General features: G+C 42.0%; 53 protein-coding genes, 1 tRNA gene and 1 pseudogene (1 of these 55 running past the window's edge). 28 read left to right on the forward strand and 27 right to left on the reverse strand.

All coding sequences use genetic code 11. The features are described 5' to 3' along the window. The 7 genes and pseudogenes from C8D94_RS12650 to C8D94_RS12680 form a co-directional block, all read right to left on the reverse strand. Window positions 1-3,339: pseudogene (locus C8D94_RS12650) on the reverse strand (hypothetical protein); the annotation flags it as partial. 179 nt (window positions 3,340-3,518) lie between these two features. Next, window positions 3,519-4,829 carry an NADH:ubiquinone reductase (Na(+)-transporting) subunit F gene (gene nqrF / locus C8D94_RS12655; RefSeq protein ID WP_115124332.1) on the reverse strand — a complete coding sequence of 437 codons (1,311 nt, stop codon included), beginning with the start codon at window positions 4,827-4,829 and terminating at the stop codon, window positions 3,519-3,521. A 1-nt stretch (window position 4,830) separates the two neighbouring features. Beyond that, a complete protein-coding gene (gene nqrE / locus C8D94_RS12660; RefSeq protein ID WP_115124333.1) occupies window positions 4,831-5,574 on the reverse strand; it encodes an NADH:ubiquinone reductase (Na(+)-transporting) subunit E in 744 nt (247 codons plus the stop codon). Between the two features lie 63 nt (window positions 5,575-5,637). Then, window positions 5,638-6,285, reverse strand: coding sequence for an NADH:ubiquinone reductase (Na(+)-transporting) subunit D (locus tag C8D94_RS12665; protein ID WP_115124334.1), 648 nt, complete (start codon window positions 6,283-6,285; stop codon window positions 5,638-5,640). 62 nt (window positions 6,286-6,347) lie between these two features. Continuing rightward, window positions 6,348-7,097: a Na(+)-translocating NADH-quinone reductase subunit C gene (locus C8D94_RS12670; RefSeq protein ID WP_115124335.1), complete on the reverse strand. Its 750-nt coding sequence runs from the start codon at window positions 7,095-7,097 to the stop codon at window positions 6,348-6,350. A gap of 2 nt (window positions 7,098-7,099) precedes the next feature. After that, the gene (locus C8D94_RS12675) at window positions 7,100-8,317 is read right to left on the reverse strand and encodes an NADH:ubiquinone reductase (Na(+)-transporting) subunit B (protein WP_115124336.1); all 1,218 of its coding nucleotides are present in this window, start codon (window positions 8,315-8,317) and stop codon (window positions 7,100-7,102) included. 36 nt (window positions 8,318-8,353) lie between these two features. Next, window positions 8,354-9,706: a Na(+)-translocating NADH-quinone reductase subunit A gene (locus C8D94_RS12680; RefSeq protein WP_115124337.1), complete on the reverse strand. Its 1,353-nt coding sequence runs from the start codon at window positions 9,704-9,706 to the stop codon at window positions 8,354-8,356. A gap of 192 nt (window positions 9,707-9,898) precedes the next feature. Here C8D94_RS12680 and C8D94_RS12685 point away from each other — a divergent pair, with 192 nt between their 5' ends. Both C8D94_RS12685 and C8D94_RS12690 read left to right on the forward strand, forming a co-directional pair. Further along, window positions 9,899-11,155: a type IX secretion system plug protein gene (locus C8D94_RS12685; protein WP_115124501.1), complete on the forward strand. Its 1,257-nt coding sequence runs from the start codon at window positions 9,899-9,901 to the stop codon at window positions 11,153-11,155. Between the two features lie 27 nt (window positions 11,156-11,182). Beyond that, window positions 11,183-12,571, forward strand: a complete 1,389-nt coding sequence (locus C8D94_RS12690) for a pyridoxal phosphate-dependent decarboxylase family protein (protein WP_115124338.1) — start codon at window positions 11,183-11,185, stop codon at window positions 12,569-12,571. A gap of 5 nt (window positions 12,572-12,576) precedes the next feature. Here the strand turns inward: C8D94_RS12690 and purT are convergent, their stop codons facing one another. The 3 genes from purT to C8D94_RS12705 are packed head-to-tail and all read right to left on the reverse strand — an operon-like array spanning window position 12,577 to window position 16,048. Next, window positions 12,577-13,740 carry a formate-dependent phosphoribosylglycinamide formyltransferase gene (gene purT / locus C8D94_RS12695; protein WP_115124339.1) on the reverse strand — a complete coding sequence of 388 codons (1,164 nt, stop codon included), beginning with the start codon at window positions 13,738-13,740 and terminating at the stop codon, window positions 12,577-12,579. Between the two features lie 13 nt (window positions 13,741-13,753). Continuing rightward, window positions 13,754-14,941, reverse strand: a complete 1,188-nt coding sequence (locus C8D94_RS12700; RefSeq protein ID WP_115124340.1) for a pyridoxal phosphate-dependent aminotransferase — start codon at window positions 14,939-14,941, stop codon at window positions 13,754-13,756. Between the two features lie 3 nt (window positions 14,942-14,944). Then, on the reverse strand, window positions 14,945-16,048 hold the full coding sequence (locus C8D94_RS12705; RefSeq protein WP_115124502.1) for a fatty acid desaturase family protein: 1,104 nt from the start codon (window positions 16,046-16,048) through the stop codon (window positions 14,945-14,947). Between the two features lie 127 nt (window positions 16,049-16,175). Between C8D94_RS12705 and rsmG the strand changes: the two genes are divergently transcribed. After that, a complete protein-coding gene (gene rsmG, locus C8D94_RS12710; protein ID WP_115124341.1) occupies window positions 16,176-16,805 on the forward strand; it encodes a 16S rRNA (guanine(527)-N(7))-methyltransferase RsmG in 630 nt (209 codons plus the stop codon). On the opposite strand, the gene C8D94_RS12715 is transcribed toward rsmG, so the two are convergent. Then, on the reverse strand, window positions 16,802-17,365 hold the full coding sequence (locus tag C8D94_RS12715) for an NUDIX domain-containing protein (protein WP_115124342.1): 564 nt from the start codon (window positions 17,363-17,365) through the stop codon (window positions 16,802-16,804). The genes rsmG and C8D94_RS12715 overlap by 4 nt on opposite strands. 67 nt (window positions 17,366-17,432) lie before the next feature. Then, the gene (locus C8D94_RS12720; protein ID WP_115124343.1) at window positions 17,433-19,127 is read right to left on the reverse strand and encodes a T9SS type A sorting domain-containing protein; all 1,695 of its coding nucleotides are present in this window, start codon (window positions 19,125-19,127) and stop codon (window positions 17,433-17,435) included. A 269-nt stretch (window positions 19,128-19,396) separates the two neighbouring features. Here C8D94_RS12720 and C8D94_RS12725 point away from each other — a divergent pair, with 269 nt between their 5' ends. Further along, complete coding sequence (locus C8D94_RS12725; protein ID WP_170134779.1) at window positions 19,397-20,122, forward strand: T9SS type A sorting domain-containing protein; 726 nt, start codon at window positions 19,397-19,399, stop codon at window positions 20,120-20,122. A 275-nt stretch (window positions 20,123-20,397) separates the two neighbouring features. On the opposite strand, the gene C8D94_RS12730 is transcribed toward C8D94_RS12725, so the two are convergent. The 3 genes from C8D94_RS12730 to C8D94_RS12740 are packed head-to-tail and all read right to left on the reverse strand — an operon-like array spanning window position 20,398 to window position 22,577. Further along, complete coding sequence (locus tag C8D94_RS12730) at window positions 20,398-21,075, reverse strand: DUF6029 family protein (protein WP_115124345.1); 678 nt, start codon at window positions 21,073-21,075, stop codon at window positions 20,398-20,400. Then, window positions 21,069-22,061, reverse strand: coding sequence for a DUF6029 family protein (locus C8D94_RS12735; protein ID WP_115124346.1), 993 nt, complete (start codon window positions 22,059-22,061; stop codon window positions 21,069-21,071). Before C8D94_RS12735 ends, C8D94_RS12730 begins: the two co-directional genes overlap by 7 nt. Before the next feature lie 33 nt (window positions 22,062-22,094). Further along, window positions 22,095-22,577 carry a TlpA family protein disulfide reductase gene (locus tag C8D94_RS12740; protein WP_115124347.1) on the reverse strand — a complete coding sequence of 161 codons (483 nt, stop codon included), beginning with the start codon at window positions 22,575-22,577 and terminating at the stop codon, window positions 22,095-22,097. A gap of 178 nt (window positions 22,578-22,755) precedes the next feature. On the opposite strand from C8D94_RS12740, the gene C8D94_RS12745 reads away from it, so the two are divergent. Then, complete coding sequence (locus tag C8D94_RS12745) at window positions 22,756-23,793, forward strand: Omp28-related outer membrane protein (protein WP_115124348.1); 1,038 nt, start codon at window positions 22,756-22,758, stop codon at window positions 23,791-23,793. Between the two features lie 78 nt (window positions 23,794-23,871). Here the strand turns inward: C8D94_RS12745 and pruA are convergent, their stop codons facing one another. Further along, window positions 23,872-25,497 (reverse strand): L-glutamate gamma-semialdehyde dehydrogenase, encoded by a 1,626-nt coding sequence (gene pruA, locus C8D94_RS12750; protein WP_115124349.1) that lies wholly within the window; start codon window positions 25,495-25,497, stop codon window positions 23,872-23,874. Between the two features lie 196 nt (window positions 25,498-25,693). On the opposite strand from pruA, the gene C8D94_RS12755 reads away from it, so the two are divergent. Next, window positions 25,694-26,398 carry an NRDE family protein gene (locus tag C8D94_RS12755; RefSeq protein ID WP_115124350.1) on the forward strand — a complete coding sequence of 235 codons (705 nt, stop codon included), beginning with the start codon at window positions 25,694-25,696 and terminating at the stop codon, window positions 26,396-26,398. Continuing rightward, window positions 26,395-27,423 carry a DUF6695 family protein gene (locus C8D94_RS12760; protein WP_115124351.1) on the forward strand — a complete coding sequence of 343 codons (1,029 nt, stop codon included), beginning with the start codon at window positions 26,395-26,397 and terminating at the stop codon, window positions 27,421-27,423. The genes C8D94_RS12755 and C8D94_RS12760 overlap by 4 nt, the downstream gene beginning before the upstream one ends. Here C8D94_RS12760 and apaG read toward each other — a convergent pair. From apaG to trkA, 4 genes are read right to left on the reverse strand one after another with little or no spacing between them, the layout of a single operon-like run. Then, the gene (apaG, locus tag C8D94_RS12765) at window positions 27,392-27,778 is read right to left on the reverse strand and encodes a Co2+/Mg2+ efflux protein ApaG (RefSeq protein ID WP_115124352.1); all 387 of its coding nucleotides are present in this window, start codon (window positions 27,776-27,778) and stop codon (window positions 27,392-27,394) included. The two genes, C8D94_RS12760 and apaG, sit on opposite strands and share 32 nt — an antisense overlap. Window position 27,779: 1 nt before the next feature. Further along, complete coding sequence (locus C8D94_RS12770) at window positions 27,780-28,967, reverse strand: DUF3667 domain-containing protein (protein ID WP_115124353.1); 1,188 nt, start codon at window positions 28,965-28,967, stop codon at window positions 27,780-27,782. 33 nt (window positions 28,968-29,000) lie between these two features. Further along, window positions 29,001-30,506 carry a TrkH family potassium uptake protein gene (locus C8D94_RS12775; protein WP_115124354.1) on the reverse strand — a complete coding sequence of 502 codons (1,506 nt, stop codon included), beginning with the start codon at window positions 30,504-30,506 and terminating at the stop codon, window positions 29,001-29,003. Then, window positions 30,506-31,855: a Trk system potassium transporter TrkA gene (gene trkA / locus C8D94_RS12780; RefSeq protein WP_115124355.1), complete on the reverse strand. Its 1,350-nt coding sequence runs from the start codon at window positions 31,853-31,855 to the stop codon at window positions 30,506-30,508. Before trkA ends, C8D94_RS12775 begins: the two co-directional genes overlap by 1 nt. A 154-nt stretch (window positions 31,856-32,009) precedes the next feature. On the opposite strand from trkA, the gene ubiE reads away from it, so the two are divergent. Beyond that, a complete protein-coding gene (ubiE, locus tag C8D94_RS12785; RefSeq protein ID WP_115124356.1) occupies window positions 32,010-32,741 on the forward strand; it encodes a bifunctional demethylmenaquinone methyltransferase/2-methoxy-6-polyprenyl-1,4-benzoquinol methylase UbiE in 732 nt (243 codons plus the stop codon). After that, on the forward strand, window positions 32,741-33,451 hold the full coding sequence (gene porT, locus C8D94_RS12790; RefSeq protein WP_115124357.1) for a type IX secretion/gliding motility protein PorT/SprT: 711 nt from the start codon (window positions 32,741-32,743) through the stop codon (window positions 33,449-33,451). The genes ubiE and porT overlap by 1 nt, the downstream gene beginning before the upstream one ends. Here porT and C8D94_RS12795 read toward each other — a convergent pair. Continuing rightward, entirely contained in the window at window positions 33,445-34,164 is a 720-nt protein-coding gene (locus C8D94_RS12795) for a TrmH family RNA methyltransferase (protein WP_115124358.1), read from the reverse strand. The genes porT and C8D94_RS12795 overlap by 7 nt on opposite strands. Before the next feature lie 12 nt (window positions 34,165-34,176). Here C8D94_RS12795 and tamL point away from each other — a divergent pair, with 12 nt between their 5' ends. From tamL to accD, 3 genes are read left to right on the forward strand one after another with little or no spacing between them, the layout of a single operon-like run. Continuing rightward, entirely contained in the window at window positions 34,177-36,759 is a 2,583-nt protein-coding gene (gene tamL / locus C8D94_RS12800) for a translocation and assembly module lipoprotein TamL (protein ID WP_115124359.1), read from the forward strand. Window positions 36,760-36,801: 42 nt separating this feature from the next. Further along, a complete protein-coding gene (gene fbaA, locus C8D94_RS12805; RefSeq protein ID WP_115124360.1) occupies window positions 36,802-37,869 on the forward strand; it encodes a class II fructose-bisphosphate aldolase in 1,068 nt (355 codons plus the stop codon). A gap of 45 nt (window positions 37,870-37,914) precedes the next feature. Further along, window positions 37,915-38,781, forward strand: a complete 867-nt coding sequence (gene accD, locus C8D94_RS12810; protein WP_115124361.1) for an acetyl-CoA carboxylase, carboxyltransferase subunit beta — start codon at window positions 37,915-37,917, stop codon at window positions 38,779-38,781. Window positions 38,782-38,832: 51 nt separating this feature from the next. On the opposite strand, the gene C8D94_RS12815 is transcribed toward accD, so the two are convergent. After that, a complete protein-coding gene (locus tag C8D94_RS12815; protein WP_115124362.1) occupies window positions 38,833-39,657 on the reverse strand; it encodes a hypothetical protein in 825 nt (274 codons plus the stop codon). Between the two features lie 102 nt (window positions 39,658-39,759). Between C8D94_RS12815 and C8D94_RS12820 the strand changes: the two genes are divergently transcribed. From C8D94_RS12820 to C8D94_RS12880, 13 genes are all read left to right on the forward strand, one after another. Beyond that, complete coding sequence (locus tag C8D94_RS12820; RefSeq protein ID WP_115124363.1) at window positions 39,760-40,566, forward strand: OmpA family protein; 807 nt, start codon at window positions 39,760-39,762, stop codon at window positions 40,564-40,566. Window positions 40,567-40,769: 203 nt separating this feature from the next. Then, window positions 40,770-41,039 (forward strand): 30S ribosomal protein S15, encoded by a 270-nt coding sequence (gene rpsO, locus C8D94_RS12825; RefSeq protein ID WP_115124503.1) that lies wholly within the window; start codon window positions 40,770-40,772, stop codon window positions 41,037-41,039. 235 nt (window positions 41,040-41,274) lie between these two features. After that, window positions 41,275-43,491, forward strand: coding sequence for a polyribonucleotide nucleotidyltransferase (locus tag C8D94_RS12830; protein WP_115124364.1), 2,217 nt, complete (start codon window positions 41,275-41,277; stop codon window positions 43,489-43,491). A gap of 121 nt (window positions 43,492-43,612) precedes the next feature. Continuing rightward, window positions 43,613-45,307, forward strand: a complete 1,695-nt coding sequence (locus C8D94_RS12835; RefSeq protein WP_115124365.1) for a T9SS type A sorting domain-containing protein — start codon at window positions 43,613-43,615, stop codon at window positions 45,305-45,307. A gap of 85 nt (window positions 45,308-45,392) precedes the next feature. Then, window positions 45,393-45,944 carry an RNA polymerase sigma factor gene (locus tag C8D94_RS12840; RefSeq protein ID WP_115124366.1) on the forward strand — a complete coding sequence of 184 codons (552 nt, stop codon included), beginning with the start codon at window positions 45,393-45,395 and terminating at the stop codon, window positions 45,942-45,944. Then, the gene (locus C8D94_RS12845) at window positions 45,934-46,632 is read left to right on the forward strand and encodes a hypothetical protein (protein WP_115124367.1); all 699 of its coding nucleotides are present in this window, start codon (window positions 45,934-45,936) and stop codon (window positions 46,630-46,632) included. Before C8D94_RS12840 ends, C8D94_RS12845 begins: the two co-directional genes overlap by 11 nt. Window positions 46,633-47,037: 405 nt before the next feature. After that, a complete protein-coding gene (locus C8D94_RS12850; protein WP_115124368.1) occupies window positions 47,038-47,598 on the forward strand; it encodes a hypothetical protein in 561 nt (186 codons plus the stop codon). Window positions 47,599-47,702: 104 nt separating this feature from the next. Further along, window positions 47,703-48,566, forward strand: coding sequence for a sigma-70 family RNA polymerase sigma factor (locus C8D94_RS12855; RefSeq protein WP_115124369.1), 864 nt, complete (start codon window positions 47,703-47,705; stop codon window positions 48,564-48,566). Between the two features lie 188 nt (window positions 48,567-48,754). Further along, complete coding sequence (locus tag C8D94_RS12860) at window positions 48,755-49,159, forward strand: BLUF domain-containing protein (protein WP_115124370.1); 405 nt, start codon at window positions 48,755-48,757, stop codon at window positions 49,157-49,159. Continuing rightward, window positions 49,156-49,815, forward strand: coding sequence for a ribulose-phosphate 3-epimerase (gene rpe, locus C8D94_RS12865; protein WP_115124371.1), 660 nt, complete (start codon window positions 49,156-49,158; stop codon window positions 49,813-49,815). Before C8D94_RS12860 ends, rpe begins: the two co-directional genes overlap by 4 nt. A gap of 81 nt (window positions 49,816-49,896) precedes the next feature. Beyond that, entirely contained in the window at window positions 49,897-50,988 is a 1,092-nt protein-coding gene (locus tag C8D94_RS12870; protein ID WP_115124372.1) for an AraC family transcriptional regulator, read from the forward strand. A gap of 91 nt (window positions 50,989-51,079) precedes the next feature. Beyond that, a complete protein-coding gene (locus C8D94_RS12875; RefSeq protein WP_115124373.1) occupies window positions 51,080-52,201 on the forward strand; it encodes a T9SS type A sorting domain-containing protein in 1,122 nt (373 codons plus the stop codon). 69 nt (window positions 52,202-52,270) lie between these two features. Beyond that, window positions 52,271-53,236 carry a YpdA family putative bacillithiol disulfide reductase gene (locus tag C8D94_RS12880; protein WP_115124374.1) on the forward strand — a complete coding sequence of 322 codons (966 nt, stop codon included), beginning with the start codon at window positions 52,271-52,273 and terminating at the stop codon, window positions 53,234-53,236. Here the strand turns inward: C8D94_RS12880 and C8D94_RS12885 are convergent. Both C8D94_RS12885 and C8D94_RS12890 read right to left on the reverse strand, forming a co-directional pair. Continuing rightward, a complete protein-coding gene (locus C8D94_RS12885; RefSeq protein WP_115124375.1) occupies window positions 53,233-54,069 on the reverse strand; it encodes a zinc-dependent peptidase in 837 nt (278 codons plus the stop codon). The two genes, C8D94_RS12880 and C8D94_RS12885, sit on opposite strands and share 4 nt — an antisense overlap. An 83-nt stretch (window positions 54,070-54,152) precedes the next feature. Then, the gene (locus C8D94_RS12890; RefSeq protein WP_115124376.1) at window positions 54,153-54,686 is read right to left on the reverse strand and encodes a hypothetical protein; all 534 of its coding nucleotides are present in this window, start codon (window positions 54,684-54,686) and stop codon (window positions 54,153-54,155) included. Window positions 54,687-54,819: 133 nt separating this feature from the next. Between C8D94_RS12890 and C8D94_RS12895 the strand changes: the two genes are divergently transcribed. Beyond that, window positions 54,820-55,851 carry a helix-turn-helix domain-containing protein gene (locus tag C8D94_RS12895; protein ID WP_115124377.1) on the forward strand — a complete coding sequence of 344 codons (1,032 nt, stop codon included), beginning with the start codon at window positions 54,820-54,822 and terminating at the stop codon, window positions 55,849-55,851. Between the two features lie 200 nt (window positions 55,852-56,051). Beyond that, the gene (locus C8D94_RS12900; RefSeq protein ID WP_115124378.1) at window positions 56,052-56,210 is read left to right on the forward strand and encodes a lmo0937 family membrane protein; all 159 of its coding nucleotides are present in this window, start codon (window positions 56,052-56,054) and stop codon (window positions 56,208-56,210) included. Window positions 56,211-56,411: 201 nt separating this feature from the next. Here the strand turns inward: C8D94_RS12900 and C8D94_RS12905 are convergent. Both C8D94_RS12905 and C8D94_RS12910 read right to left on the reverse strand, forming a co-directional pair. Next, window positions 56,412-56,485 (reverse strand) — tRNA-Arg (locus C8D94_RS12905). A gap of 24 nt (window positions 56,486-56,509) precedes the next feature. After that, the gene (locus tag C8D94_RS12910) at window positions 56,510-56,962 is read right to left on the reverse strand and encodes a GatB/YqeY domain-containing protein (RefSeq protein ID WP_115124379.1); all 453 of its coding nucleotides are present in this window, start codon (window positions 56,960-56,962) and stop codon (window positions 56,510-56,512) included. Between the two features lie 155 nt (window positions 56,963-57,117). Between C8D94_RS12910 and C8D94_RS12915 the strand changes: the two genes are divergently transcribed. Then, a complete protein-coding gene (locus C8D94_RS12915) occupies window positions 57,118-57,534 on the forward strand; it encodes a BLUF domain-containing protein (RefSeq protein WP_115124380.1) in 417 nt (138 codons plus the stop codon). Window positions 57,535-57,596: 62 nt separating this feature from the next. Here C8D94_RS12915 and ftsZ read toward each other — a convergent pair whose 3' ends face one another. Further along, window positions 57,597-57,671, reverse strand: the end of a protein-coding gene (gene ftsZ, locus C8D94_RS12920; RefSeq protein WP_115124381.1) for a cell division protein FtsZ. 2,007 nt of this gene lie beyond the right edge of the window; only the last 75 of its 2,082 coding nucleotides appear in the window; its start codon lies off the right edge, out of view; its stop codon occupies window positions 57,597-57,599.

The following is a 57,671-nucleotide window of genomic DNA, read 5'->3' on the forward strand; positions in this document are numbered from 1 at the left end:
GGTCACGTCCACGTTGATCGTACCGTTGTTCAACACCGTCGCAGAGGGGTCCACCTGCACCACGCTGCCCTGGTGGTCCACCTGGAGGGTGCCGTTCACAACGATGTTGCTCTCAGTGCGCAGGTAGTCGCCCGCACCAACGGTGAGTGTGGCACCGCTGTCCACTGTGAGCTGGCAAACGTCCAAGTCGCCATCGTCCACAGTGTTATAATTTCCTGCAATAATGGCTTGATCCAAAGTATCGGGGGTTCCCGAAGGACTCCAAGCACTCCCGTTCCAGGTTCTGACAACACCGGAACAGCTTACGAAAGCTGTCTCGAGACCGAAGTAGTAATCGCCATCTGTCCCGGTAAAATCACCCGTAAATGTAGTATGCGAACCAAAAGCACCTACGGTAGCCGCAACAACATCTTCCAGTACTCCTCCAGATTCTCTACCTATATACATAGCGTAGGTCCCACTGGTGTTTCCAGTTGCGGTCTCCCAACCAGAAAGTTCGGTACTGTCTATATAAAATGTAATGGCGGTATCTCCACTGGCAGGTGTATTTGTTGCTGAAATTGTAAAACGCTTGTCCATAACTTCGTCACTGCCAGTGCTACCATTATATCCCTGTGATGTAGTTCCAGCTCGGCTCACGGCAATTGTGGAACAGCCATAGTTTTCAGAGTTATTATTTGTAATAGCTGCCATAACGTTATTGGAAGTTGGGTCGTAACTGAATGAAGTACCTGGACCATTCAGGCGCAACTGGTCCGGGTTTGCTGTATTGACTGCTGTTTGGACATTTGTGGCAAATGTTCCTTCCAGTAGCATATCGTCAATAGATATATATTCTTCATCTGTACAATTGTGATGTCTAAATATTAAATATCCTGTTTCACCAATGTAGGGGCTCATGTCGATATTTTCAACTTCTACGGCTTGGTTGATTATACCTCCTGGTTTTACTTGAGGACTTGCATTTATAGTTGCTACGCTCGAAATATCTGTCGCCCAGTATACCGTATAATATTCCTCGTACCAAGTTTGGGTAAGTGTTGCCGGGGCTACTTCGTACGTTAATGTAGCAGCGTCAAGGTTTGCTGGAATTGTAATTTCATTTGTAAGCAAATAGTTATCTGGTGTTAAGGCACTTCCGGCCCAAGATTGAGAAAATAGTTTTTGTGTAACCAAGTGGGCTGGCGGACCTGGAGGGATCCCTATTGCCCAATTATTTCCATCTCCATCTTGGTCTATAATAGCCCAACCAGCTGGAACCGATTCAAAATCTTCATTTAATAACGCAGTAGTACTTGTAACTGCTGGAGAAGCATCTGTACTGGAAATCGTGAGTGTATATTGATCGCCATTAGGATTTGCTGTAGCATCACCTCCATTGGCATTCACGGTAAAATCTATCACAACGGTTTCATCTACCTCAACAAATCCGTCGTGGTAAATTCGCAACGACATGAGTTTATTAGCTGTCTCCCCTGCCAAGAATGTTACGCTATTGGTCAATAATTCAAAATCTAAATTGGTTGTAGCGGTACTAGAACCATTTATAGAGAATGTTACTACTGCATCCTGTGAAGGACCCAGGCCAATGGTTAGTGGTACATCAATATCGGTAAAACAGGCTGTGTCACTTTCAGAAATACTTTCAGAAGTAGTAGCAAAGCTGATCTCTGGTGAGTCGGGCTCAATTTTATAGGAATATATACGTACTTGTCTTCCGTTTGTACCGCCATCGCCAGAATATTCCGAAGTCACCCAAAATGTTTTGTCGTCACTGGGGTCTGTAACGCCTTGTCCATAATCTCCATATCTATCGTTTCCTGTTACAGAGTTGGTTCCCAAAACCACTAGGTTTTCACCAAAGCTCATAGTTCCCAAGGGGTCTGTAGCCAAACGTCCTGTATAGTAGAGCGAGGGAAATGTACTGGCTCCTGTTTTGGTGTATCCCAAACCAATGTTTCCGTCCTCATCCATAGTGATGCAACCCATAAAAACTGATTCTTTTTGAGCAACAGTCGCTCCAGCAGGATCTGTAAATGTTCCTTCTTGGTACACGCTCCATGAGGCACCGTTATCGGTACTTCTCAGCTCTACCCAACGGATACCTGATTTTTGTGTTCCGTCCTGAATCTCTACCACCCAATTCATTACTATAGATTGGTGTGATCCAAATTCGTACCAGTGGCACATATTCATAACCGCACCAACAATGGCATCTATTCGCTGTGTAGTTCCGGGTTGTTCCAAGTTTGAAAACCCACCTGCTATTGCAGCATCGAAACTGGCTGTAGGAATCTGGTTTTTTCCTGAAATTGTAGATGCGCCGATATTATTCCAATCCATCGTAATGTTCCACAAACCTATATGGTCCGTTGCCACTCCACTGAATGCATCATCTTGATAGAATACAATTTTAATAGGCCCCGTAGGCGTAACATCTCTCTCAGAATGTACCGGTATTGGCGCTGCAAAACCACTTGTCCCTAAATTTGCTGGTGAAAAGCCTACAATTTCTGCACTACTGTCCCCCGCTAGCATTTTAGTTCTATTAAATGTGTACACTTTTTGGGCTCCGGAAAAGTTCCCTGCAGTAACATAGGAATCTCCCCATACCCCATAATGCGGGTAATCGTTGCCAGCACCCAGATTGTACTCATACACATAATAAGTCCCGGTTGGGTCGCTAGTTGTTGAAATACCTATTAAAAAGGTGTTGCTACCAGGTAGTTGGAATTGGGAAATGAACCACCTATCTGCTTGGCGATCGTACATTACTATTGGGTCTCCGGCATTGGCCGTGCTTCCTGGAGCCGAAAGCGGATCGGTCAAGTTTTTCGGGAAACCTGGCGCTTGGTTTCCAGATTTATCATAAACGGACCACAATCCGTTTTCCATAGTCACTATATGATTGGGACCCACTGCCATAGAGGGATCTGGAGGGGAAACATTGAGACCTATTCCTTCAAAATCTACAATAGGTGCTCTTGTCTCAGAGGCTCTGCTGAAAGACCCTGCTCCTTGCATAAGTGGGTCTATCTGGGAGGGGCTCTCTCCAGCTGAATTAAGATAATCCAGTTTCCGTTGGCGTTTTGGACTCAAACTATTGGCTGGTCCAGTAGCACCTCGAGGCACAACTTTACCCTGAAAGATTGAACGATCTACTACTTGTGGGAAATCGCGAGCTGGTTCAGTTATATAAAAATTGGTTGGATGTACCACCTTTGTGGGATGCTCACTGGGCATATAATCTGATGCTTCACCTAAATAAGGAATCTGGGCAAAAAATGATGTAGTGGAAACTACAAAAAAAATTATTGACGCAAATACATTTAATCTCATGGCTTCATTTTTCTATTGTAGTGTACTACAATACGTTGAAGCTTTAAACTTATAAAAAAATGTTAAGTAGAAATTATTTTATCGTTGTTCAGAAACTTAAAATCGATTAAAGACCGGTATAAAAAAACCGCATACAAATTGTATGCGGTTTATTGTCAATATTTTAGTTTTATAGATCTCTAACCTCCAAAATCATCGAATCTGATATGTTCGTCTGGAATTCCGAAATCTTCTCCCATTTTTTGAACAGCTTGGTTCATCAATGGAGGTCCACAGAAGTATAATTCGATATCTTCAGGTGCTTCGTGATGGTTCAGATAATTGTCTATTACCACTTGGTGGATAAACCCTACAAAACCGTCTCCTTCTTCATCATTGATATCTTTTTTAACTTTCCAGTTATCTTCCTCCAAAGGCTCTGAAAGTGCGAGATAGAATTTGAAATTAGGGAATTCGTCCATCAATTGCTGGAAATGATCTAAATAAAACAACTCTCGCTTGGAACGCCCACCATACCAATAGGTTACCTTTCTTCCTGTTTTCAAAGTTTTGAACAAGTGATACAGGTGAGAACGCATAGGTGCCATTCCTGCTCCCCCGCCTACGTACAGCATTTCAGATTCAGAATGGTTGATGAAGAATTCACCATAAGGACCAGAAATCACACACTTATCACCTTTCTTCAGATTAAAGATATACGATGAGGCAATTCCAGGGTTTACTTGCATCCATTGGTTTTTTGCTCTATCCCAAGGGGGTGTGGCAATACGAACGTTGAGCATGATCTCGCGTCCTTCAGCTGGGTAAGAAGCCATGGAGTACGCACGCTCTACAGTTTCAGTATTTTTCATCACCAATGGCCACAGTCCAAACTTATCCCATTCTGCTTGGAATTTATCTGGTGTATCGTGTTCTTCGGGGTGTGCGGTAATGTCAATATCTTCATACTTTACTTCACAGGGGGGGATCTCTATTTGGATATACCCTCCTGCCTTGTAGTTCATATCTTGGGGGATCTCTACTACAAATTCCTTAATAAAGGAAGCCACGTTATAGTTACGCACTACGGTAGCATCCCATTTTTTGATACCGAACACCTCTTCTGGGATATGGATGTTCATATCCTGCTTCACCTTTACTTGGCAAGAAAGCCTTGCTCCGGCTTTTAATTCTTTTCGGCTAAAGTGTGGTGTCTCGGTAGGTAGTGCTTCACCTCCACCTTCTAACACGTGGCACTCGCACTGTATGCAGGTCCCACCTCCACCGCAGGCAGAAGGAAGGAAAATTTTATTGCCTCCAAGTGTTGAAAGTAACGTTCCGCCACTTTCTACTTCGATTTTCTTTTCATCATTAATAGTGATGGTCACGGGACCAGATGGAGATAGCTTTTGCTTCGTAAATAACAAAAGCGCCACCAACAAGAGTGTCAATACCAAAAAGGCTATGACCGTGGCTACTACAACTCCCAATGTACTTGCTGCTAAAAACATATTATTGCTGTGTTAGTTTTGAAACTTCAATTTGAGCGGTCTCTTTTTCAGTATTATTTATTGGCGTATCTCCAGATTGGATACCTATATTTTCTGGGTTACTGTCTAATGTAGGGGTTTCTTCGTCTCCGCCTGTTAGCATTCCTCCAAAACTCATAAAACCAATCGCCATTAAACCAGTTATAATAAATGTGATACCCAATCCTCGAAGGGGAGCAGGAACATTACTGTATCTTATTTTTTCACGGATAGCGGCTATGGCAACGATGGCCAAGAACCAACCAATACCTGAACTGAAACCGTAATTTAATGCTAGGTCGAAAGAAGCGATATCACGCGATTGCATAAACAACGAACCTCCCAAAATTGCACAGTTTACAGCAATAAGTGGCAAGAAAATACCCAATGAGTTGTATAGGGATGGTGAAAACTTTTCAACAACTATCTCTACCAACTGTACCATTGTTGCAATGGTTGCAATAAACAGGATGAACGAGAGAAAGCTTAGATCGTAGTCTGCAAACTCAGGCCCTAACCAAGTTAAGGCTCCTTCTTGTAAAATGTATTGGTCCAACAACCAGTTAAGTGGGACGGTTACTGTTAATACAAAGATAACCGCAGCACCAAGGCCAACGGCCGTACTCACTTTCTTAGACACCGCAAGATAAGAGCACATACCCAAGAAGTATGCGAATACCATATTGTCTACGAAGATGGATTTAAAAAATAGCTCTAAATGTTCCATATTAAATTTTTTAAAGGGGCAATATCCCCCTAGCTCCCTTCAAAAGAGGGAATCAATACATTTTTAATTTTCCTCGATAAGGGCTTTATTACGGCTACGTTGTACCCAGATTATAATTCCTACAACTATCAAGGCCATAGGAGGCAGTACCATAAAACCGTTGTTCTCGTACCCAATGGCGTAAAGGCCTGTTTTCTCCACAGGATCTCCCAATACAGCGAAACCGAATAATGTTCCACTACCCAAGAGTTCTCTAAAGAAACCAACGATTATTAAAATAACTCCGTATCCAGCTGCATTACCTATTCCATCAAGGAAAGAACGCCAAACGCCATTACCTAGAGCAAAGGCCTCAAAACGCCCCATAATAATACAGTTGGTAATAATAAGCCCAATAAATACCGAGAGTTCCTTACTAAGTTCATACGCGAATGCCTTTAACACTTGGTCTACTATAATAACCAAAGTTGCCACTACGATAAGCTGTACGATGATCCTAATTTTTGAGGGGATAATATTTCGCATTAACGAAATTACAACGTTACCCACTCCCATTACGAACAGTACCGAAATGGCCATTACGATAGACGGCTTTAACTGGGCCGTAATTGCGAGTGCGGAGCAAATCCCCAGTACCTGAATGGTAATTGGGTTATTGTCTGCCAGTGGATCTAATATCAATCCTCTCTCTTTTTTTGATAATAATGCCATAATTAAAAATTATATTATATTGAATTGGGCTTCGAATTTTCTCAGCCTGACATCGTTATTTTCTATTTATTCAGATTTTTGAAATAAGGAACATACATTTTCACATCCTTTCTCAACATAGCCGAAACACCATCGCCGGTAATAGTAGCTCCTGCCAAGGCATCTACTTCATTATCGGTCGTGTCGGTATTTTTAGGGTCGTTATTTCCTTTGGCTACGGCAATTCCTTCAAAAGCATTTCCGTTTAGGAAACTTTCACCAGTAAAATCATCCATAAAATAACGTTGTTTTATTTCGGCTCCTAAACCTGGGGTTTCACCTTTGTGATCGAAGTATACCCCTTGTATGGTCATGGTCTTATCTACGGCTACAAAGCCCCAGATAGCATCCCAAAGTCCTTTTCCCCGTACGGGAATTACGTATACTTCTTTTCCTTCTTTCTCACCTACGAACAATGGTAACCTACGCTCGTACGAAGGATCTTTTGCTTTAGTTTCCTCTTTTTTCAAGTCTATAAGATAGGCTTCATCGTTTTCCTCAACCTTATCTCCTTGAATAACAAGTTGCTTTTTCACATACTTGTTGAACTCTTCCTCAACCCTATCGGTCGGGATAAATGCTACATCACTATCACCTTCATTATCGTTCACGTTCATAGCATACAGGATGTTCTGTTGCTTTTCAAACTTTTCATTTGCCTTGATCATAGGCTTGAGTCCACTGGCAAACCCTGCCAACAAAGACCCAACCACTACTACCATGATAATGGCAAAAATGACGGTATAACTATTTTTTTCAGTGTTAATTGCCATGCTTACGCGGTTTTAACTTTTAGACGTTTTGCTCTTCTTTTTATATTTCCTTGTATTACGTAATGATCAATTGTTGGTGCGAACACGTTCATTAATAATATTGCCAAGAAAACCCCTTCTGGGTATGCCGGGTTGAAAACTCGAATCAGTATTGAAATGAAACCTATCAAAAATCCGTATATCCATTTCCCTTTGTTGGTCTGGCTGGCGGTTACAGGGTCTGTTGCCATATACACGGCACCGAACAAGATACTACCAATAATAAGGTGTTGCCAGAAAGGAACGTTCATCAAACCAAAGAATTTCGAGCTTTCACCAATCCATCCTGCTGAAACAACTCCGTTGAAAATTAGCCCCATCACCAAAGCTCCTACCAAGGTACTGAAGATAATCCTCCAGCTACCTATCTTGGTAAAGATCAATATGAACGCACCTACGATGATCAGCAGTTTTGAAGTCTCTCCAACCGACCCAGGTATAAAGCCCCAGAACATATCCCAGAGGCTATAAACCACTTCTTGGTTTTGTGCATAGCTACCTAGAATGGTCTCACCAGAGATGGCATCTACATTAGCACCAGCCAAGATTTCCTTTTGTCGCTCTACAGCTCCGTGCACCCATACTTTGTCACCACTCATCCACGTTGGATAGGCAAAGAACAAAAAGGCTCGTATGGTCAAGGCAGGGTTCAAGATGTTCATTCCCGTACCGCCAAATACCTCTTTACCTATCACCACTCCAAAGGCTACGGCCACTGCAAGCATCCATAAAGGAATGTCTACAGGAACGATCAATGGTACGAGCATTCCCGTTACCAAATAACCTTCTTCCACTTCGTGACCTTTTATCACGGCGAAAATAAATTCAATAAGCAGTCCCACACCGTACGAGACGATTACCAAAGGAAGTACTGTCCAGCATCCCATGATGAAGTTGTCCCAGGTAAAGAAATTTTCCAGAGGAGCATTTCGCAGCGTGCTGTCCAAAGCAGCATAATGCTGGTACCCAGCATTGAACATCCCAAAGATCAAACAAGGCACCAAGGCCATGATCACGATATTCATGGTACGCTTTAGGTCGTCGGCCACTTTAATGTGTGTTCCGCCGTGGGTAGTCTCATTAGGCAGATACAAAAAGGTGTGCAACGCATTGAATGCCGGAGCCATTTTGGTGCCCTTATATTTTTCTTTGAGCGTATGTAATTTTTGCTTCAATCCCATATACTATATATTTTTCATTTTTTTCAAAATGAACAATTATCCTATTTCTTTATACATTAAGTCCAGCCCGTTTCTAATAATCTGTTGGTGCGGTTGCTTGGAAACACAAATAAACTCCGTTAGCGCAAAATCCTCTGGTGCCACCTCGTACATCCCCATTGCCTCCATAGCATCTAGGTCTTGTACCATACACGCCTTTAATAATTGCAATGGGTACATATCCAGCGGGAACACCTCTTCATAATTTCCCGTAACCACAAAAGCTCTGTGCTCACCATTGGTATTAGTATCGAGTTCAAATTTTTTCTTAGGGGTTAACCAAGAGAACGTCAACGCCCGTGACGTTGATATTTTATTAAAGATAGGTTTGTTCCAACCAAAGAATTCGTAATCGTCACCTTCAGGAATTACGCTTACCGTGTTTGAATAGTACCCTAAATGTCCTTTTGGGGAAATTTGAGTACCCGATAGTACGCCGCCACTAATTACACGGACGTTTTCTTCGTTGAGACCGCTATCGTATACAAATGTGGAAACTTCGGCACCTATTTTTGAGATATAATACTTTGGAGATTTTACTGAAGATCCTACCAAGGCAACCACTCTTTCGGCATTAAATCTTCCTGTGAGCAGCAATTCGCCTATGATAACCAAGTCTTGAGCGGCTACTGTCCATACGGTATCGCCTTTGTTAATTGGAGCTATCATTGCTATTTGCGTACCAACATTTCCAGCAGGGTGTGGTCCTTTTACAGTATGGAGCACCGCATCATTCATACCTTTTAACGGGGAGCTACCATCGGCCCCTATACCAATATGTACAGAACCTTCGGTCAATTTAGCCAGTGCGGTAACGGCTGCCTGTAATTCGGCCTCTTTTCCTTTAAGGGTAAAATCAAGATCTGCCGCAAGGGGTGCTGTGGTGTAGCCTGAGATAAAAATATCCCGTGGAGCAATTTCAGGGTTTGCAATTACATCGTAGGGACGTTGCTTAACAAAAGGCCAGCAACCAGTTGCCAATAAATGTTTCTTGATTTCTTCAGCAGTTGCAGAAGCTACGTTCAAACTACCACTATCCACAAATGTGTCTTGTGTTTCGGCTTCTATCACCACACGTGTGATCACACGTTTTGCACCGCGCTCTATAGCAGTAAGAGTACCACTTACAGGTGATGCAAACTTAATGGCTTCGTTGTCTTTTGAATAGAAAAGAGTTTCTCCTGCTTGAAGCTTTGCCCCTTCCTTCACCACCATTTTTGGAGTGGTTAAGTGGAAATCGGCTGGTCTAATGGCGAACGTCCTGGAACGTGGAGCTTTGGATAGCGTTTTTTCCGCTTCGCCTTTCAGGTTTATGGTAAGACCTTTTTTAATCTTAATGTCTTTGGACATAGGATATATGTGTTAAAATTGCCTTTGCCCTAATTGCCAACATGGCTCTATTTAGGGTGTGCAAATTTAATAATTAAAACTAGCAATATACAAGGAATATATCTTAAATTTTTAATGGCTCAAGTGGCTAGTTTTTAGTTTTTAAAGAAGGCACAGAAATTGCTTATATTTAGCCACTCAAAATACGTTGGCATGGTAAAGCACCTTATATCCCTATTGTTTATCTCTTGTATAACCCATCAGGTTTTTGCACAAAAAGCCCAAGAAATCCCTCCGCCAGAATATATTGGAACCATACAGTTTTCCGGACAACCCAATAACGCCGGAATCCCCATTATAAACCTGGGCGATAGATTGCGGATTTCCTTTGATGCGCTTAACGGAAATGAAGCCGATTTTTATTACAGGATAGATCATTATGACTTTGACTGGACCCCGAGCAACCTCTCAAAGAACGAGTATTTGCAAGGGTTTGACGAGGTACGTATTGAAACGTATGAGAACTCCTTGAATACACTACAAATATTTTCCCACTATTTCCTCACCATCCCAAACAGGGAAACGCGCGGCATCACAAAAAGTGGAAATTACCTTATCACCTTTTCTGATGATGATGGCAACATAGTTTTCTCCCGAAAATTTATTGTCAAGGAAAACCTCGTGAGTGTTGGTGTGGAAATTAAAAGGGCTAGAGACTTAAGGCGCATCAAAAACGACCAAGTAGTACAGTTTACCATAGATTCCCCTTCGGAAATACTCATAAACCCAAAACGGAATGTAAAAACACTGGTACTGCAAAACGGAAACATAAAGACTGCCATAACCGATCTTGTACCACAATACACAATAGGCACCGAGCTGATTTATAGGTATGATAAGGAAGCAGCTTTTGGTGGGGGCAACGAGTTCCACAATTTTGACAATAAAGATATACGGGCTGCCAATAATACCATTAGGCGAATTGAACTGAACGACCTCTACGAACATTTTCTATATACGGATATAGACCGAAGCGACCGCCCCTACACGTACAATCCCGATATTAATGGAGGCTTTGTGGTGCGTAATATCAATGCCCAAAACCAAGCTATTGAAGCTGAATATACTATTGTACACTTCAACCTTCAATATTTTGAGGCTTTGGAGGACAAGGAGATACACATCTACGGAAATTTCAACAACTACACTATAGATGGCACCACCTATATGCGTTACAATAAAGCTACAGATAGCTACCAAAATGCTAGAATGTTCAAACAAGGCTTCTACAACTATAAATATGTGTTGGTAGATCGTGACGGCAGCATAGACGAAGGAGCTATAAGTGGTGATTTTTGGGAGACCGAAAACAATTATTCAGTAGTAGTGTATTACCGTGCCCCCGGAGAACGCTACGACCGTGTGATTGGTCTGGGAACGGGCAGCTCCACAAACATCACCAATTATTAAAAAATCAACATCCCCAAAAACTAATCTATGAACTACGAACTTGATCTTTTTAACAAGCTCGCACATAAACTTTTTGAAGCCGAAGGTGAACACCCAGTAACCAAACCCATACCAGCTGGAGAGCTATTTAGGCAACTGGACCTTACGCTCAAAGAAAACCCGGACCCCAATTTTGAGTCGACCATTGAAAACCTAATCCTAAGCACTCCAAGAACGGCGACTAAACTGTTTTTCAATCAATTATTTGGAGGCAGGAATCCCAAGGCAACATTGGGAGACCTTCTTGCAGTACTGCTAAACAACAGTATGTACACCTATAAGGTTGCAGGACCACAAGTGGGAGTTGAAAAAGAAATACTACACAACATTTGCAACCTAATTGGCTATCCCAACACTAGTGATGGTACGTTTGCCCCGGGAGGCTCTATGAGCAATTTTATGGCTATGGTAATGGCAAGGGATAATTTCAATGAGACTATTAGATTGAAAGGTGCCCAGGGAAAAATGATCGTGTACACTTCTGCAGAGTCGCATTATTCCATTCCCAAAAATGCCTCATTAATGGGCGTGGGACGGGACCAAGTGCGTTTTGTGGCTACCGATGCCTATGGAAAAATGCTTCCCGAAGCCCTTCAAAAACTCATTGAAAAGGATATTGAGGATGGCAACCACCCTTTCTTTGTAAATGCTACGGCCGGCACGACGGTATTGGGTGCTTTTGATTCTATTGAGCCACTCTCAGAAATTTGCAAAAAACACAATCTATGGCTGCACGTAGATGGTGCGTATTGCGGCAGTATCATTTTCAGCAATAAATACAAGCACCTGGTACATGGACTGGAGCTCAGCAACTCCTTTAGCGTAAATGCCCATAAAATGATGGGCACACCCCTTACCTGCTCTATCATTGTCACTCGAGATAAAAAGCACCTAAACAATTCCTTCAGCAACGATGCTGCTTATCTGTACCAGACAGATGGCGACGATTACAACCTGGGAAAAACCTCCATTCAATGTGGAAGACGAAACGATGCATTGAAATTTTGGACCTTGTGGAAAAGTGTTGGAACTTCGGGGCTGGAAAAAATTGTGGACCAGCAATTCCAGCTGGCTGAAGTTGCCCGAAATTACATTAAAGACAATAGCGATTATACCCTCTATAGTTTTGACGATTCCATTTCGGTATGTTTCAACTATAAGAACATTCCCGCACAACAACTCTGTACCGCCCTTTACGAACATGCCGAATTAATGGTAGGCTACGGAACTTTTCAGGAAAACGAATTTGTACGTTTGGTCACCATAAATTCTGGCAATAAAGACGAGGACATTCTGAATTTCTTTAAGATACTCGAAAATTTTGTTGAAGAAAACGAAGCTCTATTTTCTGAAGCAATCGCAGAAGAAAAAGTGTAGACATGTTACAGCTTCACCTCAACTTTTGCGGCCAGCTCCTTTGCACGCTGTGTAACTGCTAAGACATCACCATTTAAGACATCGTAGGTTAGCACAACAGCCATACGCCTATAGGGACGGGAAGTTGGTTTGCCAAATAATCTAAAATCGGTTTTGGGAGCTGCAGCTATGGTTCCAATATTCGAAAATGTTGGGTTATCGCTATGGCCTTTTGCCAAAATCACGGCACTGGCACCTATACGCTCTTGGGTAATTTCGGCTATGGGAAGCCCCAATACGGCACGGAGATGCAATTCAAACTCATTAAAATTTTGTGTGTTCGCCAACGTTACCATCCCTGTATCGTGCGGTCGTGGGGATAGTTCAGAAAAGTACACCCCATCATCCCCCACAAAAAACTCAACACCCCAAATTCCTGCGCCCCCTAGGGCTTCGGTTACTTTTGCGGCCATATCCTGCGCCGTCTTTAAATGGGCACTTTCCATACTGGCCGGTTGCCAGCTTTCTTGATAATCGCCCCGTTCCTGCCTATGCCCAATGGGAGGGCAAAACAGGGTCTCCCCATTGCGTTGGGTTACGGTAAGAAGGGTAATCTCATAGTTGAAATCTATAAACGCTTCTACGATCACTTCGGCCACGTCGCCACGGGAACCTTCTTGGGAGTAGTCCCAAGCCTTTTGTATATCGGCCTCGGTCTTTATGGTACTTTGTCCTTTTCCGCTGGAAGACATTAAAGGTTTTACAACACATGGCATCCCTATCTGGGCTACAGCTGCCTGTAAACTCTTGGCGGAAGTTGCGTATCTATAGGCTGCTGTCCTTAACCCCAACTCCTTTGCAGCAAGGTCGCGAATGGCCTTGCGGTTCATCGTAAAATTAGCGGCCTTGGCACTGGGTATCACGGTGTAGCCCTGTTTTTCGTATTCATAAAAACGTTCGGTACGTATGGCCTCAATCTCTGGGACAATAAAATCTGGTTTGTGTTTTTCAACCAAGGCATCCAGCGCATTGCCATCCAGCATGTTTATCACTTCAAACTCCTGTGCCACTTGCATGGCAGGGGCGTTTTGGTAACTATCTACAGCAATGGTGTATTGCCCTAAGCGTTGTGCGGCAATTACAAGTTCTTTACCGAGTTCACCGGAACCGAGGAGGAGGATTTTTGACATAGATATAACTTCTTTAAGCCAATGCCTTTTTGATGCGTTTCATCGCCTCTTTTATATCCTTTTCAGAAGCGGCATAGCTTATCCTAATGCACTCTGGATTTCCAAAAGCTTCACCCGTAACGGTTGCAACGTTGGCTTCTTCCAGCAGATACAATGCAAAGTCTGAAGCATTTTCAATTTTTTTCCCGTTAAGGGTTTTTCCGAAGTAGTGGGAAACATTGGGAAATACGTAAAAGGCTCCTTCTGGCTCGTTCGTTTTGAAACCAGGGATATCATTCAATAAGTCCAATATCAATGTACGGCGCTCTTTAAAAGCATCTACCATATATTGGATTTTACTCGGCGGGTTCTCCAATGCCGCTATTGTAGCACGCTGGGCAATACAATTGGCACCACTGGTAACCTGCCCTTGCATCTTTGTACAGGCACGGGCAATATATTCTGGACCACCCATATAGCCTATACGCCATCCGGTCATAGAATATGCCTTGGACACTCCGTTCACGGTGACGGTACGACTGTACATATCTTCAAACTGTGCCATGGAAACACGATCGTCAGTAAAATTTATATGCTCATAAATCTCATCGCTCACTACGATTATCTGTGGGTGTTTTACCAGAACATCGGCTAGGGCACGAAGCTCTTCCCTGCTGTACACAGATCCACTAGGGTTACAGGGCGAGCTGTAAATCATCATTTTTGTCTTGGGTGTAATGGCCGCTTCAAGCGCTTGTGGGGTTACCTTAAAATCTGTTTCAATAGAAGATTTAATCTCAACGGGCACACCTCCTGCAACTTTACTGATGTCTGCATAGCTTACCCAATAAGGAGCTGGCAACAATACTTCGTCACCTTTATTCAGCAATACCTGTGCAAGGTTTGCCAAGGTTTGTTTTGCTCCCGTAGAGACCACGATTTGTGACAAGCTGTAGTCTAGATTGTTGTCTCGTTCAAACTTTTTGGCCACTGCTTTTTTGAGCTCCGTGTACCCATCTACCGGAGTATAGCTATGGTAATCTTCTTCAATGGCTTTAATGGCAGCTTCTTTTACAAATTCTGGAATGGTAAAGTCCGGTTCACCCAGACTAAGGCCAATAATATCTTTTCCAGCTTCTCGCAATTCCCTGGCTTTCGCCGCCATTGCAAGTGTTGCAGAGGTTGCCATGTTGTTTACACGATCGGAAAGTTGGTTGCTCATAATTTAGGCTGGTATTGCAGGGTTAACGCCCATTGCTTTTAAATGCTTAAAGTGCGCTATTATAGCACTTCGGGTAGTTTTATATTCGTTATACGGCAAATTGAACTCAAGAGCCGTTTTCTTTACTATTTCTGAAATCTTGGTATAATGAACATGACTAATGTTTGGGAATATATGATGTTCCACTTGGTGGTTCAATCCTCCCGTAAACCAATTCATTATTTTATTTTTGGTGCTGAAGTTTACCGTAGTGAACAATTGGTGTATCGCCCAAGTATTCTTCATGTTCCCCGTGTTATCAGGAAGGGGCATTTGTGTATCGCCCACAACGTGCGCTAACTGAAAAACAATACTCAAGATCAAGCCAGCTACGTAGTGCATTAAAAAGAAACCTATCAATATCTTCCACCAAGCGATATCGAAAAACAGGATAGGAAGCACGATCCAGATAGCAACATAAATTGCCTTGGTAATAAATAAGGTTGTCCACTGTACTGAAGGCTTTGGAAATTTTCCATAGGAAAGTTTTTTGGACAGGTAGCGTTTTGTTTGTTTAAAATCGGCCGTGAGCATCCAATTGAACGTGAGCAACCCATACAAGAAAACACTGTATACATGTTGAAAGCGGTGAAACCTTCGCCACTTTGCGTGCTCAGAAAACCTGATAATACGGCCAGCGTCCAAATCTTCGTCGTGACCGTGGATATTTGTATACGTATGGTGCAACACATTGTGCTGTACTTGCCAATTGTATACGTTACCCGCCAGTATGTAAAGGCTTCCCCCCATAATTTTATTGATCCATTTTTTTGACGAATATGAGCCATGGTTGGCATCGTGCATCACGTTCATCCCAACACCGGCCATTCCTATTCCCATTACAATGGTAAGGAGTATTTGCGCCCAGGTTGGTAAATTTAAGGTAAGCAAAAGAAAGTATGGCGACAGGTACAACGAAAACATCACTATGGTCTTCACGTGGAGCTTCCAATTGCCCGTTCTAGCGATTTCGTTTTCCTTAAAATAGGTATTTACTCGTTTATTGAGTGTCCTGAAAAACTTGGCTGAATCGACACGGGAAAATTTTATTTGAGGAGTATTCACAATTTTGGGTTTGCCTTCAGGATTGCTCCTGAATATTAAACGGCTAAAATACGCATTGTAAATCAAAATTTCTCTACCCAAAATAAAAAGTTATAAAAGAAGCACTACTTTTGCAGCTATTACGTACGCTATGGAACTTTTAGAAAAATATTTCCCACAACTTACTGAGGTACAAACACTTCAATTTGAAAAATTGGAACACCTTTATAAGGACTGGAACCAAAAAATAAACGTGGTTTCCAGAAAGGATATTGACGAGTTGTACCTTAGACACGTGCTGCATTCCTTGGGTATCGCAAAGGTGCAACCATTTGCTCAGGGCTCAAGGATTCTTGATGTAGGCACGGGTGGTGGCTTTCCAGGCATCCCCTTGGCCATACTATTTCCAGAGACCCAGTTCCACTTGGTAGACAGCATTGGAAAAAAGATAAAAGTGGTTCAAGAAGTAACGCAAGGCCTCCAGTTGCAAAACGTAAAAATAACCAATGGAAGAGTGGAGACCATCACCGACCATTACGACTTTATTGTAAGCCGCGCCGTTGCGCAAATGGAGACTTTTGTAAGGTGGGTACGGAACAACGTGGCAAAGAAGAGCAACCACGAACTGAAAAACGGAATCCTATACCTAAAAGGTGGAGACCTTACCGAAGAACTTCAACCTTTTCCCAAAGCAAGTATATATAAACTAACCGATTATTTCGAGGAAGATTTTTTTGAAACCAAAAGCGTGGTACATCTTCCACTTAAATACAAAGGCTAGATTTTATGTGCCATAAACCATTGTAGCGCAATGATGGTCTTAGCATCAAAGATTTTTTCTGAAAGCCAACTATCCATTTCTGAAATAGGGAGCTTCACGGTTTTAATATCTTCATTTTCACTATCCATGCCACCACCTTTGCTTGTTTTATCCCTTGGGGTTACTTCAGCATAAAAAAGATAACAGCGTTCGGTTGAGCCACCTGGGGAGGTATAGAAATTTGAGATTTGATTTGGCTGATACACCTTGTAGCCCATCTCCTCTTCGGTTTCCCGAATGATGCAGGTAAGTGGGCACTCATCCTTTTCCATAGAGCCTGCTGGGATTTCAAAAATCCACCCCTCATCGTGCCGCGTAGTTGGGTACCTAAACTGTTTGGTCAACAATATTGAGGACGAATCCTTTTCAAACAACAGAATGGCTACAGAATCGCCCCTATGGAACGCAAACCTAGTGGTGGTAATGTTGTCTCCAGAGAATGTATCGTAGCTCACATTTGCCTTCAGCATCTTGTAATGATTGTCGAACACTACTTCTTCATTATTGATCGTATAGTCCATTATCTTTTTTTTACAAAAAAGGCTCCCTTTTCAGGAAGCCTTAATTACCAATTTATATTAAATTCAATTATCTTGAAATGATGAATTTCTCGGTTGTCACAGTTCCACCTACTGAAATTTTAACCAGATAGGTTCCTGCCTGTAATGTTGAAACGTTTATAGCTTCGTTCAAGGAAAGATCGTTCAATTCGATAATCTTTTTTCCAAGGATATCAAAAACAGCAATCGAACCTGTTTCAGCATTTTTAACGTTCAACACGTCTGTTGCTGGGTTAGGATAGATTACCACTTGTTGCGCTGTTACTTCTCCAACACTTAGAATCTGTACACCGTCTGAACCAAAGTTTTGAGACTCTCCAGAGCCGTAAGCACCATTGGTGCTGTATATTTCAGTTCCATCAGAATCGGTAAGTGTTACAGCCCCTCCACCGTCACCGTAGGTGTCGATTAGGTTAAAGGTATGGCAACCTGCATCTAATTGGAAGGTTTCATTTATAGTAGTATTGTTACCATAAGGGCCTCCGTTGTATAGAACGTTTCCGTCTACATCTGTTACATTCCAACGCACTTCACTTCCGTACTGATCTGTGTTGAGCTCCATATACACGGTACCTGTACCGTTTACTGCTTGGTCAAAAGAAGAAGTTGCATCGTTGTTTGAGTTGTCATCGTCGTTAGGGATGGTTACATCTATGGTATTGGTTGCCTGCATAGTAAAACTTACTTCTGGGAGTTCAACGTCTTCGTTTTGAAGCGATGTAAGTAGTCCTGTCCAAGTATATGTTTCTGGAGTTCCACCATTAATAGAGTACTCAATGTCCAAAGATGTAAGGTCGTTAGCTCCATTATTCTGGATGTTTATTACTGGCGCTAAAGTTTCGGCACACAGTTCAGGAACATCCTGGATAGATCTTAGGTTAACATCATCTGCATTCGCCAAGTTAGTGAAGGTTGGATAAGCTCCGTTTCCACTTATGATCTCTTGGGTTGTCTCTGTCATGAACACAACCAATTCAAGATCGGCCAATTCTACAGGTACACTGTTATAACCTGCGGGGATAGTGTAAGTATACGTTCTGTCTATAAAAGATGTTGCAGTTGTAGGAGAAACAGACTCGCCCCATTGTCCGGTGATTAAATGTACCAATCTGTGTTGGCGAACATATTCGTTACCCATATTTCCACCTGTTTGTGGTCCTAGGGTGTTATTTTGCAACAATGCAACATTCAGCATATTTGTGGCCTCTGGGCTGTCTCCAGTGTAGTATGCTTCTACGTGTACAGTTAGCTCGTTAGTTTGAACATCTACCTCTGCCTCAACAGCCATGTTAAGGTAAGACGCCTGTCCCAAGATATCATTTGAAGCTCCTGCCCAAGCACCACGGCTCATAGCAGTATCATCAGGATCTCCACTTTGGGATTGTCCTGGGAATATATGTCTATTTACGGTACCCGCTGGATATCCCACTAACCCACTTTGATCTGCAATTGCTGAACCGAACGGAGTTCTAAAATCTGGTTGCCCACCGCTAGGGTTTGCAAAACCACCAGTATGAATATTTATAAGGAATACATTTCCAGGATTATCATCTTGAATAGCTTGCGCTATGGCGTGACCATCTGGGCAAAACACACAGTTTATCCCAGTGAATTCTTCGAGGATAACTTTTTTATCCTCTGGTGTTGTAGACACAATAGTTTGTGCAAATGCACTTATTGCAAAAAAAGACAACACTAATCCGCTTAGTAATTTTTTTGACATTGTTATTAATTTAAGGTTTATTTTCTGTTAAAAAGCGTTTCAAATATATATGATTTTAGCTAAAAATCAACAAAAAACGCAACGTATTTAAATGTTAAAATTTTACAGGAAAGCCTATAACAACAGTAGGGTAACAGTCTGTTACACACTTAAGAACGATTTTTTTACCGTTTAACCTTTTGTAGTTTCATTTTTTTTTATAAAGCCATAGAATTATGCCCTGTTATATATATTTTGCACTCCTAATATACTTTCAAAAATTAATTATTATGTTGAAAAAACCATCACTTTTATCGATGTTGGTAGCCGGTTTTGTTGCAAACGCACAATTTTCTGTAGCTACCCATGCGGGAGACCCTATTACTGATGGACAGACGATAACTATTGGAAGCTCCATTGCTCCTGAGGCAAATCTTCCCTTTTTTGTCACCAATGAAAATACCACTAACGATATCAATATGAGAATTGAGTTCGTAAGTGCCAATAACTCTGATGGTAGCGACCTTGAGATATGCTTTGGACTTTGTTATACCGGTGTTACCATTGGACAGAACTACCCTATCAATGATGCCGTAGTAATTGCTCCACAACAAACTCAAACTTCAAGTGGTGACCACTTTAAGCACTTGCCCACTGGAGGCTCTGATGTTGTAACCTATGTTTTTAGATTTTACGAAGTAGATGGCGCCGGCAATGAAATAGGTGACGATTTAACTTTTACCTATGTTTACGACCCAGCCCTTTTGAGCATTGAAGAAGCAAATGCAGTTAATGCCGCTATCATTTCAACAATGGTGAACAATACCGTTGAAGTAAATGCAAACGAAGAACTCATATTCACCATGTACGATATCCAAGGACGAATCGTTAGCCAACAGCAATTAGAGCAAGGCTTAAATCAAGTGAACGTTGCAGATCTTGCAGCGCAAACCTATATGGTAGTTCTTACCAACAACAAAGGTGCTTCACAAACCACAAAGGTTATTGTAAGATAACATCATCTGAACGATAAAAAATGAAAGCCTGCAGAGAGAACTGCAGGCTTTTTTATGTTCAAACGTAAAATAATAGTAAAGACAACCTTTTGGCTTTTATTTCAAATAGCAGGTTTTAAACTTAGGACAGCAACAAAAGTCTAAGTATTCAAAAAAGGAAGACAGATATACTTTCTATGGGTTCTATGTTGCACCTCACAAATAAACCATAAAAAGTAAGCAAACAAAAAAGGAGGGTATATTACCCTCCTCTTTCAATTTTATTATATAAGTTATTAAAACGTAACGGCTAGGCTTGCTGAAAGTCCGTTGCTCTCTGGAACGAACCTACAAACTCCTCCAACACATATCAATCCACCACGCTGGCGACCATAGTTCATCGAGAATCTTGTCCTTCCTTTTGAGTAGCTCCCACCTATGTTGTAGTAGTGTATCTCTCCTTCTCCCCCGTAATTATAAGAGTCTGCAAAATAAAGGTTCAGGTGAGAGTTAAAGTTATATTCTACCACGCCACCTGCCCAGTTTTTTCTATCGTCCTCGGTCCATAAATGTTGTGCTACAACGCGCACAGAACGACTACCACTAAAACTATACGTTCCCTCAATCACCCCAATACTAGCGTTTATATCGCCTTGCACCCCCAATGGGCCTCCAAGCACGACTCCCTTGTCTGCAATAACATTTTGAAATGTAAGTACAGACCTGAATGACTTTGTCCAACGGTTCTTTATCTCAAAATTTATATCCCTGAAGTATCGGTCTCCAGAACCAATAAATTCAGCTTCGTAACTTAAGTCTTCATTAAATGTCGCTTCCAACCCACCCCAATAGGAAAAGTTTGCGGCAACCTTGGTTTTGTACTTCCCAAAAATACTTTCTTTTGGAAAGGTGTAAAACACATCGGTCTGGGCTCCTACTTCACCTGCACGCTGTTCCAGTTCGTCCGTTAACAATCTTGCTGCGAATTGTATACGTAAATATTGGTGAGCAGATAATCCTGTTGCTTGGTCAACGCTGGTACATAATTGATAAGCTGCTGATTAAATTGATTTCCTTCAGCCAACTTATCGGCATAAAAGCTGAAATTTTCAAGACGCCTAAACGTACTGTTTATACCGAAACCCCTTTGAGCATAACCAAGGTTAACCTGCATTGCCGAACCATCGTACAGCCTATTGGAAACTATCATCCCCTCATTGGCAATTACATCCGGCTCTTTGTACACTACCTCAATTCCTCCGTACACATTCTTGAACGTAAAATCTGCACGACCAGAATAGGCATTCACGGTACTGGGTATAGTATCGTTAGTTCCTCTATCTTCGTAGCGCCCAACATAGCTTCCACCTATCCTAAGGTCTATATCTCCTGTATCGACAAGATTACCCACATCTAGATTTCCATCCAGTCCTTGTATTACTCCTTCAGAAACCTCAAAGGCATTTCTCTGGTTTCCGTATACTCCTGTAAATTCAAGATAATCTGTAGGGGTGAAATTTACACGAACACCTTTTAATGCGGTATTTATACCAAGTTGCCTATCCTCCCAACTTCTCAGGATAAGACCACTACCAAACTGTTCGTAAAAATACCCACCTGTTAAGTCCAATGTTTCACTCTTAAAGTTCAAATAATAATTGGTGACGCCGTTACCTCCATCGAAATCTGGGCTATACCCTAATAGTGCACTGGGGAGATATGCTTCATATTGCACCCCGGCAGTAAATTTCCCCAAGGTATAATTAAGCTGAAAGTAGTTATTCGCCCTAAACTGGTCTTCAGGAGCTATAAATCCCGGGTCGGTATCGGACATCTTTAGACCATCGTCGTCCAATAGCCACTGCATATTAGATTCCATTCCACCGAAAAAATATCCGTTATCTTGGGCTAAAGAAGTGGCTGTTGCCGCAAGGGCAAAGCATAAAAGTAGTTTTTTCATAGGTTGTTAGTTGTTGCCGCAGGGGGCCGTTTTTTATTTAGAAAATTTTTGAACTTTTTCGTATAATTCGTTTTCGGCACCAGGGCTGTAACCACTATGGCGATATACTATTTTGCCATCCTTTACCAAAAGTGTCAAAGGAACGGTAGCGGCACCTAAGGCGCGCTTCACGTCGTTGTTCGTATCCAGAAGTATGGTGTAATCCCAGCTTTTACCGTTTATAAGTGGCTTTACTCTTTTTACGGTACGGCTATCGTCTATAGAGATGGCAACAAGATCTACATTGGTTTCATCTTGCCAATCGTCATAAACTTCACTAATTGCGTCCAGTTCTTTTAAACAAGGCACACACCAAGTTGCCCACAAGGATACAATGGTAACCCCATCTTCTTGACCTACATTTTGTAAATTTACAGTAGAGCCCTCTAAGGTTGTAAGCTCTATACTGGGGAGTTCGTCTTGGGCAAGACCGGTTATACCCATCATTAAAACTGCAATTAGGAATAGATTTTTCATGATAATTAAAAGTTTGTTAAGAAATTAAGTGAGACAATATTACTGCTTTTTTTTGAAACTTTTTAGTTTTTTTAAAAGCCTACTAATCCGCTATAGTATTGAATTTAAAAGGCTTGTTCACAATTATATCAAAAAAAATGCCTAATTTTAACCACTAGTTATAATTTTGAAAATTACTATGAAATTGAAAGCATTATTTATTATCGCACTTGCAACTCTCACTTTGACGAGCTGTACCAAAAGTGAAGATTTTTCATCTTTTTTGGAAGATGATACCGTTACCCAAATTGAAGTTGGCCTAGTCTATAGACCTGCTTCCCTTAGAAACCAAGCTGTGGACTTTGCTCTTTTCGATGAGGATGGTACCGATATTTCGGCTGGGGCCACCTTTTATGTAGATGGTACAGCCTTAGAAGAAAGTACTTTCAGTTCTGATGTGGAAGGAACCTTCGAGGTTTATGCCGAATTTGACAACAATGGAACAACCGCAACAACCGAGACCGAAACGTTCAGTGTTGTCGTGCCCAAAAGAAAAGTTAGTATAGAGGACCACACCGGTACTTGGTGCGGCTACTGCCCCCGTGTGACCGAGGCTATTGAAAAAGTCCACGACATCACTGATAATATCACCGTAGTTGCCATACACAACAACGACGAGATGACCGTTGCTTTTGAAGAGCTGCTACGCCAAGAGTTTGAAGTTTTTGGTTTCCCAACTGGTAGATTGAACCGTACTTCAAACTGGAGCCCACCTTACGAAGCTACAGATGTTACCAGTATGGCCGGTGAAGATTCAGCTATGGGGATTGGCATTTCATCCAGCATAAATGGAAGTACATTAAATGCTACTATAAGTGTATCTAGCGAAGAAGGTCTCACAGGCAACAAGCTAGTTGTGTACTTAGTAGAAGATGGGATTATTGCGGATCAAGTTAACTATCTCAATAACGACCCTAACAGCCAGTATTATCAACAAGGAGACCCCATAGTAGGTTTTGTACATGATGATGTGCTACGAGCTTCCCTAACCGATATTTTTGGAAATAACATCACAAGCACGCCTGCTTTGGAAGAATACAAAACAACACTTAGCACTCAACTGTCTCCAGAATACGTAGTGGAGAATTTGGAACTAGTAGTTATGGTTACCGATACAGATAACGCTACCATAAACTCACAATACGCAAAAGTGAACGAGACTAAAGGTTACGAGTAGATATATACTCTATTTTTTGGCATGTAAAAAGCCCGTGACAAATGTTACGGGCTTTTTAAGTTCTGTACAATTAAAGCATTATCCTAGAAAAGGATATTTATAATCTATGGGTGAGACAAATGTTTCTTTCACCATTCTTGGTGAGACCCAACGGTACAGGTTCAATTTACTTCCTGCTTTATCATTGGTTCCACTTGCTCTTGCCCCACCAAAAGGCTGTTGTCCTACAACAGCACCCGTTGGCTTATCGTTTATGTAGAAGTTTCCAGCAGCATCTTCCAGTGCCCTTACAGCTATCTCAAGCGCGTAACGGTCTTCACTAAATACAGCTCCCGTTAAAGCATATCCGCTTGTTTCATCTACCAATTGCAGGGTTTCCTCCCATTTGTTATCATCAAAAACATAAATAGTGACTACAGGACCGAATAATTCGGTACACATAGTGGCATATTTAGGATCTTCGGTTTTTATCACGGTTGGGTGAATAAAGTACCCCTCGCTCTTATCGTAGGTTCCTCCTACTACAATTTCGGCATTTTGGTCTATTTGTGCTTGATCTATATAGCTAGCCAATTTATCGAAAGATCCTTCGTGGATCACAGCAGTGAAAAAGTTATCCATATCTTCAGGAGAACCAATCTTAAAACTGTTTACATCACCAATCACCATTTCCCTTACATCATCCCAAATACTTTTTGATATATAACAACGGCTGGCGGCACTACACTTTTGTCCTTGGAACTCAAAAGCTCCTCTAGAAATCGCTGTAGCTACTTGGCGTGGGTTCGAGGACTTGTGTGCAACGATAAAATCTTTACCTCCTGTTTCCCCAACAATTCTGGGGTACGTTTTATAGTTGTGGATGTTAGTTCCTATTTTTTGCCACAAATCTTTGAATACTGTAGTAGATCCCGTGAAATGGAGCCCACTAAAATCTGGACTGTCCAAAACAGTATCGGTAATCATCACAGGATCCCCCATCACCATATTAATAACACCGTCCGGTACTCCTGCCTCACGGAAAACGTCCAGTACTACCTTTGCTGAATACACTTGGCTATCGCTAGGCTTCCAAAGCACCACGTTACCCATTAATGCTGCACTAGCAGGAAGGTTACCCGCAATAGCAGTAAAATTGAAAGGTGTAATGGCATACACAAACCCTTCCAGTGGGCGATACTCTAATCTATTCCAGGCGCCTGATGTAGATTCTGGCTGCTCATGGTATATCTCTGTCATGAACTGTACGTTGAACCTAAGGAAATCTATAAGCTCGCAGGCCGAATCTATCTCAGCTTGATGTATGGTTTTGCTCTGCGCCAACATGGTTGCAGCATTTATCTTCGCACGGTAAGGACCTGCGATCAACTCGGCAGCGCGTAAGAATATTGCCGCCCGCTGTTCCCAGGGCATCTGGCTCCATTTCTTTCTGGCCTCCAGACTTCCTGCAATGGCTTCCTCAATATGCTTCTTTTCAGCTTTGTGGTAAGTCCCTAGAACATGCTTGTGTTCATGGGGAGGCGCCATGGTAGCCGTATCTCCTGTTTTAATATCTTTTCCGTTGATGTACAATGGCACTTCTATTGTTTCATTATACATTTCTTTATAGGTTTTCAGCACACGATCGCGCTCTGGAGAACCTGGAGCATAGTCCAAAATTGGTTCGTTAACTGCAATAGGCACTTCAAAAAATCCTTTTCCCATAGTGATGTATTTTGGTTTTAAAATTCTGAGTTGCAAAGGTACAAAATTAGTAAGCAGTAAGCAGGAACAGTAGGCAGTATTTAGCTATCGGCGCACACAGCTATAGGCAATTCAGCAGTTAAAGCATTGTCTTAATAATTTTTCTATTTTTACCCACATTGAAAGCAATTGCTCAATAAATCGACAAACACAGCCTATGTGCACGCTTACTTTTATTCCCAAAAACAATAACGACTTTATCCTGACCTCAAACAGGGATGAAGCCCCAGAAAGAAGCACCCTTCCGCCAGAGCAATATACGGTGGAGGGTACAAAACTCTTGTTTCCAAAAGATGTAGTTGCAGGGGGCACTTGGATTGGTCTCTCAGAAAAAAACCGGCTTATCTGCTTGCTCAACGGCGGATTCACGGCACACAAAAGAGAGGCCGAGTATCGTATGAGCCGGGGGGTTATAGTTACAAAACTACTTACGGCACCCAACGTACACGAAGCTATTACAACCTTCGATTTCAATGGTATTGAGCCCTTTACCATAATTATGGTACTGTTTGAGAATGAGACACAACTATTCGAGTTGGTTTGGGACGGAAAGGAGCCACACTATTCTGAAAAGCCCCTACAGCCACATATATGGTCCTCTTCCCTACTGTATGATGAAGAAACCAAAGAATTGCGGGAAGCGTGGTTTTCTGAATTTATTATGAAAACCCTGAAACCCACTTCTGAGGAAGTACTCAATTTCCACAACCGGGCTGGGGATGGAAACCCCGAGACAAATCTTGTAATGGACCGTGGATTTGTAAAAACCAAAAGTATTACACAAGTACATAAAGCGGGTAACGATGTAAACATGTACTACAACGATTTACAAACTCAACAACAAACAGCAGCTCTCCTTTGAAGCACTCCGGTAAAATAATAGCACTAGCATACCCCGATACTTATGTAACCATGAGTACCGAGTGGGTTTGTAAACTGCTACCGCTGTTTGGGCTTGGCACGAAAGAATATATTAAAGCTGGGCATGCTGCCTTGGTGCTCGTTGAAAACAGAACGGGGGCGCTGCACTATTTCGATTTTGGAAGGTACGTAACCCCAAAAGGCCACGGAAGAGTTCGTGGCGCAAATACCGATGCAGAACTTTCCATACCCATTACAGGACAACTATCTAATAAAAATACGCTTCAAAATCTAGAGGAAATTTTGATCTGGCTGGATGCAAATCCCCAAAAAACACATGGTGAAGGGCGGTTGTTGGCCTCGGTATGTGACGCGATTAATTTTGAAAAAGCCGAAACATTTATCCACGAGCTTCAGCAAAAGGGAAGCATTCCGTATGGTGCTTTCCAAAAAAAAGGAAGCAATTGCGCAAGGTTTGTTACCGACACCCTCCTGGCAGCCACAACCGACCAAAAAATAATAAAAACCCTGAAACACAACAAGAAGTTTACCCCTAGCACAGTTGGTAATGTAGAAAAAGCTAGCACCCAAAAAAAAGTGTTCCAGGTTCGTAATGGTTTGGTAGAAGAATTTAACGGCACGGCCCTCAAGGAAAACCTGTCCAACTATTTTCACAAAAAAAGACCCGCTGTGCAGGATACCCACCTTTTAGAAACCCAAGAAAAGTTCTCTAAGGATGCTAGCTTTCAAAAACTTTCAGGAACAGGTAGTGATGCTTGGTTCAAAGTTGTTTCGGCTCATTTACCACCGTATCATTTCAATATCCAGCGCTATAACAACAAGGGCGAGATGGATTACAATGGCGTGTACGTTTCAAGTGATTTCGATACTACACTGCCATTCCAGTTTACGTACGACAGTCATTGTGGGTATTGCCATATACTACAGCTAGGAAAAAAGATAAAACTTGAGGGGGTGGGTAGTTTACAGGAATTCAGTTCATTGCAAAAGCAGCGTTCAGCTTAAACGCTGGGATGGTCACCAGAAAATTTTCGGCCGTGTCCAGGTTCATCATAGTATACGTGCCCTGCATAGCTCCCATTGGCGCATTTAACAAGCAACCACTACTGTAGGTATGCGACTGGCCAGGCTGTAATATGGGCTGTACACCTATCACTCCTTCACCTTCAACAGTTTCGGTATTGTTAAGTGCATCAATTATTTCCCAGTGTCTGGAAACCAACTGTACTATAAATTTGCTTTGGTTCTCAATGGTTATGGTATAGGAAAAAGCATAAGAAGGTATAGTATTGTCTTCCAACATTCCCTCGAACCTATTGGTAACCGAAATCTTTATTCCCTGCGTTATTTGTTGAACCATATTAATACACTGCTGCTGTTATGATAAAGAAGATAGCTGCCGCAACCGAAGCACCAATCCAAAAAACAATATTTAAAAATATGAATTTTATAATGGTTACAAGGCGACTTTGCTCATAAAAATTGCGCAATGCCTTATAAAAGTAGAAAGGCCCTACAATTCCGAAGAGGATGCTTTTAAAGATTTCGGTGTCCAAAAGCAAGTCGGGAAGGGTAGTAATAAACAGGCCGATGAACAGAAAGCTGAAGAGATGGAAAATAAAAACTATATGCTCCATATACCCAAACTTTTTTCGTGAGTATACCAACCAGAAGAACAGGGCATAGAAGGGCGTGAAAAAGAAGATGAAAAAAGGGATTTTTTGGAGCATATATAGCACAAACGCCTTTGGGTCATCTACTACTTTTTGGGTCGCAACGCTCCTACTGTACAACCAGCGGTGGTATCTCGTGTTATTGTGGCGGAGGCTGTCCAGGGCTATGGCCGGGTCCTTTATCTCACTCTTTAGATAAAATTCCTTGTAAAGAAATAGACGTTCCTCAATGTTCTCTGACCAAGATTTGGTGGCCAGCTGTTTTTCTGACAGATAGGTTGTAGCATTATTTTGTGTAGTATCGGCCGCCAGTTTTTTCTTTTTTATTTCGGCAGTAATGGCACTGTCCAACTCCTTGAGTCCCGGGGTATTTTCGATATTAGCTTCGGTTTTTTTTGTAGGAGCAGGGATATCCTCACCAGTGCCTTTATCATAATTGCTCCAAGAAAACTGGATGGGCTCCCTGTTTTCATTTACTTGATAGTTTGCATTGGTTTCTGGGAAAAGGTTGGTCACAAGACTATTCAGCAGAAAATAAATAATGGAAACGCTCAAAAAGAAACGAAATGGGTTGGCATACCTTAACCGCTGTCCCCGAGTATAGTTTCTTGTTATTCTTCCAGGCCTAAACAACAGGTCGCCCACGGTGTAGCGCAACCGCGAATCGTAACTTACAATGCTGTTAAAAAATTCACTGAAAAAATCTTTAAGCGATAATGATTTTGTGCTATTAAGCTGTGAGCAATAAGGGCAATATACATCGGAGAGATCCAAGGGTTGCCCGCAATTGAGGCATTTGTTGCTTCGGTACTTGTAATGCCGCCTGCTGTTTTCGCTAACGTTGGTCGCAGAAGGGATTTGCTTTTTATCGCCCATACCGTAAATGTACCAAAAGTTTTATAATGAAATCTAGCGGTTGCGCCAGAAAAAAGGTGTGAGCAAGATAAGAACTGTAAAGAGTTCGAGCCTACCTATTAGCATTAAAAAAGAGGCCCACCATTTTGCTGCGGTTGGGATACTACCAAAGTTGTTCACGGGGCCTAGATCTCCAAGAGCCGGCCCAACATTCCCCAAGGTGGAGGCCGCCCCCCCCAAGGCTGTCCTGTAATCCAACCCTAACCAGGAAAAAACCAACACTCCCATGATAAACGAGAGCATGTAAAGTATAAAAAAGCCTAGAATATTGTACACAATAGGCTGTTGCACAGCACGATTGTTATACCTCACGGGTAAGATTGCGTTAGGATGCAGCGTTCTCTTAAATTCCAGAATACCGTTCTTTATCATAATAAGGTGTCGAACAATCTTAACCCCTCCCGCAGTAGAACCAGCAGAGCCTCCCAAGAACATTAACCCAAAGAAAACCACTGTTAAGAAAGGGGTCCAAAGGGTATAATCTGCCGAGACAAAACCTGTAGTAGTAATTATAGCAACCACCTGAAACATACCGTGACGCAGTGCACTCTCAAAAGCTCCCCATACCATTGGGTGCTCTACACTGGAAAGGGAAACATCTGCCTTGAAATAAATAAGAAGCGAGACAACAACAGTAAACACAGCGATCATCCCTACATACCATTTAAACTCATCATCTTGAAAGATTCGGGAAAACCGTTTCTTAAAAGCGAAGTAGCTCAACACAAAATTGGTTCCCGCCAAAAACATAAAAACAATGATTATATACTGAATTATTGGAGAATCGTTCCAAAATGCCACGCTTGTGTTCTTTGTAGAAAAGCCTCCAGTGCTCAAGGTACTCAACGAGTGGTTCATAGCATCAAAGAGGTTCATTCCGGCAACTTTCAGCAAGATAGTTTCTGCCACGGTATATCCTACGTATATAATCCAAAGCCTTTTCGCAGTGTCTGTAATTCTAGGGTGCAGCTTATCTCCGCCAACACCAGGGGCTTCTGCAGTGAACAGTTGCATCCCCCCAATACCAAGTAATGGTAAGATAGCGATGGCCAAAACAATGATACCCATACCGCCAATCCAGTGGGTAATGCTTCGCCAAAAAAGTACTCCTTTGGGCAAGCTTTCTATATCACTAAGAATAGATGCACCAGTAGTGGTATAGCCGCTCATGGTCTCAAAGAACGCATTGGCAAAACCAGGAATGGCTCCCGTAAACAGATAAGGTAATGTACCAACGAGTGCCATGGTAATCCACCCGAAGGATACTATTACATATCCATCCCTTTTGTGGATTTCCTTTCTATGGCTTCTGGTGAGCAACATAACAGAACCGCCAATGACCAACGTGGTACTCCCGGCAAGCACCATTTGTAAAACCACTCCATCCTTATATAGCAAGCTTATCAATGCAGCCAATAGCATAAAGCCACCATTGACCAGCAGCAATAGCCCCAGAAGATGAAATATGATTTTATAATTTAATGAAGTAATGGTGCGCATTACACAAAGAATTTCTCAACCTTGGAAATAGATTGTGGCAAACAACAAACTACGATACGGTCTCCACTCATTATACGAAAATCTCCCAGTGCGATTATCCCTTCCCCATTGCGAACAACGCCTCCAATAATGGCAGATCTGGGCAACTCAATATCCTTGATAATTTTTCCGGAAACCTGGGAATTGGGAGTAACCACAAATTCCAACAGCTCTGCATTCATATTATTAAGCTTTGTCATAGCCACAACCTCACCTTTCCGCACATATCTAAAAATAGTGTTGGCCGCTAATAGTTTCTTGTTTATCAAGGTGTCTATCCCAATAGATTGGGACAGTTGAAAATAATCCATGTTCTCCACCAAAGCAATGGCTTTCTTCACTCCTTTGCTCTTGGCGACAAGACAGGACATAATGTTGGTCTCGCTATTTCCGGTAACCGATATAAAAGCGTCCATCTCGGCAATGGACTCCTCCACTAACAATTCTACGTTTCTTCCATCTCCGTTTATTACCAAGCAACTGGGTATTTCATCGGCAATATCGAATGCCTTGTTTTTGTTGCTTTCGATCAATTTTACCCTAAAGCTGTTTTTACATAGATCGTTTGCGGTTTTATAGCCAATCTTGCTTCCGCCCAAGATCATCACATTTTTTATTTCGGTTTTAACCTTTCCAGTAAGTTTGAAAATTTCATCCACCCCTTTTTTGGTGGTGGTAAAATAAACCTGGTCGCCTTCCTTAAATTGGGTATCTCCTCTTGGTATAAGGGTGTATTGGGTACCAAAGCGTTGTATGGCCAATGGCACATAATCCAGCTCCGGGTATAAAGCCGCAACCTCTTTAACCGTTTTGTCCACAAATGTTGCCGTCCTGGACAACGATAGCCCGATCATGGTAAGGGCACCACCTTCAAATTCGTACGTATCGTTAAAACCACTCTGGTTTAGCAAAAGTGCTATTTCACTGGCGGCAAGGGCTTCTGGTGAGATAAGTTCATCTATACCAAACTTCTTAAACCCAACCTCATCCTTATTTTCCAAAAACTCGGTATTGCTTATACGGGCAATGGTACGTTTGGCCCCCAATTGCTTAGCCAGTACACATACAGTGATATTGGTTGTTTCACTACTGGTAACAGCTATTACTAGATCTGTTTGCTCTATTTGCGCATCTTTGAGTGTGGCAATAGAAGTTGCATCACCCTTAATTACACGAATGTCCAAATGCGTATCTGCATAGGTAAGAGTTTCCCGCTTATTGTCTATTAATATAATGTCCTGGGACTCGTAGGAAAGTAGCTTCGCCAAATGAAACCCTACTTCCCCAGCACCGGCAATGATTATTTTCATGGGGTATTTCTGGAATAAGTAGTGCAAAGGTACGATAGAAATATAACTTAAGACAAAAAGCCATATTTATTGCTGAAACTATATAGACGTAATCCTACTCTTCAATGTATAATATTTCAGCAAAAATCCCGTAGCTTTGCACCCGCAAAAACCTATGGAAGAGAAAGTAACCCCCTATAAAGACAAAGACCGCAGTAAAAAGGAACAGGTAGAGCAAATGTTCGACACCATTTCTGGCAATTATGATGGGCTTAACCGCGTAATATCGCTGGGGATAGACCAAAAATGGCGCAGGAAAGTGGTAAAATTGGTGGCACAGACAGCGCCAAAATCTATATTGGACATTGCTACCGGAACTGGCGACCTTGCATTACAATTTGCCTCAAAAATTCCCGCAGAACACGTCGTTGGACTCGACCTGAGCGAGGGAATGCTCTCTGTGGCACGTAAAAAAATTGAAGGAAAAGCGATCTCGAAAAAAGTAAGCTTCGTGAAGGGAGATAGCGAACAGTTACCTTTTGAGGACAATAGCTTTGATGCTATTTCGGTTTCATTTGGCATCCGAAATTTCGAGAACCTCGAAAAAGGATTGGCCGAAATACTTCGCGTACTCAAACCACAGGGATTTTTCGTAATCTTGGAAACATCGGTCCCTACCAGTTTTCCCTGGAAACAAGGATATTATTTTTACTCCAAGGGTATATTGCCCTTAATTGGTAAGTTATTTTCAAAAGATAAAGTGGCGTACAGGTATTTGAGTGATAGTGCGGCTGTTTTCCCGCATGGGGAACGCCTCAACAATATTTTACGAAAAATTGGGTTTATAGAGGTGGAAAACAAACCACAAACCTTGGGTGTAGCTACTATTTATACGGCAAGCAAATAATGAAGAAGAGACTATTTTTTATACTGGCAATTGCTTTTTTGGCACAAACAGCTAACGCACAACTTTTTAGCAAAGAACGTCTTGCAAATCTGGAAACGTTCGACAACCGTTTCTTGACCTGGGGATACTTCTTGGGCTTTAACAGTTACGATTTCAAGATTGAATACGAAGAGCAGGCACAGGATGACAATACCGATATTTTAGTTGAAAACCAAGCCGGTTTTAACGTAGGCCTCATTGGCGATATGCGTATAAACCGTTACATAAACCTGCGATTGGAGCCCGGTCTCTATTTTGCGCAGCGAAACCTTTTCTTCCCAAATTTTGAAGAAGAACGCGACTTTCTCCGTGAAACAAAATCTACCTACATCCACGTCCCGTTGCTGGTAAAATTCTCTACCGAGAGATTGAACAACTTTAAACCCTTTATCGTGGGTGGGGTATCCCGCTCTTTCAATCTTTCCAGTAATGAGGAAAACCCACAGGATAACGAAGAGGGACAGTTTAGGATGACCAAGGGAACCAGCTATTTTGAACTTGGTTTTGGTATAGATTTTTACCTGTATTACTTTAAATTTACCCCTTCCATTCGCGGTGTATTTGCAACAAGTGACGAATTGGTACGGGACGAAAACCCTAATTCCCCTTGGACGGGAAACATAAGCAGCTTAAAAACCAGAGGGGTTTTTATAAACTTTACCTTTCAATAGGCACGTTTAAACTCGCTCAACAAAATAGCGGTTGCGGTGGCAACATTCAAACTCTCGGTAGTTGTTTTCCCAAATTGCGGAATGCTTATCCTTTCTGAAATGAGTGCTGAAATTTTATCTGAGATACCATTGGCCTCATTCCCCATTACGATAATTCCCTCTTGGGGTAATTTCTTTTTATAAACAGTACTGCCGTCCATAAAGGCACCAAAAATGGGCAATGTTGAGTTTCTGAAAGTTTCTTCCAAGGAAACATAGTGTACTGAAACTCTTGCGATACTACCCATAGTGGCCTGTATCACCTTTGGGTTGTAACAGTCTGCCGTGTCCTGGGAACATAGGAGTTGCGCTACCCCAAACCAATCGCACAACCTGATTATGGTTCCCAGATTACCGGGATCCCGCACCGCATCCAGTGCGACGATAAGCCCAGAGTCTTCAATTTTTTGGGGATCGGGCTTTTCAAAAACAGCCAGTGCGGTATTGGCTGTTTTTAGGTTGCTTATCTTTTTGAGTTCCTGCTGGGTAATTTGGGTGGCAGGGACTTCGTATGCTGCTGAGATTTCAGTAGTATACAAACTGCGCAATGCTACTCTTTCGGCAATAAGCTCGCGAATAACTTTGGGTCCTTCAGCAATAAAAAGGGTACGCAAATCACGGTACTTTTTTTGCTGTAATTGCGTTATTGATTTTATTTCACTTTTACTTATCAAATTTATCTATTTTTGAATTTCAGTAAAGACAACAGCTTGTTCCAAAACCTTACAAAAGTAGCATTTATTTTAGGAGTTGCCCTGCTCTTGGCATCCTGTAATGCAGTAAAATATGTGCCCGATGGCGAATTTTTACTTACGGACAACACCATAAATGTGGACGGTGAAGAGGTTAAGAAAAATGAGCCCTACGCGTATCTCACACAACGCCCCAATACAAAATTCCCTTTGTTGGGTGTGCCCATAGGGCTTCACATTTACAACCTGGCCGACCCTAAACCAGACTCTACCTTTCAAGCTTGGTTGGACAAAAAGCCAAGACGTGAAGAACGATTGGTAAAGTTCTTGTCCAGAAAACAACTGGAGGCACTGGATAGTTCCTATATAAAATTCAACCAGTTTTTACAGCGTGCCGGTGACGCCCCCGTGATAGTCTCTGAAGACCGAAATGAAAAATCTGTTACCCAACTGGAACGCTATTACGCCAGCCTGGGTTACTTTAATGCCGAAGCTTCACACCAAGTGCTAAAGGATTCCAGCAAGGAGAAACGTGCCCAAGTGCTGTACGATGTTAAGAAGTATAAGCCGTATTTTATAGATTCTATTGCCTACAATATAAGCTCGCCCGCAGTAGACTCCCTTTTCAAACTCTCAAAAAATGAATCGTTCATAAAAGAGGGAGAGCAATACAACCGAAGCAACTTTGTAAACGAGATAGACAGGCTTACTATCGAATTCAGAAATTCCGGTATGTATTATTTTGACCAGGATTACGTAACCTTTAAGGGCGATACCGTAAACACAGGCCATAAAGCCAATATCACATACGTAATCCCAGATAGGCGCATTCCAAGTGGAGACACAACCTACACCGAACCTTTTAAAATTTACACGGTGAACGATGTTCGCGTGGTGACAGATTACACCTTTGCCAATAACAACAAAACCTTTACAGACTCGATTACCCACAATGGATATAAGTTGTACGGGTATGAAAAAATAAAATACAGGCCCAAAGCAATTACCGATGCACTCTCCATTGCCCCCGATAGTATTTTTAGTGATATAGACCGAAATCTCACCTACAACCAGATTAGTGACCTGAAGATTTTTAAATATCCCAACATTTCCTATCAGGAAGATCCCCAAGATAGTTTAGGGCTTATTGCAACCATTTTATTAACACCACAGAAAAAGTATACCCTGGACACCAGTTTTGATGCTTACACCTCTGCCCTCCAGCCATTCGGGATAGGTTTTAGTACGTCGCTGCTCATTAGGAATATATTTCGGGGAGCTGAGACCCTCCAGCTTTCGGGAGGTGGCAGTGTAGGATCCTCGGCCGATAGGAATGTTGGGTTTTTTGGCACTTCAGATATTGGGACCAACGTACGCCTTTCGTTTCCCAGAATCCTGTTTCCACTCAATACCGATAAATTTATCCCCAAGTATATGTCGCCCTCCACAAATTTGAGCGTTGGGCTTAATTTACAGAACAATATAGGACTGGACAGGCAAAACTATTCGGGGAAATTCAATTACCGCTGGAAACCTGCCAAGATAAGAACCAACGAATTTGACCTTTTTGATATACAGTATGTACGAAACCTGAACGTAGATAACTATTTCAATGTGTACCAGAGCTCCTACGAAAGGCTCAATGAACTGGCCATTGCAACCGGATACGATTTCAGTAACGAACAAATGCTAGACTCCCCACGATTGGCCATCCCTGGCGAGACCGATGATTTTTTGAACGATGTCCTTATAAACCAAGACCCCGACCTGAATGTTACCGACGAGCAGTTTGATGAAATTTTGAGCATAGCTGAACGAAGAACAAGACTTAGCGAAAACAATCTCATATTTGCCACAGCGTTTACCTGGCTACAGGACACCCGGGAAAATATTTTTGATAAGAGCTGGACGCGCTTTCGCTGGAAATTGGCCTCTGCAGGCACAATCCTCTCCGGAATCGCTGCGCTAACGGGCGCCGAAGAAAATGAAAACGGCAATAAAGAAATTGGAGGTGTGGCATATTCACAATATATTAAGGGAGAAGCTGAAATAATAAAACACTGGACCCTTTTTGACAATAATGTTTTTGCTACAAGAGCTTTTATTGGACTGGCAATCCCTTACGGAAACGCAAACAACATCCCGTTTACCCGTAGTTACTTTGCAGGAGGAACAAACGACAACCGTGGGTGGAGAGCCTATAGCTTAGGGCCGGGAAGCAGTGGTGGGGTTTTCGATTTTAACGAAGCTAACTTTAAATTGGCCTTTAATGCCGAATATAGATACACTATTCTTGGCGCATTTAAGGGAGCCTTCTTTGTGGACGTAGGAAATATCTGGAATGTAGCGGACGAACTGTCCGATAACCCAGAATACAATTTTGACGGGCTTCAAGACCTGAAAGAACTCGCCGTAGCCAGTGGTTTTGGGATACGCTACGATTTTGGTTTCTTCGTATTACGATTCGATATTGGTTTTAAAACCCACGACCCAGGACGCCCCGAAGGCCAACGGTGGTTCAAAGACTACAATTTTAAGAACGCTGTGTATAACATAGGGATCAACTATCCCTTCTAAGCCAGCAATTTTTGTTATTTTTGTGGCTCAAAACATGCTACTATGAGCCACGATATTTTACCGGGCGTTGCTACCGGCAGACAAGTGCAACAAATACACAAACTAGCGAAGGAAAAAGCATTTGCGCTACCCGCTGTAAATGTTACCAGTTCCAGCACCGTGAACACCGTATTGGAAACAGCTGCCGAACTGAACTCACCCGTTATAGTACAATTTTCTAATGGCGGTTGCCATTTCAACGCAGGGAAAGGTCTTTCTAACGATAACCAGAAAGCAGCTATCGCTGGTGGTGTTGCAGGTGCAAAACATGTGCACGAATTGGCAAAATTGTACGGTGCCACGGTAATTATGCACACAGATCATTGTGCCAAAAAACTCCTCCCCTGGATAGATGGCCTGTTGGATGCTGGTGAAGCACACTACAAACAACACGGAAAGCCTTTATACAGCTCCCATATGATAGATCTTTCAGAAGAGCCCATCGAAGAGAACATTGAAATCTCGAAAAGATATTTGGAGCGCATGTCCAAAATGGGAATGACCCTTGAAATTGAATTGGGCATCACTGGTGGCGAGGAAGATGGTGTGGACAATACCGATGTGGATTCGTCCAAGCTCTACACACAACCGGACGAAGTTGCCTATGCCTATGAAGAATTAATGAAAGTGAGCGACCAGTTTACCATAGCTGCCGCCTTCGGAAATGTACACGGGGTGTATAAACCAGGAAATGTGAAATTAACTCCCATCATCCTGAAAAATTCCCAAGAGTACGTTCAGAAAAAATTCAACACGGGACACAACCCTATCGATTTCGTGTTCCACGGGGGAAGTGGCTCTTCCCTAGAAGAAATACGTGAGGCCATTGGGTATGGTGTTATTAAGATGAATATCGACACCGATCTCCAATTTGCGTATACTGAAGGGGCCCGTGACTATATGACCAATAAACTGGAATACCTTAAGACACAAATAGGAAACCCCGAAGGAGACGACCTTCCCAACAAAAAATACTACGACCCACGAAAGTGGTTGCGTGAGTGTGAGTTAACCTTCAAGAAACGCTTAACGCGATGTTTTGAGGACTTAAACAACGTAAACACACTATAATATTTCCTATATTTGAATAACAAAACCTCCTCAATACAAAAAAATATGTCTTGGTTTAAAAGAACTAAAAAAGGAATACAAACCCCTACCGAAGAAAAGAAAGATGTCCCTCGCGGCCTCTGGTACAAAAGCCCCACCGGGAAGATTGTTGATGCGGACGAGCTGGAGAACAACTTTTATGTAAGCCCGGAAGACGGCTACCACGTTCGTATAGGGAGTAAAGAATATTTCCAGATACTCTTTGACGATAATAAATTTAAAGAACTGGACAAAAACCTAGAGTCAAAGGATCCCCTAAAATTTGAAGACAAGAAGAAATATACAGACCGCCTAAAGGATGCCCAAAAGAAAACGGGCTTAAAAGATGCTGTGCGCACTGCCGTTGGTAAATCCATGGGCAATGATTTGGTCGTGGCCTGTATGGACTTTAGCTTTATTGGCGGCTCCATGGGAAGCGTCGTGGGCGAAAAAATTGCACGCGCTGCAGATTATTCACTGAAGAACAAAATTCCATTCCTGCTCATAAGCAAAAGTGGTGGTGCCCGTATGATGGAAGCAGCCCTTTCCTTGATGCAATTGGCCAAGACCAGTGCAAAACTGGCCCGATTGGCAGATGCCAAAATACCGTACATCTCCCTATGTACCGACCCTACAACAGGTGGTACCACAGCAAGTTTTGCTATGCTTGGAGATATAAACATAAGTGAACCCGGAGCCTTGATAGGTTTTGCAGGGCCACGTGTAGTAAAAGACACCACAGGAAAAGACCTCCCGGAAGGTTTCCAGAGTGCAGAGTTTGTACTGGACCACGGGTTCCTCGATTTTATTACTCATCGTAAAGATTTAAAACAAAAAATAAACCTTTATCTGGACTTGGTACAAAACCAACCCCTTAGAGAGAAAACCGCATAAGAAAAAACCACTCGATTTGAGTGGTTTTTTTGTATTCTTTAGGGAGGGTCTTTACAAAAATATAGGATAATCCACCCCATTAAAGGTAAAAGTAGCCTGGGCGTCGCAATCGCCATTGCCAAAATCCAAAGAGCCCGTTAGACCGTCTTGGGTCACCTCCAGTACACCGCTTACCAAATAAGGGCAGTTCAATCTACGCACCAAGGTCTCGGTTACCACACCAGAGCGCTCAAAGCCGTTGGTAAAGGCGGTGTCCCAGTTTCCGGTGACATGATATACATTATCTATCCATGTGCCAGAACCAACACCTTCCACCCACTCTGCAATACGAAGTCCGTTGCGGGTAGCGGTTGTAGTGCTGCTGGGGAAAGTAACCGTAATAGTTTCGTTTACCGTAGATTGTGGGTTGCCATTATTGTTGGTTAATTCACGTAAAATCTCACCACCGCCTTCCACGCCATTGCCATTGTAAAAGTAATTGTCAAAAGTGTAGTGTATCACTCGAGAATCGTTCACGATGGCTTCGTAGGCCAATATAATGACACCTGAGACAGTGGCACCGTTATTAAGTGTGCAGCCAGTTCCAAAATCTAAGGTAATGGTTCCGGTGCCGTCCCCATTGGGCTCAAAACCTATAGAGGTACATTCGGGGAACAAGGAAATACTGGTGTTTCGGGCGGCGTCGCTTTCATCATAGCCGTTTTCCATAATGGTTATGGTGCCCTCAATAGCAGTATCGGCTTGGGCAGCAAGTGCTGCTTCATCAGCAGAATACTCTTGGACGGGTTGTGTTTCATCTTCTTTATCGCAGCTATTCAGAAAAATACTACTACTTAAAAGTGACGCTAAGATTAGTGTTTTGTGTAGGGTTTTCATAATTTTAGGTTTTCGTTGTTGTTCTAGATTAGGACATTTATAACGCCTTTTAGTTTAATTCAGTATAAATTTCAACTGAAATCTAAAGCACCCTAAAGAGTCATGCGTATTATAATTGCGACTTTTATCTTCATGTGTATCCCACTTTTTGGATTGGGACAGCAACAGGGTGGCCCGTGGTCTATCTATTTTAAAAACGACAGCTACACGGTAACAAAGGCACAGAAAAAATTTATAGACAGCATTCAAAAAAGCTCCTTAAAACGTACCGATAGTATTGTCCTTAAAGGCTACGCAAGCAGCCCTGCAGACTCCATCTACAACCTGAAGCTCTCGGAACGCCGTGCCAATGCTGTTAAAGCGAGGTTTAAGGGATATACCACTATTATAGCGAACGGCTTTGGGGAGCTGGAAGGCGACGAGGAAGAAAACCGAAGGGTAGATATCATGACCTGGCCCATCTACAAAGAGCAATTGGCATTTAAGAGCAATACGGCCAGCCCAACAAAACTTCCCGAAAAAATAAACGATTTTGAAAAACTGGAAGTAGGTACAAAGCAAGAAATAAAAGGCATCCACTTTTATCCCGGACGTGATGATATTAGAAACGACAGCAAACAAGCGTTGGAAGAGCTACTGGTGTACTTAAAGGAAAACAAAAGCATTACCTTCAGGATTTTGGGCCATGTATGTTGTGGCAAAAGTTACGACCCCGGGAGAGACGGTTACAACAACCGTACGGGCAAGAATAATTTGAGTGAGGCACGTGCCAAGCGCATCTACAACTATCTGGCAGACCACGGTATTGATAAAAAGCGTATGAGCTCCCGTGGCTATGCTTACCGCTACCCCACTGGCAAAGGCGACAAGTTTGACCGCCGGGTGGAGATTGAGATAATTTCCAGGTAGTTGGTAGTAGGTAGACGGTAGGACGTCCGCTGCGGCGGACTTGTAGTAAACGGGCTGCTTTGCCCGCCGTTTTGGTTACTACTATTCGGAAAGATTGCAAAAATCTTCAATCTAAAATCCAAAATCTAAAATCTTTTAGTACTTTTGCACCCGTATTCCGAAAGCCGGAAGCATACATAACAATCATTTACATAAATATTAGCATGTATTTAGCACCAGAAAAAAAAGCGGAAATTTTCGCAAAGCACGGTAAGGACGAGAAGGACACAGGTTCTACTGAAGGACAAATCGCCTTGTTCACCTACCGTATCGAACACTTAACAAAACACCTTAAGAACAACCACAAAGACTATAACACAGAGCGTAGTCTTGTAAAATTGGTTGGTAAGCGTCGTTCTTTACTAAACTATTTAATGAAGAAGGACATTATGCGCTACCGTGCCATTGTTCAAGAATTAGGATTACGTAAGTAATTAACAATAATAGGGCTCTTTATGGGCCCTATATTTTTTTCTGCTTCACCAAAATTTGTGGAGCAATTTTATAGAAATGCCTTCAGCCCCTATAAAGTGCCGAAGGACAGAAAAGCTACCCTTAGGTTTTTCATTGGTCAAACCACACTACACAACACAACAACTGGGTTTGAGAATCGAACCCTGACCAAGTAAACTGCGCAAATAACTATGCGCAAAATGAAAAACAAATTTTATGATACCTAAAGTATTTAAAGAGGTTATAGACCTTGGTGACGGTAGAGAAATCTCTATCGAGACCGGAAAATTAGCAAAACAGGCACACGGCTCAGTCGTGGTACAGTCTGGAAAATGTATGTTGCTATGTACCGTAGTGTCCAACTACAAACAGAGCGATCTAGATTTCTTACCCCTAACGGTAGATTACCGTGAAAAATTTGCCGCCGCAGGACGTTATCCCGGTGGTTTCTTTAAGCGTGAAGCACGCCCCAGCGACGGTGAAGTATTAACGATGCGCCTGGTGGACCGTGTATTGCGCCCATTGTTCCCAAAAGATTATCACAGCGAAACGCAGGTGATGATACAGTTAATGTCCCACGATGATGACGTTATGCCAGATGCAATGGCAGGATTGGCGGCGAGTGCGGCTATACAACTTTCAGACTTTCCTTTTGAGTGTCCTATTTCAGAAGTACGGGTAGGGCGCGTAAATGGTGAGTTTATCATCAATCCTTCACGAGAGCAATTGGACCAAAGTGATATAGATATGATGATTGGTGCCTCTGCAGACAGTGTGATGATGGTTGAAGGTGAAATGGATGAAATTTCAGAAGAAGAAATGACCGAAGCCATCAAGGCTGCCCATGAAGCCATTAAAGTGCAATGTGCTGCACAGGTACGTTTGGCCGAAGCATTTGGGAAGAAAGAAGTTCGAGAATACGATGGCGAGCGCGAGGATGAAGCATTGAAGCAGAAAATCCATGATATGGCGTACGATAAAGTATATGCCATAGCAAAAGGAGGGTCTTCAAAACACGAGAGAGGTGCTGCCTTTGATAGCATCAAGGAAGAAATAAAAGCTACCTTTTCTGAAGAGGAGCTGGAAGACTTTGGCGATCTCGTATCAAAATATTACCGTGCTGCCGAAAAAGCTGCAATCCGTGACCTTACATTGAACGAAGGGTTACGATTGGACGGTCGTAAAACAACAGAGGTTCGCCCAATTTGGTGTGAAGTAGATTACCTACCAAGTGTGCATGGTTCTTCAGTATTTACACGTGGTGAGACGCAAGCCTTGGCTACGGTTACCTTGGGCACCTCTAGAGATAGCAACCAAATTGACATGCCAAGTTACGAGGGAGAAGAAAATTTCTACCTACATTATAACTTCCCTCCTTTTTGTACAGGAGAAGCAAGACCTATCCGTGGAACGTCCCGTCGTGAGATTGGACACGGAAACCTTGCACAACGTGCCCTAAAAGGAATGGTGCCAGAAGATTGCCCATACACCGTGCGTGTAGTTAGTGAAGTATTGGAAAGTAACGGATCGTCTTCTATGGCAACCGTTTGTGCAGGGACCATGGCAATGATGGATGCTGGTGTACAAATGAAGAAACCCGTATCGGGTATCGCTATGGGGTTGATCTCTGATGGCGACAGCGGAAAATACGCAGTTCTCTCCGATATTTTGGGGGACGAAGATCACCTAGGGGATATGGACTTTAAAGTTACCGGAACGGCCGACGGGATTACCGCGTGCCAGATGGATATTAAAGTAAAAGGTCTTTCGTACGAAATCCTTGTAAATGCACTAAAGCAAGCAAGAGACGGAAGATTGCACATCCTTGAGAAATTGACCGATGCCATTGCTGAACCAAGAGCAGACGTAAAAGACTACGCTCCAAAAATGGTAACCGTGCGTATAGACAACGAGTATATTGGTGCCTTGATTGGACCTGGCGGAAAAGTGATCCAGGAACTACAGAAAGAAACCGATACTACCATCGTTATCAACGAAGACCCTGTAACCGAAGAGGGAATTGTTGAGATCTTGGGTACGGGACAAGAAGGAATCGATGCTGTACTGGCCAAGATAGACTCCTTGACCTTCAAGCCAGAAGTGGGTAGCGTGTATGAAGTGAAAGTAATAAAGATGTTGGATTTTGGAGCCGTGGTAGAATATACCGAAGCTCCAGGAAACGAAATATTACTGCACGTTTCTGAACTGGCATGGGAACGCACAGAGAACGTAAGCGATGTTGTGAACATGGGCGATGTGTTTGATGTGAAGTACTTTGGTGTAGACAAGCGTACCAGAAAGGAAAAGATTTCCAGGAAGGCGCTCCTGCCAAAACCAGAGGGTTACCAAGAGAGACCAAGACGTGACGACAAAGGTGGAAACCGTGGTCGCGATAACAGAGGTCGTGACAATAGAAACAGAAACCGTGACTAAACAGCACGTTTCAAAGTATTTAAAATCGCCTTTCAGCAATGGAGGGCGATTTTTTTTATGTGCCCACGCAACTTTTTCAATTCGGGTTGGACTATAAGGAAACAACCCATAAAAAATTGTTATGAAAAATTTTAAATTAATTCTTATTTTCCTATCCATCACGCTCTCCGCCAATGCTCAGGATGTAGCCTGGTTGAATACTATTGGAGGCACTGGCCACGATACAGCTTCAAAAATCGTAACCGATGCTTCAAACAACGTATACGTACTTGGAGGCTTTAACGAAACGGTAGATTTTGATCCTGGCGCTGGAGAATTTCACCTTACATCTACCTCATTTAGGGATATATATCTTCAAAAACTGGACGAAGATGGAAATTTTTTATGGGCAGTAGCTTTTGGCTCTTCAGAATACGAACAGCCTGTAGACCTATTAGTTACTGAAAATGGAACCATATATATTTTAGGGTTTCACAGCGCACCTATAGACCTGGACCCTGGAGCTGGTGAATTTCTGGTAACCCCTCAGGGAGGAAATGATTTTTACATTATAGCCTTAAACAGTGATGGTAGCTTTAACAACGCGAAAACCTGGGGTGGTGTTGGAGGAGATTTTGTGTATGGCATTTCAGAAAACACTACTGGAGAACTTGTTATAACGGGGGTCTTTCAGGAAACTGTAGATTTTGATCCAGATGCGCCTACTGTTAATTTGAATGCTGTAGATGGCAATAGTTATGTGCTCACACTAACTACAGAATTAGCGTTTGTATCTGTATTCGCTTTTGGTGGACCCGATTTTGTAACTGCCTACGATGTTTTAGTAGACACTAATAGCAATATAATTATTACAGGTACATACGATGGCACGGCAGATTTTGACCCAACCGTTGGAGTTGAGGAACTAACAAGTACTGGAGGAACAAACTACTTTATAGCAAAATATACCAGCACACAAGAATTGGTGTGGGTAAAAGGCTTTGGAAATGGAGATTTTAATCAACGACTTAGAGGATCTACTATAGATTCAGAAAACAATATAGTAATCACTGGCGGTTTTGGTGGCACCATGGATGTAGACCCTAATGCAGGTGTGTTTGAGATTACATCGCAGGGAGATTCAGACATTTTAATTGCAAAGTTTACCGAAGCAGGTGAACTTAGTTGGGCAAAAGCACTAGGAAGTGACGATTTCCAACCAGACGAAGGCTTTTCAATTACTACAAACAGCCAGGACGCTGTGATAGTTTCGGGTAAATTTTTACAAACGGTCGATTTTGACCCAGGAGCTGGCACTTACGAATTAACCTCTAATGGCGATAAAGAAATATTTATTCTACAACTAGATAGCGAAGGTATATTCATGGAAGCTTATAGCATGGGAGGATCGCTTAGAGATGTTGGTGTTGCCGTTGCTGTAGATGCCAATGATGCAGTGATCCTTGGCGGAACATTTAGGGACACAGCAGACCTACACCCCGGCGCAGGTGTTTTTAACCGAACCTCTAACGGAGATGCAGATGCTTTTTTAATGAAATTGAACAGCTTGATTTTAGGAACTGAAGACAACACGCTTCAAGATTCAGAAATCATTGCGTACCCCAACCCAACCAGTGGCGATTTCAACATCGTATCAGAAGGAACTTTGGGTACCATTGAAGTAACAATTGCCAATGCCTTGGGGCAAATAGTGTTTACTTCCAAATTTCAGCAACAAAAAACGATACAGCTCTCCCTACCCGAAGCTACCGGGGTGTATTTCTGTACCATAACCTCTAAAAACAGAAGCAACACTATAAAGGTGATAAAAAGGTAAGAGGAATTATTGTTGCAAAAGCACAAGCTATAAATTTCGCTTACATACAAAAAATGATAGTACCTTTCAACACAAAACAGACTACTTGACCCAAGAACAACTCATAAAAGGCTGTAAAAAAAACGACCGCAAGGCACAGGCCGCCCTCTTTAAACAATACAAGGACACCCTGTATTTTGTATCGTTAAAGTACAGCCGCAATGCTGCAGAGGCCGAAGACAACCTGCACGACAGCTTTATGGTAATCTTTGACAGTATAAAGAAGTTCAAAAACCTGGGCAGTTTTGAAGGCTGGATGAAACGCATCACCATGTTCAAGGCTATAGATAGATACAAGAAAAACAAGTACGTACCCGTAGAAACCTTTGACGAAACCTTGCCAGCCCCAAATCTGGAGAATGAAGTTGCCGCATTGCCATTGGACACCCTCCTACAGTGCATACAGGCACTACCGGACCAGTACAGACTGGTTTTTAACCTTTACCAACTGGATGGGTTTTCACACAAGGAAGTGGCAGGTATTTTAAATATTTCTGAAAGCACTTCAAAATCGAATTATCACCGCGCCAAAAAAATATTGCAGCAAAGCATTTTGGCCCTTACGCAACCTGAAAAAAACAATACTCATGGAGCATAACAAAGACATAGGAAATCTGTTGAAGAACAGATTGGAGAACGCCGAAAAAGCTCCAAAACAAACATTGTGGGAGCGATTGGACAACAGCCTGGAAAAGCGAGAGAAAAAGCGCAGGCGTGCCGCATGGTTATGGTTTACGGGTACGTTGCTCATCTTGGCACTGCTTATTTTTGGAGGAGCAACTATGTTCCAAGATTCAGGAAAAGATGCCGAACCCCATGCTGAAACACCCCCAGTAACCAAATCTAAAAATGAAGAGAATTCTACCGAAACAAGATTGGAAAACACGAATGGATCCTCTTTGGAAAAAGACACCAGCACAGCACAAACCGATAACACCGAAACTCCAACAGCCACCAACACAAAGGAAAACCAAAAATTAGATACCGAGAATAGTCCAGAAGACAAAAGCGCAACCACCACTAACAATAGCCAGAAGGTAACCAACACAACTACTAAAAAGACCCCCACCGAAGAAGTGACCAAGGACGGTTTTACCATTACCACAAAGCACCAATACTACAATAGCGACCTGGACACCACCACAGTGAGCATGAGCAAGGCAGAGATTGACAGCCTGGTGGCCGCCAACAAACGCAAGATGGCCATACAAGACTCCATTGCCAGAAAACGCGCCGCAGACTCTATAAAACTCAACAAAGCCACACGGGACTCTATCCCAGAATAGTCCCGGTTGCTCCTTAGTGTTATTTGTAAGGTTGAAAGATTAAATATCCTTATGTGGTGTATAAACTAATTGAGAAAACCAACTGCGCATTTCGGATTCATTTATAGGCAAATCGTCAGTTCGAGTGATTTTTTCTGATTTTTGAAAGAAAAAATTGTATCGAGAACAGCTTTTCAAATTAAAAATTCCTATTCTCGATATTAATTTTAAGCTTTACAAGCATAAAATTCACACGAATTGACGGAATTTTATCAAAATGCATAACGGATTAAGAAAGGAAATTTATTTTCGTTTTTTCATCCGTCTGTTAAAACTGGAGATACTGTTATGTTTCAATACATTTTGTTTGGACAAATGAAAAGATAGCATGATTTTTGCCCCCAATTCATACCCCAAATATAATCGATGAAAAAATTTCTCATACTGGCGCTCCTCTCCTTAACCACAACTCTTTCCCAAGCTCAATTTATTAAAGAAAAAGCCATAAAAGCCCAAATAGGCTATGGTTTGAGTGCTCCTTACGACACCAGTGATGTAGTGAACGATGGTTTTTTTGCACAAGCCGAGTTAATCCTAACAGCGGCTTCGTGGGTAGATTTTAGACCCTATGCAGGCTTTGTTACCACAAGTTCCGACGGGGAAGACCTTAACGACAACCCAACCCCGTTTAAAGCAGAAACAACCTCTTTTTTGCTAGGTGGAAAAGCACGGGTAAACGCCCCAATCCCCTATGTATCCCCTTACATTGAAATAGGTATAGGAACCTCGATTGGAACGTTCACTACCGTAACCGAGTTCGAGGATATTGACAAAAGCGGGATCGTATACCATATCCCTTTTTCCTTTGGGTTGATGCTGGGAAAAAACAAAAGTGTAGATATAGGATTTTCGTACTATTTCCAACCATCGGTTGAACAATTTGCTGGTGCGTTCGCAGTAGGAATCAGCTTTCCAATGAACGATTGAGGGTATAGCCTTCAAAAAAAATCACTACTTTGTAACCTTTTTTGCGCTTTTTACGTATAACTCAATACCACACAATGTGGTGCACTCAAATCTTACAAACCTAAATGAGACAACTCAAGATTACAAAGCAGGTTACCAATAGGGAAACCGCTTCTTTGGACAAGTACCTTCAAGAAATTGGAAAGGTAGACCTCATCACCGCAGACGAAGAGGTAGAATTGGCACAAAAGATAAAGGCTGGCGACCAACGAGCGTTAGAAAAACTTACCAAGGCCAATTTGCGTTTCGTGGTTTCGGTGGCTAAACAATACCAAAACCAAGGACTTACCCTCCCAGACCTTATCAACGAAGGAAACCTAGGGCTCATAAAAGCCGCACAGCGTTTTGACGAAACCCGTGGTTTCAAATTTATATCCTATGCCGTATGGTGGATTAGGCAATCTATCCTACAGGCCTTAGCAGAACAGTCGCGTATTGTTCGTCTTCCGTTGAACAAGATTGGTAGCATCAACAAGATAAACAAGACCTTTGCATTTTTAGAGCAAGCACACGAGCGCCCGCCCTCTGCCGAGGAAATAGCAAAAGAGCTGGACATGACCATTAACGACGTGAAGGAGAGTATGAAAAACTCTGGCCGTCACGTATCCATGGACGCCCCTCTTGTTGAAGGTGAAGACAGCAATCTGTACGATGTATTGCGAAGTGGTGAGTCGCCCAACCCAGACCGTACACTATTGCACGAGTCCCTCCGTACCGAAATTGAACGCGCCCTGGAAACCCTCACGCCCCGTGAAGCAGATGTGGTACGCCTTTATTTTGGCTTGGGAGATCAGCACCCAATGACCCTCGAGGAGATAGGTGAAACTTTTGATCTTACGCGCGAACGTGTACGCCAAATCAAGGAAAAGGCAATAAGACGCCTAAAGCACACTTCAAGAAGCAAAATCTTAAAGACATATTTGGGTTAAACGCAACCCAGTAACCGCAACTTACAGTATTTAAACATACTGTTCGTTTTTTGATTGATGAATGACCTCCGGCTGATTACCGGAGGTTTTTTTTAAAAATATTGGTATATGTATTTCAGAAAAAGGTATTCTATTGTCTCATTTCAAAAATTAGTACCTTTGGCACATACAACCTAATCATTTCATAAATGACTTATACAGTATGCTATGTAAGCAAAGCAACCGAAGGGCTGGGTGAAACTGAAATTGAGGACGTGTTTGCTACCACACTGAAAAATAATGCCGAAAAAAATATTTATGGAATTCTCTTATATGGTATGGGGAATTTTTTCCAGGTTTTAGAAGGCAACAAAAAAACTGTTGAATCCTTATATGAACAGGAAATAAAAAATGACACAAGGCATTATGACGTTTTTGAAATTATGAGAAAGACAACCCAGGGACCAATTTTTTCTTCCTACAGCTCTGTCTTCACAATTGTAAAAACCAATGAGCAGCTGGAACAGATAAAAACCTACCTAAGACAAAACAAAGTGAATACCACTTCCGATAAATTAAGCCGACTTCTAAACCCTTTTTTACTAGACTTATGAGTAAAACATTAATTGCGCCCTCTATTCTTGCCGCAGATTTTGCCAACCTACAACGCGACGTTGAAATGGTGAACAACAGCCAGGCCGATTGGTTCCATATAGATATTATGGATGGCGTATTTGTCCCCAATATATCATTTGGGATGCCCGTACTGGAGGCCATTACCCGTCATGCGAAAAAAACGATTGATGTTCATTTAATGATCGTGGACCCAGATCGCTATATCAAGGCCTTTGCCGCTTTGGGAGCTAACATATTAACGGTGCATTACGAAGCCTGCACCCATTTACACCGAACGCTACAGGCCATAAAAGCTGAAGGTATGCAAGCGGGCGTAGCATTAAATCCGCACACCAACGTAATGGTACTGGAAGATACCATCCAAGATATAGATTTGGTATGCGTAATGAGCGTGAACCCAGGATTTGGTGGCCAGAGTTTTATTGAGAATACCTACAATAAAGTACGAACTCTTAAAAAAATGATTCAGGAAAAAGGTGCCACGACCAAAATTGAAATAGATGGTGGCGTAACCAATAAAAATGCTAAGCAATTGCAGGAAGCCGGCGCAGATGTTTTGGTGGCCGGAAGCTATGTATTCAAAGCAGAGAATCCACCCCAGACCATCGCTGGCCTGCAGGATTTGCTACGATAGTGTTCTACAAAATAAGGTCTTGATTTATAATCCAAGACGCATGTTAATTGGCTAACACGCTTCAGCCAATTATATTTGTGTATGCAAGTTTCCCCCTCTTTCGATACTTGGACCGCAGGTTTCTTGATTGCAGTGGCCATGGGGCTGTTCCTGTTTACTGTTCTTTTAAGCAACCGAAACAAAAAAACGGTACCCATCGCTTTCTTTGTCCTGGGGTTTTCGCTCATCCTATTACAATATGTGCTCTACTGGACGCAGTATCAATTTATGTATCCGTATCTGGTTTTTTTTCCTCCCGTTTGCTATTTTGCCACAGGGCCGCTGCTGTATTGGTACTTCCTAAATTTATACAATAAACCCATACCTAGATACTTTGAACTACATTTTGTACCCGCTGTACTCTGTTTCATTCCCTATGTCTTCAATTTGTTGAAAAACAATGGTTTCGGGATCGATTATGTTCCGCTGGCCAGTTTACCACAATACTATCAATTAACCATTGTACACTTGGTCGTGTATGCGTTGTTACTAGTTGTACTGAAAAAGAAAAATGCTTCCAACACTTCTGAATATAGCACCATTCGCAACCGTTGGGCTTTGGTACTCATTGTGTTGTATGTGCTTTTTATTACAGCATATCTTTCGTATTACATATTGGTCAATTTTTCATTTTTTAATGCCGAATGGGACTACGCCATCTCTATTATGATGACGCTTAGCATTTACACTATAGGCTATTTTACCTTTAAACAACCCAAGGTGTTTGATGGGGAGTTTTATGCTGAAATCTTCCTCCCTAATGTTTCAAATTTTGAAAGTTTCGAAAACCAGATATTGGAGGAGCTCTACAAAAAGATCACCAGCCACATGGCGCAGGAAAAACCCTATCTGGACAATGAGCTGCGCTTGGCAAACCTGGCAGACCAACTTGGGTTTACCACACACTTACTCTCCAAGGTAATCAATAAAAAATCTGGTGGAAACTTTAACCAGTTCGTAAATCAATACAGACTGGAAGCCGCGGAAGATATGCTGAAAAAAGACCCTAGCATCCCTATAAAGATGGTGTATTTTGATGTGGGTTTTAACAGTAAGGCAGCATTTTATTCGGCATTCAAGGAAAAGCACCATTGTACACCACTACAATATCGGCAAGGCCTGGAACTGTCGTGATTTATAAATTGGAGCGTGCAGAATTATAATTCTGAACCCTTTTCAGAAAATAGTATTGCACCTTAGCATCATACTAATCCTAAAAATTGATATGATGAAACTTTTACAACACCTTACACTTTTTTCTACCTTGCTCTTTTCAGCATACCTAACGGCACAGGATCTAAAAATATACGTGAGCGATGCAGAGAACTTTGCTCCCAACACGGGAAAGATTATACAATACGATATAGATGGTAGCAACCCGCAAGTTTTTGTTGATGAAGAAATGAGCTGGCCACAGGATATCGTCTTTATAGCAGACCAAAATGTGGTGCTCATCTCGAACCTGAATTCAAATCGCATTACAAGACACAACGCCTCCACGGGAGCATACATTGACGATTTTGCCACAGTCGCTGGTGGGCCTACCCGTATGCAGATACGTCCCGATGGGTTTTTGTACGTATTGCAATGGAGCGCAACGGACAATAATGTGCTTCGTTATAACCTGGACGGAACTTTTGAGGACGAATACACTAACACGGGCGTCCCAAGAAGTATAGGGATGGCGTGGGACGATGCGGACAACCTATATGTTTCCTCTTTTTCACAGGCGAATGTAACGCAGTTTGATTCCAATGGGGACGAAGTGGGAGAATTTATAGACAACGCCGAATTATCTGGCCCCACCAATCTCTATATAGATGGTGATGGGAACTTCCTCGTTTTTGACTGGAACGATGGGAATATTGAACGCTACAACGGTACTGGAGGCCACATAGACACGTTTATTGACGGTCTTGGGCAGGTGGAAGGTGTAGACTTTTTGCCCAATGGCAATAGTCTTATTGGCAACGGCAGCACTGCCGAAGTAAAGCAATATAATACAGCCGGCACCTTTATTGAAAACACCGTAGAGACAGGTGCCGGTGGGCTGGAACAACCCAATGCCGTAGTAATTTTTGACCGCAGCACGCTATCGGTTCCAGAAAATGGTATCGCTTCCCAGGTATTCGTAACACCTTCAGTGAGTTCGAAATTTTCAATACATAAAAACAGTTTGTCGAATTTCAGTTCCGTAAAAGTGTACAACACGCTGGGACTGGTTGTAAAGGAATTTTCAGTATACGAAACACACTGGGACGCCTCACACCTTTCCGAAGGTATTTACTTTGTGGTGGGAATGCAGGACGGGCGAAAATCGACACAAAAAATCATCGTGAAAAAATAACCCTTCAGCACACAAAAAGTAACAAAAGCCTGTTTCCTTTTTGGGGATGGGCTTTTGTATCTTTGTGTTATGGTTTCAACAAAAGTCCTCATCATTGGCGCTGGCCCCATAGGCATTGCCTGCGCACTCGCCTGCCAAAAACAGAATCTCGATTATATTGTTGTGGAAAAAGGAGCGTTGACGCATTCCTTGTTCAATTATCCCTTGAATATGAAATTCTTCTCCACTTCGGAAAAGTTGGAAATAGACAATATTCCTTTTATAAGCAATGAAGCCAAACCTGGAAGAAACGAAGCGTTGGAATATTACCGAAGGGTAGTTACGGCAAACAACCTCCATATACAGTTGTTTGAAAAGGTAACCGCGGTAAAAAAACAAGGGGAGCATTTTACCGTAACCACGACCACTACTGAATACAAAACTGAAAACGTAATCGTAGCTACCGGCTTTTACGATATCCCTAAGATGCTGAACGTACCTGGTGAGGATCTTCCAAAGGTTACACATTATTACAAAGAGGCGCATCCCTACGTTTTACAAAAAAATATAGTGGTAGGTGCCAGCAACAGTGCGGTAGATGCCGCTCTGGAAATTTGGCGCAAAGGTGGAGAAGTTACGATGGTAGTACGCGGAAAGTCTATTGGCGAACGAGTGAAATACTGGGTAAAGCCCGATATTGAAAACCGCATTGAAGAAGGCAGCATCACAGCATATTTTGAAAGTGAAATTTCAGAAATAAAGGAAAACGAAGTTACCATACACACCCCTAAAGAAAAAAAGACCCTCCCCAACGATTTTGTGATAGCACTCACTGGGTACCGACCCAATTTTGAGTTTCTACGCAATATGGGCATTTCACTTTCTGATGAAAAGAATATCCCCTCCTACAACCCAGAAACCATGGAGAGCAATGTAAACGGTATATATCTAGCAGGTGTTATTTGCGGGGGCACCGAGACCCATAAATGGTTTATAGAAAACTCGAGGGTTCACGCAAAACGAATTGCAAACCACATTGCCAAGAAAGCTAGCTAGTACCCTGCAAAACCAAAATTGAGCAATTTTTTGGTATGGTCGTATAGTTCTGGGAAATGCTCCTTGAACTCTATGGGAGATTCTATGAAATATTCGGCCAGGACGGCCATGAATTCATATTGGTTGGTAAATGCATAGGACCTAAAATAGCGGGTTTCGTCCAGTTTATTCTTTACTTCTTGGTGGGTCAATCGCTTTAGGATATTTTGGAACTGCTTCCCAAACCTTGTGGAATCCAGATCTCTACTTTTTTTGGCTTCCAGTTGCATGGCGTGCATAAATTCGTGGATTCCCAGGTTAAGATTGTCATCGGTAATACGGTAGCCGTTCTCGAAATCCTTCCACGATAGTACTAAAGCTTTTTCCCGAGGATTGAACTCTCCCTTGTGGTGGTGTTCGTTCATCGTGCTATAAAACTCTTCGGGATAGATGAGTATGTAGTCTATAAGGGAATATTCATAGTGTTTGCGGCCAAAACTGAGCATACAACCTACAGCAGCGATGAGGGTTTTCATCCTGTCCGTCACCTCAAGACCCTGTCTTCCCACAAATTTTTTATTGGCAATAAACATAGCCACCCTATGCCTAAACTCTCTTTTGTGCCGTTTGGAAAGCAAACCGTAAAAATGGAATTCTTCTTCAAGGATTTTTTCCTGCTCTTTAGAAATATTCTTATACACAAGATAGTGGCGCAACAAAGGCCTATCGAACCTATTGGCATACCAGTTCTCGAATATTCTAAAGAGAAAAAGTAAAAAGCCCAACAATACAATGGCATAGGCGTAGGGCGCTAGCCAAGTTGTATCGTTTTCAACTTGTAGGAAGTAGGTCATAGGTTTTTTGGGTGATGTAAGATACTAATTTATCTACTAGAAATCACAACCTTAGATACCTAACGCTATGTTGCTATCTATTATTACTTATTACGGCCCTCCCCCTTAAATTGCTGTGAATTATTTTTAAAAAGCACATTAAAAGTGGTCAAACTACCATAACAGCGTGTTATGTATTGTTGCAAGTCTACCTTGTCTTGGTCATCCAAGGTTTTGTTGCTGTTTATCTTTTGTTCCATTACACGCAGGCGATCACGCAACATCACTACTTTATGGAAAAAGGTATCTATGGGTATTTCTTTGTCCGTAAGGTTGGTATCCTTAGGTTTCAGGATTAGAGTCCCGCCTTTGTATTTATCGGCCAAGGGGACAACTTCAGATGCATCGCTCCATTTTTTCAGGATACTACGGAGGCTTTTTTCAACTTCGTAAAAGCTCACAGTATCCACTTCATCTTCGGCGGCCTCTATTACTTCAAACTCTTCATCGAAAGAAAGGGTTTCCAGTCCGTTTTCAATAAAAGTAACCCAATACATCCGGCTGTCCACATTGGTCACTACACCTTTACCATATTCCTTGTGCTCTATCCTGGAGCCTATTCCTAATATTTTCTTCATCGGTTTTTTTCTGAATTTGAAAATTACATATTTTTAAATAACAACAAACCTTTTTCACACAAAATGTAGTACAAAAAACATTCTGTAAAATGCTATAATTTTAATTTGTACCTTAGAGACCACAAAACAACTCATGACCAAAATTGAAGTACAATCACTTCCGCTCTACGAAGTGATACAGGATATTGCAAAAGCTTTTAATGTAGATTATACCGAGAATTGTGGTGAGTACCACGTTACCATCCCAAAAAATTACGGTGAAGGCTATATAAAAGGGATAAATTTTGATGGCGGCTTTGGAATATTGATCTATGAATGTAAATTTCACAAAGACCTGGAATTTCATTTTGTAGTGGACGACGTGCACCCATTGAAGTTTTTATACTGTCTTAAAGGGGTAATACACCATAGGTTCCAAGACAATGCCAGCAATAATACCATCCAGCAATACCAAAGCTCTATAGTTGCCAGTAAAAGTACCAATGGACATATCTTACATTTTTCGGCAGATACCGAAGTACAGGTTGGGAGCCTAGAATTGGACAGGAAAGAATTTCAGGAAAAAGTGAATTGTGAGCTCAAGAGCCTCTCTCCAGAACTGAAGGAATTGTTTACCGATAAGATGGCACTTCGCGAATTTTACCATAAAGGATATTACAGCCTGCAGATAGCCGACCTGTTTTCGAAAATACAAAGCTTTAAGAATAACGACTTTATACGTAGGATTTTCCTCGAAGGGCAAGCCTATAATATATTAACCCACCAAATTGTACAGTACCACGACGATATTAATGAAGAGGAAGTAAGTTCCATACTGCGCAGTTATGAGATTGTACAAATAAAAAAAGCGGCTAAGATTATAGACCACCATCTTGCAGACCTAGAGTCAATAGAAAAAATTGCCGAAGAAATAGGGCTCAATATCAACAAACTCCAATTGGGCTTCAAACATCTTTACCAGACCACGGTAAATGGCTACGTACAACAAAAACGGATGATTCTGGCAAGGAACCTCCTAAACAATACCGATTATAATATTTCTGAGATAGTAGCCAAGATTGGCCTTTCCAGTAAAAGTTATTTTTCAAAAATCTTTAAGGAAACATACGAGATGTCCCCTTCAGAATACAGAAAGAACCGGAAGACGCTTCGAAACGACAAATAACGTATTGGAGAAATCCAACAAAACGGTTCTAAAAATATTCTTTTTTCTCAAACACCTTAACAATTTCGCCACAAAAAATAACACATTTAACGTACTTTCAACTATTTGTTTTTCAATACGTTAAAAGCTGTTAAAAACATATTTTCAGAAATTTTCCTATGCTATCTTTAGGTTAACAAACAACTTAAAAACAGAAAAACATGAAAGATTTAATTTGGTTAATCGTTGTAATTTTAATCGTAGGATGGCTTATAGGTTTTATAGGTTTTGGAGAAGCGGTTGGTAACTTGATACATATTCTCCTCGTACTTGCCGTAATCGTAATATTATACAAACTCTTAACCGGCAGAAAAGTATAAGCGAGTTGTGGGTGGGCGGTAAAGAGACAGAACCAACAGAAAGTGGCGTTCGCTTTGCACATCTCCACCTCAGTACTATATTTAATACAATCCCGAAACTGCTACCTGTTCGGGATTTTTTTTATGTACTACAATACTTTTTTCGACGCCTTCCCACAAAAAATCCCGAATACGCTATGCGCATCGGGATTATGGATGTAGTGACCGCGGAGGGATTCAAACCCCCAACCCTCAGAGCCGAAATCTGATGCGCTATTCAGTTGCGCCACGCGGCCTTATTGCCTTGCCCTATAGCAAAACTATTTCATCAATTTCTTTTTTACGATGGTGCTAATGGTTTTACCATCTGCCCTTCCTGCTGCCTTACCACTTACAATACCCATAACCTTTCCCATATCTACCATGGATGAAGCTCCAGTTTGTGCAATGGCATCGTCCACCAACTGCTCTATTTCAGCCTCGGTCATTTGTGCGGGGAGAAACCGCTCTATAACGGCGGCTTCGGAAAGCTCTGGTGCTGCAAGATCCTCACGGCCCTGTTCCTTGTAAATTGTTGCGCTATCCTTGCGTTGCTTTACCAATTTCTGCAGTAGTTTAAGCTCTTCTGCCTCACTTAACTCCTCCTTTGCACCGCTTTCGGTCTGGGCAAGTAAAATTGCCGACTTTACAGAGCGTAATGCTTGCAGTGCTTCTTGGTCTTTCGCTTTCATCGCGGCCTTCATAGCCGTCATAATCTGGGTGGACAAACTCATGATCTCCTTTTATTGGACGCCAAAGATACTTAATTCCCAACATATTTCAGTAGAAATTTAAAAGGCCTTCTAACGAAAAATGGCAACTTTTTTTTCTTTTATGGCAACATAATTTCACAAATGCTTGTATTTTTATTGAAACAACCAACCATACAATGAAACCATTACATACCATTTGCTATATAAGCAATGCAAAACCTGAACTATCTAATAGAGAGATAGAAGAAGTTTTTGAAGTTACATCTCACAATAACAATGAGTTTGACGTTAGTGGTATCCTTTTGTACAATATGGGACATTTCTTTCAGGTGATAGAAGGTGAAGAGGAACACATAATAGATCTTTATGAAAACAAGATAAAAGTAGACCCAAGGCACGAGGAGATTTTTGAGGTTTACAATAAAGCTACTACAAAGCCTGTATTTTTAGAGTACGATTCAAAATTCAACATCGTAAAAACCGAAGAAGACCTTCAAAAGATTAAAGATTACCTATACAATGTAAAAACTTCAACATCGGACAAACTTACCCGTTTATTGCGGCCTTTTGTATTGTTTAAAGATGTAAAATAATCAATTAAAAAGGCCTGTTGCAAACTCACAACAGGCCTTCCAAATTATAATGTAACCATACATTAATCTACATTATCGTGCAGGAACGAATTGTTGTTCCGTAAGTCTATATCATCATCGTCTGTATTTACAGAGGT

It is taken from the genome of Marinirhabdus gelatinilytica, from assembly GCF_003353425.1.
Taxonomy (GTDB): Bacteria; Bacteroidota; Bacteroidia; order Flavobacteriales; family Flavobacteriaceae; genus Marinirhabdus; species Marinirhabdus gelatinilytica.

Bases quoted from the DNA above. Each gene is read 5' to 3' on its own strand.
- nqrF (WP_115124332.1), bottom strand. From the start codon at position 4,829: ATGTTTTTAGCAGCAAGTACATTGGGAGTTGTAGTAGCCACGGTCATA.
- nqrE (WP_115124333.1), bottom strand. From the start codon at position 5,574: ATGGAACATTTAGAGCTATTTTTTAAATCCATCTTCGTAGACAATATG.
- C8D94_RS12665 (WP_115124334.1), bottom strand. From the start codon at position 6,285: ATGGCATTATTATCAAAAAAAGAGAGAGGATTGATATTAGATCCACTG.
- C8D94_RS12670 (WP_115124335.1), bottom strand. From the start codon at position 7,097: ATGGCAATTAACACTGAAAAAAATAGTTATACCGTCATTTTTGCCATT.
- C8D94_RS12675 (WP_115124336.1), bottom strand. From the start codon at position 8,317: ATGGGATTGAAGCAAAAATTACATACGCTCAAAGAAAAATATAAGGGC.
- C8D94_RS12680 (WP_115124337.1), bottom strand. From the start codon at position 9,706: ATGTCCAAAGACATTAAGATTAAAAAAGGTCTTACCATAAACCTGAAA.
- C8D94_RS12685 (WP_115124501.1), top strand. From the start codon at position 9,899: ATGGTAAAGCACCTTATATCCCTATTGTTTATCTCTTGTATAACCCAT.
- C8D94_RS12690 (WP_115124338.1), top strand. From the start codon at position 11,183: ATGAACTACGAACTTGATCTTTTTAACAAGCTCGCACATAAACTTTTT.
- purT (WP_115124339.1), bottom strand. From the start codon at position 13,740: ATGTCAAAAATCCTCCTCCTCGGTTCCGGTGAACTCGGTAAAGAACTT.
- C8D94_RS12700 (WP_115124340.1), bottom strand. From the start codon at position 14,941: ATGAGCAACCAACTTTCCGATCGTGTAAACAACATGGCAACCTCTGCA.
- rsmG (WP_115124341.1), top strand. From the start codon at position 16,176: ATGGAACTTTTAGAAAAATATTTCCCACAACTTACTGAGGTACAAACA.
- C8D94_RS12715 (WP_115124342.1), bottom strand. From the start codon at position 17,365: ATGGACTATACGATCAATAATGAAGAAGTAGTGTTCGACAATCATTAC.
- C8D94_RS12720 (WP_115124343.1), bottom strand. From the start codon at position 19,127: ATGTCAAAAAAATTACTAAGCGGATTAGTGTTGTCTTTTTTTGCAATA.
- C8D94_RS12725 (WP_170134779.1), top strand. From the start codon at position 19,397: ATGTTGAAAAAACCATCACTTTTATCGATGTTGGTAGCCGGTTTTGTT.
- C8D94_RS12735 (WP_115124346.1), bottom strand. From the start codon at position 22,061: ATGAAAAAACTACTTTTATGCTTTGCCCTTGCGGCAACAGCCACTTCT.
- C8D94_RS12740 (WP_115124347.1), bottom strand. From the start codon at position 22,577: ATGAAAAATCTATTCCTAATTGCAGTTTTAATGATGGGTATAACCGGT.
- C8D94_RS12745 (WP_115124348.1), top strand. From the start codon at position 22,756: ATGAAATTGAAAGCATTATTTATTATCGCACTTGCAACTCTCACTTTG.
- pruA (WP_115124349.1), bottom strand. From the start codon at position 25,497: ATGGGAAAAGGATTTTTTGAAGTGCCTATTGCAGTTAACGAACCAATT.
- C8D94_RS12755 (WP_115124350.1), top strand. From the start codon at position 25,694: ATGTGCACGCTTACTTTTATTCCCAAAAACAATAACGACTTTATCCTG.
- apaG (WP_115124352.1), bottom strand. From the start codon at position 27,778: ATGGTTCAACAAATAACGCAGGGAATAAAGATTTCGGTTACCAATAGG.
- C8D94_RS12770 (WP_115124353.1), bottom strand. From the start codon at position 28,967: ATGGGCGATAAAAAGCAAATCCCTTCTGCGACCAACGTTAGCGAAAAC.
- C8D94_RS12775 (WP_115124354.1), bottom strand. From the start codon at position 30,506: ATGCGCACCATTACTTCATTAAATTATAAAATCATATTTCATCTTCTG.
- trkA (WP_115124355.1), bottom strand. From the start codon at position 31,855: ATGAAAATAATCATTGCCGGTGCTGGGGAAGTAGGGTTTCATTTGGCG.
- ubiE (WP_115124356.1), top strand. From the start codon at position 32,010: ATGGAAGAGAAAGTAACCCCCTATAAAGACAAAGACCGCAGTAAAAAG.
- porT (WP_115124357.1), top strand. From the start codon at position 32,741: ATGAAGAAGAGACTATTTTTTATACTGGCAATTGCTTTTTTGGCACAA.
- fbaA (WP_115124360.1), top strand. From the start codon at position 36,802: ATGAGCCACGATATTTTACCGGGCGTTGCTACCGGCAGACAAGTGCAA.
- accD (WP_115124361.1), top strand. From the start codon at position 37,915: ATGTCTTGGTTTAAAAGAACTAAAAAAGGAATACAAACCCCTACCGAA.
- C8D94_RS12815 (WP_115124362.1), bottom strand. From the start codon at position 39,657: ATGAAAACCCTACACAAAACACTAATCTTAGCGTCACTTTTAAGTAGT.
- C8D94_RS12820 (WP_115124363.1), top strand. From the start codon at position 39,760: ATGCGTATTATAATTGCGACTTTTATCTTCATGTGTATCCCACTTTTT.
- rpsO (WP_115124503.1), top strand. From the start codon at position 40,770: ATGTATTTAGCACCAGAAAAAAAAGCGGAAATTTTCGCAAAGCACGGT.
- C8D94_RS12830 (WP_115124364.1), top strand. From the start codon at position 41,275: ATGATACCTAAAGTATTTAAAGAGGTTATAGACCTTGGTGACGGTAGA.
- C8D94_RS12835 (WP_115124365.1), top strand. From the start codon at position 43,613: ATGAAAAATTTTAAATTAATTCTTATTTTCCTATCCATCACGCTCTCC.
- C8D94_RS12845 (WP_115124367.1), top strand. From the start codon at position 45,934: ATGGAGCATAACAAAGACATAGGAAATCTGTTGAAGAACAGATTGGAG.
- C8D94_RS12850 (WP_115124368.1), top strand. From the start codon at position 47,038: ATGAAAAAATTTCTCATACTGGCGCTCCTCTCCTTAACCACAACTCTT.
- C8D94_RS12855 (WP_115124369.1), top strand. From the start codon at position 47,703: ATGAGACAACTCAAGATTACAAAGCAGGTTACCAATAGGGAAACCGCT.
- C8D94_RS12860 (WP_115124370.1), top strand. From the start codon at position 48,755: ATGACTTATACAGTATGCTATGTAAGCAAAGCAACCGAAGGGCTGGGT.
- rpe (WP_115124371.1), top strand. From the start codon at position 49,156: ATGAGTAAAACATTAATTGCGCCCTCTATTCTTGCCGCAGATTTTGCC.
- C8D94_RS12870 (WP_115124372.1), top strand. From the start codon at position 49,897: ATGCAAGTTTCCCCCTCTTTCGATACTTGGACCGCAGGTTTCTTGATT.
- C8D94_RS12875 (WP_115124373.1), top strand. From the start codon at position 51,080: ATGATGAAACTTTTACAACACCTTACACTTTTTTCTACCTTGCTCTTT.
- C8D94_RS12880 (WP_115124374.1), top strand. From the start codon at position 52,271: ATGGTTTCAACAAAAGTCCTCATCATTGGCGCTGGCCCCATAGGCATT.
- C8D94_RS12885 (WP_115124375.1), bottom strand. From the start codon at position 54,069: ATGACCTACTTCCTACAAGTTGAAAACGATACAACTTGGCTAGCGCCC.
- C8D94_RS12890 (WP_115124376.1), bottom strand. From the start codon at position 54,686: ATGAAGAAAATATTAGGAATAGGCTCCAGGATAGAGCACAAGGAATAT.
- C8D94_RS12895 (WP_115124377.1), top strand. From the start codon at position 54,820: ATGACCAAAATTGAAGTACAATCACTTCCGCTCTACGAAGTGATACAG.
- C8D94_RS12900 (WP_115124378.1), top strand. From the start codon at position 56,052: ATGAAAGATTTAATTTGGTTAATCGTTGTAATTTTAATCGTAGGATGG.
- C8D94_RS12910 (WP_115124379.1), bottom strand. From the start codon at position 56,962: ATGAGTTTGTCCACCCAGATTATGACGGCTATGAAGGCCGCGATGAAA.
- C8D94_RS12915 (WP_115124380.1), top strand. From the start codon at position 57,118: ATGAAACCATTACATACCATTTGCTATATAAGCAATGCAAAACCTGAA.